This is a genomic window from Enterobacter cloacae complex sp. (assembly GCF_900322725.1).
In the GTDB taxonomy this organism is placed as follows: domain Bacteria; phylum Pseudomonadota; class Gammaproteobacteria; order Enterobacterales; family Enterobacteriaceae; genus Enterobacter; species Enterobacter quasihormaechei.
In genome coordinates, this window is record NZ_LT991957.1 from 56506 (window position 1) to 112921 (window position 56416).

Genomic DNA, 56416 nt, shown 5'->3' on the forward strand with positions numbered 1-56416 from the left:
GCAGCCAGCGCCTCCAGTCCCGTCTGTCCGGTGAAGGATGGATCAGATCGCATTGCGAAAGCTGCTGCCGGGCCGGTTCGAGAAGCGATGGTGTGCAAACCGGAATAAGCCATTCATGAAAAAGCAGCTGGCTTTCCGTTGTCTCACCAAAACGGCCATTGCCGAGAAGAATGGCGCAGTCGTATGGCTCAAGATTGAAATCAACGGTGTCAATGTCCATCCAGACGCTGGCAATCTCCACCTGTGGTTTTGCATGGTTGTTGCGAAAAGATCGCAGCACGTCGAGAAGCCATCTCATGGTCAGGGTGCTGGGTGCTTTTAACCGCAGCAGATGGTTTTCACTTCGAAATGCCCGGCAGGCCCATTCAATGCTCGTGAAGCTTTCGTTCAGCTGTCCGGCAAGCACCCGCCCGGCTTCAGTGACCTCCACGCGAGGACCTTGCCTTTTGAAAAGCTCGCAGTCGAACCATTGTTCAAGGGTACGGACATGTCTGCTGACCGCGCCCGGCGTAATATTCAGCGTTTCAGCGGCTTTACTAAAGGAGTTCAGCCGCGCAGCAACCTCAAACGCACGCAGTGCATACAATGGCGGTAAAGACATAGCGTCCCTTACATAACGTGATGAGATGGGGAATCGGGGTCGCAAACGTGCACGTGTTCAAACCGCATATCGCGCCCGCTACACGATAGCATAATGCGTATCTGTTTAATTCCGTTACGAAATGGATAACTGTTATTCACGCGAATGTCTTGCCAACTTGCCTGACGAAGCCGCTCCGCAAAAATAGCTGCCGACGGTAAAGTGCTCACCGACAAATTTAGTTGTCATGCAGCTACAGGTGCGGTGAGAAAGGTGAAGAAACACGGATCAGAACCGATTGTGGTGGCTCGCTGAAAAGCGGAGCACGTGTAATGTACCGCTGTGAAAGCGTTTCTTTCCTCACTGCTACAAGACGCCCTGTCAGACAAAGCAGAAGGTGCCCTTTCAGTCTTTCGCGTTCAGATGATTCAGCCTTACCCCTGACCTTTCACTTTCGACGCGCGGCACATTCTCATAAATTCATTACGCTAAAACTTGTTCCGGGGCAACGCCAGCAAGTAAATTATGGAGAAAAACAATGATCCCCAATATACCGAGTCATATCGATAGGGGTCAAAATCCATATGCAAAAAGCTGCTGACAAACTCGTAGCCATTGGCAAAGATGTTTATCTGAACGGCTGCAATAGCGATTACAAACACCATATACGCGATAAATAGCGGGTATTTATGCAGTCTGTTAACTTTTAGTTTGCCGAGATAAAGCAAGAGAAAAATTGCAATAGATACAATGAAATAGACCACAGCAGGCCAAACAGGTGGATGAAGCGAAAATTCTAACTCATGAGACATAATCAGTTCTCTTTTGCTATCTGGTACATCTGCCAACCCGTAATGCTCCCACTGGTCAAATCCAGCGCCATTGCGGTTTTAGATGCCTCTTGCCAACCGTAGTTCATATCCTGTACGTTCGAGAGCTTGTCGCCGGAGAACAATGTTTTGGTCATTTGTTGATACCCTTGCCCAGTCCATTTGCAAGCTCTTCCACTTTTTCTAAGGAAAATCCAAATGAAGTTCTCTGCGAAGCTGCCGCAGGGCAATCGATGAAACGGAGATATAAGAATTTACACGATAAGGAAACGCACTCAACGCATAATGATCGAAAAATTATGGTTGTGCATGGGTCAGGCAGGAAAAATAAGAATTGTTGTCAGGAAGAGGATTTCAGACACAAAAAAACCACCTTTCGGTGGTTTCACGACACTGCTTATTGCTTTGATTATTTTTTGTTTCCCATGGTAGCCGGAGTGGGACTTGAACCCACACAGCGCGAACGCCGAGGGATTTTAAATCCCTTGTGTCTACCGATTCCACCATCCGGCCAGGGAAGAAAGTGGAGGCGCGTTCCGGAGTCGAACCGGACTAGACGGATTTGCAATCCGCTACATAACCGCTTTGCTAACGCGCCTTAAATCTTTTGTCTTTCGACACGCACCCGCAAACTGCCGATGCTTTAATCTGGAGCGGGAAACGAGACTCGAACTCGCGACCCCGACCTTGGCAAGGTCGTGCTCTACCAACTGAGCTATTCCCGCATGTTATCAAGTTAACAGCTAACCACTTGATTTCATTATCGTCCGGCTAACTGTGCCGCCGTTCGATGCGTTGCATTCTACTGATATGACGTTTTGAGTCAACGTTATTTTTTGCATCTCAGGATCGTTTGCTGAAAATTAAGCCGAAACGATCACTGTTCAAGCAAATCACCGCGCGCAGCGTTCAAATATTGCAGCATTGACCACAGCGTCAGCACTGCCGCAACCCACAGCAGGCCAATGCCGGCCCACTCGACCCAGGCATTCGGACGCCACAGCATCCACACCAGCGCCGCCATTTGTGCGGTGGTTTTAACTTTACCGATCCAGGATACCGCCACGCTGCTGCGTTTCCCCAGCTCAGCCATCCACTCGCGCAGGGCAGAGATGATAATTTCACGGCCAATCATGGTCGCGGCGGGCAGCGTGACCCACCAGGTATGATAATGCTCCGCCACCAGCACCATCGCGATCGCCACCATCACCTTATCCGCGACCGGATCGAGGAACGCGCCAAAGCGGGTACTCTGATTCCAGCGGCGTGCCAGATACCCGTCAAACCAGTCCGTCACGGCGGCAATCAGGAAAATCAGCGCACAGGCAAAAGGCGCCCAGACGACCGGCAGGTAAAATGCCAGTACAAAGAACGGAATGAGCACAACGCGAAAAAGGGTGAGCAACGTAGGGATATTAAATCGCATGATGACGGTAACTGTCTGTTGTCAGTAAAATTTAGCTCTATGTTGCTACAGAGCCCTCAATGTTTCAACGAGTAGTAGATCTTTTCTGCCAGCCCTTGCGAAATACCCGGCACTTTTGCAATTTCCTCCATGCTGGCATTGAGTAATCCTTGCAATCCGCCCATATACTTCAACAGCATCTGACGACGTTTTGGCCCAACGCCTTCGATAGTCTCGAGGGTACTGGTATTTTTCACCTTCGCCCGTTTTTTGCGGTGCCCGCTGATGGCGTGATCGTGCGACTCATCGCGGATGTGCTGGATCACGTGCAGCGCCGGGGAATCTGGCGGCAGGCTAAAGCCCTCGCCCTCCGGCTCGAAGAACAGCGTTTCCAGGCCCGCTTTACGATCCGCCCCTTTCGCCACCCCTAACAGCAGCGGATGGTTTTTGTCCCACTCCACGTCGAGCGATTCAAACACCGCCTTCGCCTGGCCCAGCTGCCCTTTCCCGCCGTCGATAAGGATAACGTCAGGAATTTTGCTCTCTTCTATCGCCTTACCATAGCGACGACGCAGCACCTGGTTCATGGCGGCGTAATCATCACCGGGCGTAATGCCGGTGATGTTATAGCGTCGATACTCTGCCCGCAGCGGACCGTTGGCATCAAAGACCACACACGACGCCACGGTTTGCTCACCCATCGTATGGCTGATGTCGAAACATTCCATGCGTTTCACTTCCGGCAGCTTGAGCAGCGTCGCAAGCGCGGTTAAACGCTGGCTGACGGTCGACTGCTGGGAGAGTTTGGTGGTCAGCGCCGTGGCGGCATTGGTTCGCGCCAGCTTCAGATAGCGCGCGCGATCGCCGCGCGGTTTCGTCTGGACATTCACCCGGCGGCCTGCCAGCTCTGAAAGCGAATCCGCCAGCAGGGTTTTATCGTCGAGCGTAAAGTCGAGCAGGATCTCCGAAGGCAGCGTACGCATCTGGCTGCCCTGCAAATAAAACTGGCCGACAAAAGTCTCCACCACTTCACCCAGCTCGGTGCCGCCCGGCACCTTCGGGAAGTAGCTGCGGCTGCCGAGCACTTTACCCTGACGAATAAACAGCACGTGAACGCAGGCGAGACCGGCGTCAAAAGCGACGCCAATTACATCGAGGTCGTCGCCGGTATTGGAAACAAACTGCTTCTCGGTCACCCTGCGCACCGCCTGGATCTGATCGCGGATGCGGGCGGCTTCCTCAAACTCCAGCCCCGCGCTGGCTTTTTCCATGCGGGCAATCAGCTGCGTGAGCACCTGATCGTCTTTCCCGGCTAAAAACAGGCGTACATATTCCACCTGCTGCGCGTACTCTTCTTCGCTCACCAGTCCTTCAACGCACGGCCCCAGACAGCGGCCAATTTGATATTGCAGGCACGGTCGGGATCGGTTGCGGTAGACGCTGTTTTCGCACTGGCGAACGGGGAAGATTTTTTGCAAAAGCGCCAGCGTTTCCCGCACGGCATAACCGTTCGGGAAGGGGCCGAAATATTCCCCTTTCGCATGCTTAGCGCCACGATGCATCGCCAGCCGCGGGTGCGTATCACCGCTCAGGAAGATAAACGGATAGGACTTATCATCGCGCAGCAGAACGTTGTAGCGCGGCTGATACAACTTAATGTAGTTGTGCTCAAGGAGCAGCGCTTCCGTTTCCGTGTGCGTCACGGTGACATCAATGTTATGTATGAGGGCGACCAGCGCTTCGGTTTTACGGGAAGCAAGGTTGCTGCGGAAATAGCTGGAAAGGCGTTTTTTGAGATCTTTCGCCTTACCGACATAGATAACCGTACCGCCAGCGTCGTACATACGGTAGACGCCCGGCTGGCTGGTGACGGTTTTCAGAAATGCTTTTGAATCGAACGCTTCACTCACTGACTTAATAACGACTCCGCATTGCACAAACCATGGCGAATGGCCAGGTGAGTCAGTTCGACATCACCGTGAATGTTCAGTTTACTGAACATCCGATAGCGATAGCTGTTGACCGTTTTCGGGCTGAGATTCAGCTGCTCTGAAATCTCATTCACCTTCTGACCTTTAGTAATCATCAGCATAATCTGCAATTCGCGCTCAGACAAACTGGCAAACGGCGATTCCGTTTTTTCCGGTTCAATCTGACTCAACGCCATCTGTTGAGCAATATCAGAAGCAATGTAGCGCTGCCCTGCGTGTACGGAACGGATCGCATTGACGACTTCCTGCGGTGCGGCGCCTTTACTCAGGTATCCTGCGGCACCTGCCTGCATAACTCTGGCGGGCAGCGGATTTTCAGTGTGTACGGTCAGCATGATGACTTTGGTATCAACAAACATGCGGGCGATTTTACGCGTGGCTTCAAGCCCGCCGATGCCGGGCATGTTCATATCCATCAGCACCACGTCTGCTGAGTGAGTACGACACCATTTGACGGCATCTTCACCACAGCACGCCTCGCCGGCAACTTTAATACCCTTTATATCTTCAAGAATGCGTCGTATCCCTGCGCGCACCAGTTCGTGGTCATCAACAAGAAGGACGTTGATCAAAGGAAATGTCTCCAGAATAGGGATAACGCTACTGACTGCTAATTGCGTTTATATTAACGGTTTTCCATGCAAGATTAAAACGCTAAAAAATCGGCTATACGATTCGGGTCTCGTTTTTGGAAATTAGGCTGTACAGTAAGTGGAAAGAAAACCCATGTACGCTGGGCTTTACCGCTATTTTTTGGCACCAGCATTCAAAAAGCTACCAAAACATTTGTTAACGTAAACTAAAAAATGCTCTCATTTTTTTGTAACAACAATTAACGGATGACGTACCGGCGATAAACATTTAATTGTCGCTAACATATTGGACAGATTACCTTCATAATCCGCATCAGCCAATAATCAATCCGCGGAAAAGTATAAAAAACAACCACTGCATTTTTTGCCGCAGCTTGTGGTATACTCCGCCGCCTTAACTTTCATCGTCGCGCTCATGCGCTGTTTTATAATGAGGAAAATAAATGAGCACACCTGAATTTGCCACTGCCGAGAATAACCAGGAACTGGCACAGGAAGTTAACTGCCTGAAGTCGCTGCTGACGCTTATGCTACAAGCGATGGGCCAGGCTGATGCTGGACGTGTGATCATTAAAATGGAAAAACAGATCGCGCAGATGGAAGACCAGGCGGAATCCGCTGTTTTTGCCAATACGGTTAAGCAAATTAAACAAGCCTACCGCCAGTAACAAAAAAGGCTGGATGCAGTGCATTCAGCCTTTTCCTCGTCTGACACGCAGAACGTGAGAGCAGTCAGATAAGTCCCGTCGCGGCGGCATAACACGCTATCTGGATCTTATTCGGCGCGTTGAATTTCTTCTGCATATTCTTCTGATGGAAGTTCACGGTATTTTCCGAGATGGAGAGAATGATGGCAATTTCTGCCGACGTCTTCCCTTCTGCGGTCCACTTCAGTATTTCCCGTTCACGCTTGCTGAATTTCATTTCCGGCGGCATCACCGTCTCATGTTCAAAACGCAACAGCGTTGTGAGCGCCATCTGGACCAGCATTTGCAAACGCAGCTCAACTTCTTCATTGGTGATGGCGTATGCTTCTACGCTGGTCCGTGACACGGAGAGGAAGCCGAGCGCATGATTTGGCAGCATCAGACACTGCGTTATTCCCTTGCGTAAACCGTGGTCGCGGGCGCCGTCCCATAATTGCTGGGCATCCACGAATAATTCATCCGTCCAGGGCAAATGTCCCTGTATGAAATTCTCCGGCTTGAGTACCGGATCGATGGTGAAATAATTCTCGGACTGATATTGTGCCATCCATTGTTGCGGATAACTGGAATGGACGGAGGTTCGCGGGCGGGTAAATGGCACAGGGTGTCGAACACAAAGCGCATAATAATCGAATTCAAGCGCCTGCGTTTGTCGCTGAAGCTCCTGATATACCTCGTCAGCACAGGTCATTTCCTGGAACCGAAGGAAGCATTCCCGTCGCCAGGTGAAAAAGTCTATATCCCTCATATGTAGTGAATGAAGCCTCTGAAATAGATAATCATTATTATGGTGAATATAACCTAACACATAAAGCATGATTATTTATATAAAATATCGGCCACGGGCAGATTATCTTTAATTTGAGGAAGGCTTAACCACATTAGCCGGAATAAAAAAGCAACAGAACCGAATTTAAGGGAGGATAATTTGCCCCAGAAGCGGCATCCGGAGCAAATTGAGTGCGAAAATGCTACTGCATTAAGAATTTTTCAAGGAACTGGCGGGTGCGGGGCTGCTGCGGATTGGCAAACAGCGCTTTAGCCGGCCCCTGCTCTACTATTCGCCCCTGGTCCATGAAAATGGCCCGATCGGCCACATCGCGGGCGAAGCTCATTTCATGCGTCACGATCACCATCGTGCGTTTTTCCTGCGCCAGCTGGCGGATGGTGTTCAGCACTTCCCCGACCAGCTCCGGATCGAGCGCGGAGGTGGGTTCGTCGAACAGGATCACATCCGGGCGCATCGCCAGCGCGCGCGCAATGGCGACACGCTGCTGCTGCCCGCCCGATAAACGACGCGGATAGCTCGTCTCCTTCCCTGCCAGGCCAACCTTCGCCAGCAGCTCGCGGGCGCGGGCCGTCGCGTCTTCCTTTGGTTCACCCTTGACGATGACCGGGCCTTCAATAATGTTTTCCAGCACCGTACGGTGTGGAAAGAGGTTAAAGCTCTGGAATACGAAGCCGACATGCTGGCGCAGGCGGCGAATCAACCCTTTTTGCTGGCTGATGGATTTCCCGGTATCAATGGTGATATCGCCCACGCGGATCGTCCCGCCTTCGGGCTGCTCAAGCAAATTGATGCTGCGCAACAGCGTGGTTTTCCCTGACCCACTCGGGCCGATAATGGCCACCACTTCGCCCTGCTCAACCTCAAGGTCGATGCCGTGCAGCACCGTTTGCCCATGGAATTTTTTCACCAGGTTTTTGACGTCAATTGCACTCATTTTGGATCTCGCTCCTGGCGGTTAAGCTGGTTTTCAAAATAGTTTTGCAGGGCCGACAGCACCGTCGCCATCACCCAGTAAATCAGCGAGGCCGCCAGATACATGGTAAACACTTCCAGCGTGCGCGAAGTGATCAGCTGCGCCTGACGGAACAGCTCCGGCACCTGAATGGTCGCCGCAAGCGAGGTGTCTTTCACGAGGCTGATAAAGCTGTTGCTCAGCGGAGGCAGCGCCACGCGCGCCGCCTGCGGCAGGATCGCCCGACGCAGCGTCTGCCACGGGGTCATCCCGATACTGGCCGCCGCTTCCCACTGCCCTTTATCGATGGACGAGATCGCCGCACGCAGCGTTTCCGAGGTGTACGCCGCCGTATTCAGCGACAGACCAATCATCGCCGCCGGGATCGGATCCAGCTCGATACCGAACTGGGGCAGCCCGTAGTAGATCATGAACAGCTGGGCGATAAGCGGCGTTCCGCGGAACACGGAGATATAAAACCGCGCCAGCCACCGCACCGGCAAGATGTTTGACATGCGCATCAGTGCCAGCACAAACCCGAGCACCAGCCCGAAGAACATCCCGCCGATACTGAGCTGTAACGTAAACACCGCGCCCTTAAGTAAGAACGGCAGCGAATCAATAACCAGTTGAATACTTTCTTGCATTATTATTTTTCGACCTGATTTTTAGACATGAGGATGATAGGCAAACAGCGCAGGCGCCCCGCCAGTATGAACAAACAAAATGGGTCCTTCATCCTTAAAGCGCTTCCGGGCAATGCCGTCGATAAGGCCCGCCATTGCCTTGCCGGTATAAACCGGGTCAAGCAGAATGCCTTCGAGACGCGCCAGCAGCTTAACGGCCTCCATCCCTTCATCATTGGGGGTGCCATAGCCGGGTGCAAAGTAGTCATCCCACAGCATAATTTCCGCCTTCGCCTCAAGCTCAAGCTGTTCAGCCACCGCCTGTTGCAGCGTGACGACTTTCGGCTTTTGGTCCGCAACGCTTCTGGAAACCGTTACGCCAATCAGCTCAACGTCCGGCATCAGCTGCTCAAGCCCGACCGCTAAACCGGCATGGGTACCCGCGCTGCCGGACGCCACCACCACCGAGGACAGACTCACCGCGCCTTCGCACTGCTGCGCGATTTCCAGTGCGCTCTCAACATAGCCGAGGGCACCCAGCGCATTCGAGCCGCCAACCGGAATGACGTACGGACGAAAGCCCTGTGCTTCCAGGCGCGTCGCCAGTTCATCAAGCTGGGCAGCCGGGTCGGTCAACGCGTCAACCATTTCAACCTGCACGTTGAACAGATCCAGCAGCAGGCGGTTACCGTTAGTCAGGTAATTCTCAGCCTGCGTGCCAATCGGATTTTCCAGCAGGGCTACGCAATGAAGGCCCAGCTTTGCCGCCACGGCCGCCGTCTGGCGAACGTGGTTAGACTGAATGGCCCCGGCGGTGACCAGCGTATCCGCGCCCTCGCGCAGGGCATCGGCGGCGAGAAATTCCAGCTTGCGCAGCTTATTTCCGCCCATCGCCATGGGCGTCACATCGTCACGCTTAATGAATATATCGCGCCCCAGATAGTCAGAAAATCGCGGCAGATACTCCAGCGGGGTGGGTGCGCCGATAAACTCCAGACGGGGAAAGCGCGTTAAATTCTGTAGTGACATGGTTCCTCCGGTCACGCAAACAATTGTTATTTCATTATGCACGCAGACGCGCGAGAAATAAAAAAGGCGCTTTTAAAAGCGCCTTTTTTTGTCGGTCAGAGACTTATTTCGTCACGTCTGCGCCGAACCACTTCTCAGAAAGCGCCTTCAGGCTGCCGTCTTTCTGCATTTCGGCAATGGCGCCGTCAATGGCTTTCAGCAGATCTTCGTTACCTTTACGCACCGCCACGCCGGATTCCTGACGGGAGAACGCATCGCCCGCGACAGCCAGGGTATTGTTGGTTTTCTTCACCAGATCCAGCGCTGCCAGGCGGTCAACTAGAATGGCGTCGATACGGCCTACGCGCAGATCCTGGTATTTCGTCGGGTCATCATCATAGGTGCGGATGTCCACGCCCTGCACGTTCTGGCGCAGCCACTCTTCGTAGTTGGTGCCCAGACCGACGCCGACTTTCTTACCTTTCAGATCCGCGGCGGATTTGATGCTGCCTTCGTTACCTTTCTTCACCAGCGCCTGGATACCGGACACGGTGTACGGCGTGGAGAAGTCATACTTTTTCTTACGCTCGTCAGAAATGGTCACCTGGTTAATCACCACGTCAATACGTTTGGAGTCCAGTGACGCCAGCATACCGTCCCATTTGGTCGGCTTCAGAGAGGCTTTTACGCCGAGGTGTTTTGCCAGCTCTTGCGCAAACTCCACTTCAAAACCGGTCAGCTTACCGTCGTCGCCCTGGAAGCTGAACGGAGGATAGGTACCTTCCAGCCCAACCAGCAGCGTGCCGCGCTCTTTGACTTTATTGAGCAGATTATCTGCCGCGAACGTTTTTACGCTCATCCCCGCGACCAGCGCAACGGCCATCATCCCCATCAGCGCCTGACGACCCAGAAGTGCTAATTTCATAAGTACTCCGATACAGTGGAATTTTTGAGTAGTGTAGATAAATCGCCTGCAACGTCAAAGGCGGCTGCGCTACATCTTATTCTTTTTTAATATATATCAGAAGTTGTTCCGGCGTGGACTTTCTGCTTTAGGGCGCCCGGCATCTGGACTTTATATTGCGCGTACTTACGCAGCGCGATGCGGTAATTGTTGGTACTGGTGGCGGGCAGCCAGGGCTCAAGATTTTCATCCAGATAGCCGGTCGTCAGCAGATCGCGGGAGATATTTTGCACGGTCAGATGCTGGCCCAGGCGGCGCAGGCGAACCACGTATTCACGCACGGTGCCGTGGCTCATCTCAGTTTGTTCAAACAGGAACTGCTTGAAGCCGATAATATCGAAGAAGTCGCTTTGCTCTTTGCAGTGGAGATCGCCACAGAAACGGCAAAGCGCTACCCACTCTTTTTGCTCTTCAAGCCAGGCGGCTTCATCCATCAGCGTGTCGAGGCGGGAAATCGCAATCTTATTCACGATTTCACCGCGACGAACCAGCGTGATTCGGTCGAGTAATTTTTTACAGTGGGCGCAATGCGTCTGACTGTGTTTAAAGTCTTTCAGGTAGCGGCTTAAAGGCCGTCTTTTAGATTGCTGCACCGTCATGATAACTCCTGGTTGTCAATACGTTGTGCGGCATTACCAAGGCGAATCACTCACCTATAACTTACCCAGTTTGGTGCGCAGGCGTTTAATGGCCTGGCTGTGCAGCTGGCTCACCCGTGACTCCCCCACCTCCAGTACGGCGCCAATCTCTTTGAGATTGAGCTCTTCCTGGTAATAGAGGGTTAACACCAGCTGCTCACGTTCCGGTAAAGCTTCAATGGCTTCCATCACGCGCTGGCGTAAATTCCCTTCCAGTAAGTGGTGTAACGGGTTTTCTTGCTGATGTTCATCCGTCACCAGCTCGATACTATCGCCATGCTCTTCGCGCCACTCATCATAAGAGAAGAGTTGGCTGTTATTGGTATCGAGCAACATCTGACGATACTCTTCAACAGGAATGCCCAGACGTTCCGCCACTTCGGTTTCCGTCGCGTTGCGCCCCAGCTCCTGTTCCAGCTGCCCCATCGCATGCGCCACTTCGCGCGCGTTGCGGCGAACGCTGCGCGGCACCCAGTCGCGGCTGCGCAGCTCGTCCAGCATCGCACCACGAATACGCTGCACTGCGTAAGTCGTAAATGCCGTTCCTTGCAGAGCGTCGTACCGGTCAACTGCATTCAATAACCCGATACCGCCCGCCTGTAGCAGATCGTCCAGTTCCACGCTCGCCGGCAAACGCACCTGGAGGCGCAATGCTTCGTGACGCACCAGCGGAACATAACGCTGCCACAGCGAGTGTTTATCCATTACACCTTCAGCGGTATAGAGTGAATTCACGATAAACAGCCCTGCGTTAGTTGAGTTATCGGCATGATTATCCGATTCTGGAGGGGTTTTAATCGGGTGAATAGTGGGTGAAATGAGGGGTTATTTGGGGGGTTACGCGTGTGCGGGGATAGAAAAAACCCCGCCGAAGCGGGGTTTAAGCGTAATCAGGCGATTAGCCTTGCAGCAGAGACAGAACCTGCTGAGGAACCTGGTTAGCTTTGGACAGCACGGAGTTACCGGCCTGCTGAACGATCTGCGCTTTGGACATGTTGGACACTTCGGTCGCATAGTCGGCGTCCTGAATACGGGACTGCGCTTCAGACAGGTTGGTGGTGGTGTTGTTCAGGTTGGTCACCGCAGAGCTCAGACGGTTCTGAACCGCACCCAGTGAAGAACGGAATTTGTCTACGGACGCGATAGCTTCGTCCAGTTTAGCCAGTGGGTTGGAAGTTGAACCAGTAGTCAGGCTAGTCAAGCTAAGATTATCAGTATCGATGGTAAACGCTGCGACAGTCGCGGTTGTTGTAACTGCTGCTTGCGGATCAAGAGCAATATAGAAATCTTGATTTTCAGTCGCAGCAATATCGAAACCATTCGCTTTAAGGTTATTACTTTCGGCAGCGTCGGCAGCAGTAATATTTACCTTAGCAAACAAGTTCCCGTTTTCATCCTTGTAAACAGTATCATCAGTCAGTGCAATACTACCTGCGGCAACGCCTAAACGTGTTGCCAATGCATCTGTTGATTTTTCTGTAACAGTTGCACCTGCAACTTGGGTTGTTGAACCATAGAATTCTTTGAAATCAGCAGCACCGGCTGCTGAAATGGTCCCTTTAGGACCGTTGACGTTGAAGCTATCCAGACCGAGGGTTTTTGAATCAATTTTCTTCAGATCGATGGTGATGGTTTCGCCATCGTTAGCACCAACCTGAATGTTCATTTTGCCGTCTTTAGCCAGTACGTTCACGCCGTTGAACTGAGTCTGACCGGATACGCGGTCGATTTCAGACAGACGGGATTTGATTTCGTCCTGGATTGAAGACAGGTCGGAATCGGAGTTAGTACCAGTCTGAGACTGAACGGTCAGCTCACGAATACGCTGAAGGTTATTGTTGATTTCAGACAGTGCGCCTTCAGTGGTCTGAGCAACAGAGATACCGTCGTTAGCGTTACGTGCAGCCTGGGTCAGGCCTTTGATGTTAGAGGTGAAGCGGTTAGCAATCGCCTGGCCCGCAGCGTCATCTTTCGCGCTGTTGATACGCAGACCAGAAGACAGACGCTCGATAGAAGAAGACAGAGCGGACTGGTTCTTGTTGATGTTGTTCTGAGTGATCAGCGAGAGGCTGTTGGTATTAATGTACTGTGCCATGATTTCGATTCCTGTTGTTCATCAAATCTGTTTGGTTAGATTTGGGTTTCCACCCTTCGGCTTCATCGCCGTCAAAAGTGTTATCGTCTGGTCCAAACCAACCTTTAGATATTTTTTCAGGATCGCGTTAATTTTTTTAGCCACGGAAAAGCTCTTCTCTATTACCGTTATTCCCGCCATTAAAAAAAAGAAATTAACCGTAAACTTTCCCCCATTAAGGCCGATAACCCCACTATTCGTTCTACGTGTCGATAGATTAAGGAATAAATATGGCAAGTATTTCATCATTGGGGATTGGATCGGGTCTGAAGTTAGCAGACATTCTGGATAGTCTGACCACGGCCGAAAAAGCGCAGCTGACGCCGATTTCCAAACAACAGTCATCTTATACCGCCAAGCTGAGCGCTTACGGCACGTTGAAGAGTTCACTGGAAGCGTTTCAGACCGCCAACACCGCGCTGAATAAAGCCGACCTGTTTACGGCGACCAGCACGTCGAGCAGCACCACGGCATTCAGCGCCACCACCACCGGCAGCGCGATTGCCGGGAAATACACCATCAGCGTGTCGCAGCTGGCGCAGGCGCAAACCCTGACGACCCAAAATGCGCAGCCGGACAGCAAAACGGCCATTGCCACGGCTGACAGCAAGATCACGTTTACCGCCGGGAACGGTAAAGATCCGGTGACCGTCGATATCAGCGCGGCAAACTCCTCGCTGAACGGCATTCGCGATGCAATTAACAAAGCAGACGCCGGCGTGACCGCCAGCATTATTAACGTCGGTAACGGTCAGTATCGTCTGTCCATCACCTCCACCGAAACCGGGGCGGACAACGCGGTCAGCATCAGCGTGAGCGGCGACAGCGCCCTGCAATCCTTTATGGGTTACAACGGCACCAGCACCGACGCCAGCAACGGCATGACGGAAAGCGTCACCGCGCAGAACGCGAAGCTGAAGGTGAATAACGTTGATATCGAAAACAGCAGCAACACCATCAGCGATGCGCTGGAAGATATCACCCTGAACCTGAACGACGTCACTACCGGTAACCAGACGCTGACGATAACGAAAGATACGTCAAAAGCGGAAACGGCGATGAAGGCCTGGGTGGATGCCTACAACACCCTGCAAGATAGCTTCGCCTCACTTACAAAATACACAGCGGTAGATCCGGGTAAGGATGAGCAAGATACCAGCAACGGCGCACTACTCGGAGACACTACGCTGCGTACTATCCAGACGCAGCTGAAAACCATGCTGAGCAACACCGTCGGCGGAACCGCCTATAAAACGCTGTCTCAGGTGGGCATTACCTCCGATCCAAGCACGGGCAAGCTGGAGCTGGACAGCGACAAGCTGAAAAAAACGCTGACGGAGAACCCGTCTGCGGTGAAAGATTTGGTTGTAGGTGACGGTAAAACCACCGGGATCACCACCACCATGGCCACCCATCTGACTGACTGGCTTTCCAGTAAAGGCATTATTCAGGCGGCCAAAGATGGCGTCAGCAAAACGCTGAACAAGTTAACGGATCAATACAACGCCGTGAGCGAACGTATCGACGCGAGAGTGGCGCAGTACAAAGCCCAGTTTACCCAGCTGGACGTACTGATGACCTCGCTGAACAACACCAGCAGTTACCTGACGCAGCAGTTCGAGAACACGTCCAGCAACAAGTAGTAAACGCTAATCAGACCCGAGGGGGATAACATGTACGGCGCAAAAGGCACGCAAGCCTACGCAAAGATAGAAGTTGAAAGCGCGGTGATGAGCGCCAGCCAGCAGCAGCTGGTTATCATGCTATTTGATGGAGCCCTCAGCGCGCTGGTACGCGCGCGTCTGTTCCTGGCAGACGGTAATATCCCGGCAAAAGGGCTGGCGCTCTCCAAAGCCATCAACATTATCGAAAACGGGCTGAAGGTTGGCCTGGTAGAAGATAACGGTGATGAGCTTACGCAAAACCTGATTGCCCTTTATGCCTATATGGTACGTCGCCTCCTGCACGCCAACGTGAATAACGACGCCAGCGCCATCGAAGAGGTGGAAAACCTGCTGCGCAATATCGCTGACGGGTGGAAGGAGGTTGCCGGTACGCCACAACTGATGCAGGACGCCGTCTAATGAGTAACGCACCGCAACTTTATGCCCTTTATCAGCAACTCCTTGAGCAGAGCCAGTTGATGTTGCGACTGGCCCGGCAGGGACTATGGGATGATCTGATCATCTGTGAAACCGACTATGTTAATGCGGTGCACTCACTGGCTCGTCTCACTCAGGAAAGTGAACCTTCGATGCAGATTCAGGAACAGCTTCGCCCGACGCTACGGGTGATCCTGGACAACGAAGGCCAGGTAAAAACATTGCTGCAAGCCAGAATGGATGAGCTGGCGAAACTGGTTGGGCAATCCTCCATCCAGAAAACCGTGCTCTCCACCTACGGTAATCAGGGCGGTCATGTCCTGGTTCCGCAAAGTAATAGCGATATTAATTAGCCATTTAACTGGCGGGCAAGCGTTAACCGTTTCGTTCGCCAGGCATTTCTGCCAAACCTGCTCCATACTTGAGTTTCGCGACCTCATGGAGATGGTGCATGCGCAACCCAACACTTTTACAATGTTTTCACTGGTACTACCCCACCGGCGGTGAATTGTGGCAAGAAGTCACGGCATTAGCCCCCAACCTGAACGAAATCGGCATCAATATGGTCTGGTTACCGCCGGCGTATAAAGGCGCATCCGGAGGCTATTCCGTCGGGTATGACTCCTACGATCTTTTCGACCTCGGTGAGTTTGACCAGAAAGGCAGCGTTGCCACCAAATACGGCGATAAAGCCCAGCTGCTGGAGGCCATCAACGCCTTAAAAAGCAACCAGATTGCGGTGCTTCTGGACGTGGTGGTCAACCATAAAATGGGCGCCGATAAAAAGGAACCCGTCCGCGTACAGCGCGTGGATGCGCAGGATCGCACCCAAATCAGCGATGAGATCATCGAATGTGAAGCCTGGACGCGCTACACCTTCCCCGTTCGTGCCGGCCAGTATTCGCAGTTTGTCTGGGATTACAAATGCTTCAGCGGTATCGACCACATTGAAAACCCCAATGAGGACGGTATCTTCAAAATCGTGAACGACTACACCGGCGAAGGCTGGAACGATCAGGTCGACGACGAGATGGGCAATTTCGATTACCTGATGGGCGAAAATATTGATTTTCGCAACCATGCGGTGACGGAAGAGATCAAATACTGGGCGCGCTGGGTAATGGAGCAAACCCACTGCGACGGCTTCCGCCTGGACGCGGTAAAGCACATCCCGGCCTGGTTCTATAAAGAGTGGATTGAGCACGTTCAGGAGGTGGCCCCGCAGCCGCTGTTTATCGTGGCGGAATACTGGTCTCACGAAGTGGATAAATTGCAGCACTACATCGATCAGGTAGACGGCAAGACCATGCTGTTTGATGCGCCGCTGCAAATGAAATTTCACGAGGCGTCACGCCAGGGCCGCGACTACGACATGAGCCAGATTTTCACCGGTACGCTGGTGGAAGCCGATCCGTTCCATGCCGTGACGCTGGTGGCCAACCATGACACCCAACCCTTGCAGGCGCTGGAAGCCCCGGTTGAAGCCTGGTTTAAACCGCTGGCCTACGCGCTCATCCTGCTGCGTGAAAACGGCGTGCCGAGCGTGTTCTACCCGGATCTTTTTGGCGCCAGCTATGACGACACCGGGGGTGACGGCGAGACGTATCACATTGATATGCCGGTGATTGAACAGCTTCACGAGCTGATTTTAGCCCGTCAGCGTTTTGCCCACGGCGTGCAGACGCTCTTTTTCGATCATCCAAACTGCATTGCGTTTAGCCGCAGCGGAACTGAGGATCACCCGGGCTGCGTGGTGGTGCTGTCGAATGGTGATGACGGCGAGAAGACAATCTGCCTCGGCGAGAATTACGGCAATAAGACCTGGCGTGATTTTTTAGGCAATCGCGAGGAAACCGTAACCACGGCTGCGGACGGCGAAGGAACGTTCTTCTGTAACGGGGGAAGCGTCAGCGTCTGGGTGATTGAAGACGCGCTCTAGTACGGGAAAGGGAGCAAACCCTCAAAACGGCAATATGATTGCCGTTTTGCTTTTACCGTTAGTTTTTGTAGGCCGGGTAAGGCGAAGCCGCCACCCGGCTAAACACGGTTACGGAAGCTTACTCTCCAGCGGATTCTTACTCAGATAATCTGCGCACTCCACCGTTGGGCGGTCAACCTTTTGCAGCTCCATGCCGTCATACTCAAGCGTGGTTCCATCGCGATCCAGCGGATAGACGTCCCGTTTTTCGGTCACGTTATAATAATCATCTGAACGCAGCATGATCTTACCCGGCACCGCGATAACGCGCTGCCACTGGCGGCAGTCCAGGGTATCTCCCTCTTGCGTCACCACCAGCGTGGCAATCGCCTCCGGGCTCACCATCGCGCTCTGCGGCCCTTTCGACTGCCAGTAACCTGCCAGTTGCGAAGGTGCCGGATGCTTAACCACTTCCTGATAGTTTTCGACCTGAACGCATCCCGCTAACGTCAGCATCGCAGCCACAATTGCTACTTTTTTCATCATCTTTCCTGCATGCGAAGAAAAAAATATTGTGGCATTAAAGCCATCAGGCTGCCAGCGTAAGATAGGTAATGTTTAAACCTGCATCCCCATCACTTCCTGATACGCCGACACCAGCTTGTTCCGCACCTGCAACCCCATCTGCAACGACACCGACGCTTTTTGCAGATCGGCCATCACATCGTTGAGCGCCACGCCGGGTTCACCGAGGGTAAATTTCTCAGCCTGGGTACGGGCCGCGTTTTGCTTGTCGCTGATCCGGTCCAGCGCCGCATGCAGCTGACCGGCGAAGCTAATGCCCGGCGGCTGGTCAGCCACGCTCTGGTTGCGGGCCGTCATCGCCGTTGCCTGCAACTGACTGAGTACCCCTTCAATGCCCTGTATAGCCATGACTCTCCCCTGGATGGTTTTTTACGGGGTCAAGACTAACAGCTTGTCAATAAGATAAAGGCGGTAAATAGCGTTAAAAAACCAGGTTATTTGACGCATAGAAAATCCCGAATCATCAAATAATGGCTGGGCCATCAGTATGGAACTTTTGTCGTGTTTGCCGACCCGGGAGTCAGTTTTGTTTCTCTACACGAATAACGTAAACCACCAGGATTTAAGAGGTGCGCAATGAGTGCGACAGCAGCATCGACAGCGCCGCAGAATAAATCACTTGAGTGGATGAACCGCCTTCGCGCTAACCCTAAGATCCCGTTGATTGTGGCAGGCGCTGCCGCCATTGCGATTATTGTCGCGATGATCTTATGGGCAAAAAGCCCGGATTACCGCACGCTCTACAGCAACCTTTCCGACCAGGATGGCGGTGCCATCGTCACCCAGCTGACCCAGATGAACATCCCGTATCGCTTTGCCGATAACGGCGGTGCGCTTGAAGTGCCGGCAGATAAAGTGCACGAGCTTCGCCTGCGTCTCGCCCAGCAGGGGCTGCCGAAAGGCGGCGCGGTTGGGTTTGAGCTGCTGGATCAGGAAAAATTCGGCATCAGCCAGTTCAGCGAGCAGGTTAACTACCAGCGCGCGCTGGAAGGTGAGCTGGCCCGTACGATTGAAACCTTAGGCCCGGTGAAAAGTGCCCGCGTGCACCTGGCGATGCCTAAGCCGTCCCTGTTTGTTCGCGAACAAAAGTCCCCTTCCGCCTCTGTGACCGTTAACCTCGAACCTGGCCGCGCGCTGGATGAGGGGCAGATCAGCGCCGTGACGCACCTGGTCTCCAGTGCGGTAGCCGGTCTGCCGCCGGGTAACGTCACGCTGGTGGATCAGAGCGGTCATTTGCTGACTCAGTCCAACACCGCCGGGCGCGATCTTAACGACGCCCAGCTGAAATATGCCGCCGATGTGGAAGGCCGTCTCCAGCGTCGCATCGAAGCGATTCTGGGCCCGGTGGTTGGCAACAGCAACGTGCACGCGCAGGTCACCGCGCAGATTGATTTCTCGAATAAAGAACAGACCGAAGAGCAGTACGCTCCGAACGGGGATGCCTCCCGCGCCGTGTTACGCTCGCGTCAGATCAATGAGACGGAACAGGTCGGCGGCCAGTATCCTGGCGGGGTGCCGGGTGCGCTCTCTAACCAGCCTGCGCCTGCCAACGCCGCGCCAATCTCCACGCCGCCGGCAAACCAGCAGAACGGTCAGCAAACGAATCAGCAGACGACCTCGACGGCGAACAGTGCCGGCCCGCGCAACAGCAGCCGTAACGAAACGACCAACTACGAAGTCGACCGGACCATCCGCCATACCAAACTGAACACGGGCGATATCGAGCGCCTTTCTGTAGCCGTTGTCGTGAATTACAAAACGCTGCCGGACGGTAAACCGCTGCCGCTCACGGCGGAACAGATGAAGCAGATCGAAAACCTGACCCGCGAAGCGATGGGCTTCTCTGAAAAACGTGGCGATACCCTCAACGTTGTGAACTCACCGTTCAACCCGGTGGATGAAACCGGTGGTGAACTGCCGTTCTGGCAACAGCAGGCGTTCTTCGATCAGCTGATGTCCGCTGGCCGCTGGCTGCTGGTGCTGATTGTCGCGTGGCTGCTGTGGCGTAAAGGCGTCCGTCCTCAGCTTCAGCGTCGTGCTGAAGCCGAGAAAGCCGCGCTGGAACAGAAGAGCACGCGTCAGGACGAGGAAGAAGCGGTCGAGGTTCGTCTCAGCAAAGATGAACAGATGCAGCAGCGCCGTGCTAACCAGCGTATGGGCGCAGAGGTGATGAGCCAGCGCATTCGCGAAATGTCAGATAACGATCCGCGCGTCGTCGCGCTGGTCATCCGCGGTTGGATGGGTAACGAACATGAGTAATACGCTTACAGGCACCGATAAGAGCGTCATCCTGCTGATGACCATTGGCGAAGACCGCGCGGCGGAGGTGTTTAAACACCTCTCCCAGAGAGAGGTGCAGATCCTCAGTGCGGCGATGGCCAACGTGCGCCAGATCTCCAACAAGCAGCTGACCGAAGTGCTGGCGGAGTTTGAACAGGAAGCAGAACAGTTTGCTGCGCTCAACGTCAACGCCAACGAATACCTGCGCTCCGTGCTGGTTAAGGCGCTGGGCGAAGAGCGCGCCGCCAGCCTGCTGGAAGACATTCTCGAAACGCGCGATACCGCCAGCGGGATCGAAACGCTCAACTTTATGGAGCCGCAAAGCGCCGCCGATCTTATTCGCGACGAGCACCCGCAGATTATCGCCACCATTCTGGTCCACCTCAAACGGGGCCAGGCGGCCGATATTCTGGCGCTGTTCGACGAGCGCCTGCGCCACGACGTGATGCTGCGTATTGCCACCTTCGGCGGCGTCCAGCCTGCCGCGCTGGCGGAGCTGACCGAAGTGCTGAACAACCTGCTCGACGGCCAGAACCTCAAGCGCAGCAAAATGGGCGGCGTGAGAACGGCTGCGGAAATCATCAACCTGATGAAAACCCAGCAGGAAGAGGCGGTTATTACGGCGGTACGCGAGTTCGACGGCGAACTGGCGCAGAAAATTATCGACGAGATGTTCCTGTTCGAAAACCTGGTCGAAGTGGACGATCGCAGCATTCAGCGCTTGCTCCAGGAAGTGGATTCGGAATCTCTGCTTATCGCCCTCAAGGGCGCCGAGCAGCCGCTGCGCGAGAAATTCCTGCGCAACATGTCCCAGCGTGCGGCAGATATCCTGCGCGACGACCTTGCCAACCGCGGCCCGGTGCGTTTGTCTCAGGTGGAGAACGAACAAAAAGCCATCCTGCTTATCGTTCGTCGTCTGGCGGAAACCGGCGAGATGGTGATTGGCAGCGGAGACGACACCTATGTCTGATGAACTGTCGTGGAAGCGCTGGACGCCTGACGACCTCTCCCCTCCTGCCGCAGAGTTTACCCCTGCCACGCTGTCGTCCGACGAGGGCGATACCGATGCGGGCGTGCCGGAACTGAGTGAAGAGGAACAGCGCGTCCAGCTGCTGGCCCAGATGCAAATGCAGGCGCACGAGCAGGGCTTCAACGCCGGGATGAACGAAGGCCGTCAGACCGGGCACGCGCAGGGCTATCAGGAAGGGCTGGCGAAAGGTTTAGAGCAGGGCATCGAGCAGGCGCGCCAGCAACAGGCGCCGCTACATGCCCGCATGCAGCAGCTGGTGAGCGAATTTCAGCATACCCTGGATGCGCTGGACAGCGTGATTGCCTCACGCCTGATGCAGATGGCGCTGGAGGCGGCCCGTCAGGTGATCGGCCAGACGCCGGTGGTGGATAACGCCGCGCTGATTAAGCAGATCCAGGCCCTGCTCCAGCAGGAGCCGCTGTTCAGCGGCAAACCGCAGCTGCGCGTTCATCCTGATGACTTGCAGCGCGTGGAGGAGAGCCTCGGCGCGACGCTGAGCCTGCACGGGTGGCGGCTGCGCGGCGATCCGTCACTTCATCACGGGGGCTGTAAGGTCTCGGCGGATGAGGGCGATCTGGATGCCAGCGTCGCGACTCGCTGGCAGGAACTGTGCCGTCTGGCGGCACCGGGAGTCGTCTGATGACCGCTCGCCTGACGCGCTGGCTTAATACGCTCGACAATTTTGAAACGAAGATGGCGCAGCTGCCGTCCGTTCGTCGTTATGGACGCCTGACGCGTGCCACCGGACTGGTGCTGGAAGCCACGGGGCTGCAACTTCCGCTCGGCGCCACCTGCGTGATTGAGCGTCAGGACGGGGGCGACACGCGCGAAGTGGAAAGCGAAGTGGTCGGGTTTAACGGTCATCGCCTGTTCCTGATGCCCCTTGAAGAGGTGGAGGGGATTTTGCCCGGCGCCCGCGTCTACGCGAAAAACATCAGCGGCGACGGCCTGCAAAGCGGCAAACAGCTGCCGCTCGGTCCGGCGCTGCTGGGCCGCGTGCTGGACGGAAGCGGCAAACCGCTCGATGGCCTGCCCTCCCCCGATACCACCGAAACCGGCGCGCTGATCACTCAACCCTTCAACCCGCTGCAACGTACCCCGATAGAGCACGTGCTGGATACCGGCGTGCGGCCGATTAACGCCCTGCTCACGGTGGGACGCGGCCAGCGTATGGGGCTGTTTGCCGGCTCCGGCGTGGGTAAATCCGTCCTGCTCGGCATGATGGCGCGTTATACCCAGGCGGACGTGATCGTTGTCGGCCTGATCGGTGAGCGTGGACGCGAAGTTAAAGATTTTATCGAAAACATTCTGGGTGCGGAGGGCCGCGCCCGCTCGGTGGTGATCGCCGCGCCTGCCGACGTGTCGCCGCTGCTGCGTATGCAGGGCGCCGCCTACGCCACGCGGATCGCGGAAGATTTCCGCGACCGGGGCCAGCACGTGCTGCTGATCATGGACTCCCTGACCCGTTACGCGATGGCGCAGCGTGAGATTGCGCTCGCCATCGGCGAACCGCCGGCCACCAAAGGTTACCCGCCGTCAGTATTTGCCAAACTGCCTGCGCTGGTGGAACGCGCGGGGAACGGCATCAGCGGCGGGGGCTCCATCACCGCGTTCTATACGGTACTGACCGAAGGCGATGACCAGCAGGATCCGATTGCCGATTCCGCGCGAGCGATCCTCGACGGCCATATCGTGCTGTCGCGCCGTCTGGCCGAAGCCGGGCACTACCCGGCCATTGATATTGAAGCCTCGATCAGCCGTGCGATGACGGCGCTGATTACCGAGAAGCACTACGCCCGGGTGCGTAACTTCAAACAACTGCTCTCCAGCTTCCAGCGCAACCGCGATCTGGTGAGCGTCGGGGCGTACGCCAAAGGCAGCGATCCGATGCTCGATAAAGCGATTGCCCTGTGGCCGCAGCTGGAGGCGTTTCTGCAACAAGGTATTTTTGAACGCGCCGACTGGGAAGATTCCCTCCAGGCACTGGAGCTGATTTTCCCGCAGGTGTAACACAGGTGGAGGGCGAAGGTCATGGCGCAAAACAGCGCGTTATCAACGCTGAAAGATCTGGCTGAAAAAGAAGTCGATGATGCCGCATTGCAGCTTGGCGCAATGCGGCGCGGGTGCCAGCAGGCTGAAGAACAGTTGAAAATGTTAATCGACTATCAGCATGAATACCGCACCAACCTTAACACCGACATGACGCAGGGCATTGGTAGCCAGCGCTGGATCAACTATCAGCAGTTTATCCAGACGCTGGAAAAAGCGATTGAGCAGCATCGCCAGCAGCTTAACCAGTGGACGCAAAAAGTCGATACCGCGCTGAACTTCTGGCGCGAGAAAAAACAGCGGTTGCAGGCCTGGCAAACCTTACAGGACCGGCAAATTGCAGCTTCGACCCTGGCGGAAAACCGTCTGGATCAGAAAAAAATGGATGAGTTTGCCCAGCGCGCATCAATGAGGAAACCAGAATGATCACACTGCAACAACTGCTGATGACCGACAGCGACCCGTCCGGCGGCACGCTGGCCGGAAAAGGCGCTGAGGGCGCGCAGGATTTTCTCTCTCTGCTGGCTGGCGCGCTGACGGAGGCCACCGGCAAAGGTAAAGATGCCCCGCTGACGCTGGCCGATCTGAAAGCAGCGGGCAGCAAGCTGTCGACAGCGGCACGGGAAAAAAGCGGTGATACTACGCTCCAGGCCAAAATCGCCGAGCTGCTCTCCCGCCAGGAGACACTGACCGGAGAGGATACCGCCCTCTCCCTGCAAAGCCTCGTCTCGGGCCTGAAGCCCACAGCAAATACGGACGCGCTGAAGGTGCTGACCCAGACGGACGCGAAGACAAGCAGCGACACCGCAACCGAAGAGGAAGAGCTGGCCGGGTTAAGCGCGCTGATGGCGATGTTACCGCACCAGCAGATCGCCACCCCGGTGGCGACGGCGCCTGCAAGTACGACGGGGATCGCGCCCCGCGCCGCCCTCGCCTCTGCGCTAGCCCAGACGGATAACGGCCAGCAACAGCCGCTGAGCCACGCGTTACCGGGCCAGGATAAAACGCCGGTTCAGGATAGCGATACGTCGCTGCCCGCCACGGCATCCGTTACGCCAGCTGTCGCCGCCGTCGCGGAAAAGCAGGACGTAGCGAGCACGGCGTCGCCAGCCTCCAGCCCAACCGCGACGCTGGCCCCGGTCGTCAGTCATCTGCCTGCACCCCAGCCTGCCGCTACCGTTGCAACAGCACCGGTGTTAAGCCAGCCGCTGGGCACGCACGAATGGCAGCAGAATCTGAGCCAGCACATCACCCTGTTCACAAAGCAGGGACAGCAGACCGCGGAGCTGCGTCTGCACCCGGAGGATCTGGGTCAGGTGCAAATTTCGCTTAAGCTGGATGACAACCAGGCGCAGTTGCAGATGGTTTCGCCCCACAGCCACGTTCGCGCGGCGCTGGAAGCGGCCCTGCCGATCCTGCGCACGCAGCTTGCGGAAAACGGCATTCAGCTTGCACAAAGCAGCGTCAGCAGCGAGGGCTTTGCCGGGCAGCAGCAGTCTTCATCCGGGCAGCAACAGCACGCTTCGCGCTCCGGTCAGCCTGGCGGGTTTAACGATGAGAGCGAAGAGTTAATGCCAACCCCAGCCGCCCTGCAATCCGCCGCGCGCGGCAACCGTGCCGTAGACATCTTTGCCTAAACGCCAGAGGTAACGTGATTATCTCCGTCTTTTCCACGCTTTGACCTAAGCCGGACACGGGATAATCACCGTATTAAGCTGTACCGAAACAGGAAGCTCGTATCAGATGACAGACTCCGCTATCACCAAAAAAAGCAAGCGTTCCATCTGGATCCCGCTGCTGGTGTTGATTACCCTCGCGGCCTGCGCCACCGCAGGCTACAGTTACTGGCGTATGCAGCAGGAGCCCTCCGGCGCAGCCGCCAAAGCTGACGTGCCGCCTCCGCCGGCGCCGGTCTTCTTTCCGCTGGATACGTTCACCGTTAACCTGGGCGATGCGGATCGCGTGCTGTACGTGGGCATTACGCTGCGCCTGAAAGATGAAGCGACCCGTGCACGTCTGAACGACTACCTGCCAGAAGTGCGTAGCCGTCTGCTGCTGCTGTTTTCTCGTCAGGACGCCTCCGCGCTCGCCACCGATGTAGGCAAGCAAAAGCTGGTCGATGCCATCAAACAGACGCTGGCGACCCCGCTGGTCAACGGCCAACCTAAGCAGGAAGTCACTGACGTTCTGTATACAGCCTTCATTCTGCGGTAACGACATGGGCGACAGTATTCTTTCTCAGGCAGAAATCGATGCGCTGCTCAACGGCGACAGCGATAAGAGTGACGATCCGAAGCCGAGTTTAACCGGCGACGATAATGTTCGTCCCTACGATCCCAATACCCAGCGTCGCGTGGTGCGCGAGCGATTACAGGCGCTGGAGATCATCAACGAACGTTTTGCACGTCAGTTCCGTATGGGGCTGTTTAACCTGCTGCGTCGTAGCCCGGATATCACCGTCGGGGCGATCCGCATACAGCCGTATCATGAGTTTGCCCGCAACCTGCCGGTGCCAACCAACCTTAACCTTATCCATCTCAAGCCGCTGCGCGGTACCGGCCTGGTCGTGTTCTCGCCAAGCCTGGTGTTCATCGCGGTGGATAACCTGTTCGGTGGCGACGGTCGTTTCCCGACCAAAGTAGAAGGCCGCGAGTTTACCCATACCGAACAGCGCGTGATTAACCGCATGCTGAAGCTGGCGCTGGAATCCTACAGCGACGCGTGGAAAGCGATTAACCCGCTGGAAGTGGAGTACGTGCGTTCCGAGATGCAGGTGAAGTTTACCAACATCACCACCTCCCCGAACGACATCGTCGTGAACACCCCGTTCCACGTGGAGATCGGCAACCTGACGGGTGAGTTCAACATCTGCCTGCCGTTCAGCATGATTGAACCGCTGCGCGAACTGCTGGTGAACCCGCCGCTGGAGAACTCACGCCATGAAGATCAGAACTGGCGTGAGAACCTGGTGCGTCAGGTGCAGCATTCGCAGCTGGAGCTGGTGGCCAACTTCGCCGATATCTCCATGCGGTTATCGCAGATCCTGAAATTACAACCCGGCGACGTTTTGCCGATAGACAAACCCGACCGCATTATTGCCCATGTGGATGGCGTACCCGTGCTGACAAGCCAGTACGGCACGATTAACGGCCAGTATGCGTTACGCGTTGAGCACTTGATCAACCCGATTTTGAATTCGCTGAATGAGGAACAGCCCAAATGAGTGACATGAACAATCCGTCCGATGAAAACAGCGGAGCACTGGACGATCTGTGGGCTGACGCGTTAAACGAGCAAAAAACGACGCCGACGAAAAGCGCGGCAGACGCGGTATTCCAGCAGTTAGGCGGCGGTGACGTCAGCGGCACGTTGCAGGACATCGACCTGATTATGGACATTCCGGTCAAGCTGACCGTTGAGCTGGGCCGCACCCGCATGACCATTAAAGAGCTGTTGCGCCTGACGCAGGGGTCCGTGGTGGCGCTGGACGGTTTAGCCGGTGAGCCGCTGGATATTCTGATCAACGGCTACCTGATTGCCCAGGGCGAAGTGGTGGTGGTGGCCGATAAATACGGCGTACGTATCACCGATATCATTACTCCTTCCGAACGTATGCGTCGTCTGAGCCGTTAAGCATGAAAACCCAGGCAACAATGTCCGCGCCCTCCGCCGTACCCGGCTCACCGCTGCTTCAGGTGAGCGGCGCGCTGTTCGGTATTATTGCCTTTATCCTTCTCGCCGCCTGGCTGGCGAAGCGTTTCGGTCTGGCGGGGAAAACGGCCGGCACGCGCGGGCTGAAGGTCAGCGCCAGCACCACGCTCGGTCCACGCGAACGCGTGGTTATTGTGGAAGTGGAAGATGCGCGACTGGTGCTGGGCGTGACCGCCTCCAGCATCAACGTCCTGCACACGCTGCCCCCTGCGCCTGCCGCGTTAGAGGCAAACGCCCCGGCCCCTGCGGATTTCCAGTCCGTTATGAAGAGTTTGCTCAAGCGTTCCGGGAGATCCTGATGCGTCGTCTGTTATTCCTTACGCTGGCAGGCCTGGGCCTGTTCGCGCCCTCCGTGTATGCGCAACTGCCGGGACTGGTTTCCACGCCGCTGGCGAACGGGGGTCAAAGCTGGTCCCTGTCCGTGCAGACGCTGGTGTTCATCACCTCGCTGACCTTTATCCCGGCGATCCTGCTGATGATGACCAGCTTTACCCGCATCATCATCGTGTTTGGCCTGCTGCGCAACGCGCTCGGCACGCCGTCCGCGCCGCCCAATCAGGTGCTGCTGGGCTTAGCCCTTTTCCTGACCTTTTTCATTATGTCGCCGGTGATCGACAAGATTTATACCGAGGCGTATCAGCCGTTCAGCGAAGATAAAATTTCCATGCAGGTCGCCCTGGAAAAGGGGGCTCAGCCATTACGTGAATTTATGCTTCGCCAGACGCGCGAAGCGGATTTAGCCCTGTTTGCCCGTCTCGCGAACACGGGGGAGCTACAGGGGCCGGAAGCGGTGCCGATGCGCATCCTGCTGCCAGCGTATGTCACAAGCGAGCTGAAAACCGCGTTCCAGATTGGCTTCACCATTTTTATTCCGTTCCTGATTATCGACCTGGTGATCGCCAGCGTCCTGATGGCGCTCGGGATGATGATGGTTCCGCCCGCAACCATAGCCCTGCCCTTTAAAATCATGCTGTTTGTGCTGGTCGACGGCTGGCAACTGCTGGTCAGCTCGCTGGCGCAGAGTTTCTACAGTTGAGGAGCGCGCAATGACGCCTGAATCGGTCATGATGATGGGCACGGAGGCGATGAAAGTCGCGATTGCCGTGGCCGCGCCCCTGCTGCTGGTGGCGCTGGTAACCGGTCTGATTATCAGTATTCTCCAGGCCGCCACGCAGATTAACGAAATGACCCTGTCGTTCATCCCTAAGATCATTGCCGTCTTCGTGGCGATTATCGTCGCCGGGCCATGGATGCTGAATTTGCTGCTGGACTATATGCGCAACCTGTTCACCAACCTGCCTTACATCATCGGCTGACGGACGATGCTGCATTTCACCAGCGATCAGTTTGTTCAGTGGCTCGGGATCTATTTCTGGCCGATGCTGCGTATCATGGCGCTGATCTCCACCGCCCCCATTCTCAGCGAAAAGTCGGTGCCTAAACGCGTCAAAATTGGGCTGGGCATCGTTATCACCGTTATCGTTGCCCCATCCCTGCCGGCGGTGGATATTCCCATTTTTTCCCCGAATGCGATCTGGATTGCCCTGCAACAGGTGATGATTGGCGTGGCGGTCGGGTTTACGATGCAGCTCGCCTTTGCCGCGGTACGAACGGCGGGGGAACTGATCGGCTTGCAAATGGGCCTCTCCTTCGCAACGTTCGTTGATCCCGGCAGCCATCTGAATATGCCCGTGCTGGCGCGCATTATCGACCTGCTGGCAATGCTGTTGTTTCTCTCGTTCAACGGCCACCTGTGGCTGATCTCCATGCTGGTGGATACCTTCCATACGCTGCCGATTGGCGACAACCCGGTAAACAGCAACGCCTTTCTGGCGCTGGTGCGGGCTGCCGGACTGATTTTCCTCAACGGGCTGATGCTGGCGCTGCCGATCATTACCCTGCTGCTCACGGTTAACCTCGCACTGGGTTTACTCAACCGAATGGCCCCGCAGCTGTCGGTTTTCGTCATCGGTTTTCCGGTGACATTGACGGTTGGCCTTTTATTAATGTCATTATTGATGCCCCTTATCGCCCCCTTCTGCGAACATTTATTCAGCGAGATATTCAATCTGTTAGCGGATATTGTCAGCGAACTACCACGCAAATAATAACCCGTAGCGTTTGCAATGTCTTTCTGAGGATATTCCTAAAAATAATCTCGAAAAACATCTACCAGGATATATCTGACGCGGTTTAAATGTTTCTAACCACCTCACAATACTTAATATTTACTTTACTTTAAGATGATTCCTGGCAAATTATACGTAACTTTACGGGATAGTGAGTTCGCCTGAAAGTCTTTGTCATGCTCACAGGTTTTATTAGCTTTTTTCCATCCCGTATGGCTGTTTATGAGCTCTCAGGCAGATGGTGAATTATCGTTACGCATTGAGTGAGGGTATGCCATGTCAACGATCATTATGGATTTATGCAGCTACACCCGGCTAGGGTTAACCGGGTACTTAGCAAGCAGAGGGGTAAGAAAGAGAGACATCAACGATGCGCACACCGTTGAAGAACTCGCAGCCGCTTGTGACGTCCACAAGCCAGGCGTGGTGTTTATTAATGAGGACTGTTTCATTCACGACCCCGCTAACAGTCAGCACATTAAGCAGATCATTAATCAGCATCCTAAGACCTTGTTTATTGTTTTTATGGCAATCGCCAATATTCATTTCGATGAGTATTTGCTGGTGCGTAAAAACTTATTAATCAGTTCGAAATCGATTAAACCAGAGTCGCTTGACGACATTCTGGGCGATTATTTGAATAAAGAAGTAAAGAATGTAGGTGCGATTAACTTACCCACCCTATCATTAAGCAGAACTGAATCAAGTATGTTACGAATGTGGATGGCAGGACAAGGGACAATTCAGATCTCAGACCAGATGAATATCAAGGCAAAAACAGTATCGTCACACAAAGGAAATATTAAAAGGAAAATTAAAACGCATAATAAGCAAGTGATTTACCATGTCGTACGCCTGACAGATAATGTGACGAATGGGATTTTCGTTAATATGCGCTAAGTTGCACGGCCATGTTGTACCCTACCTTGATCTCTGGCCTGGCCAGAGATTTTGCTTTTCAGCAGCCGGAGCCGGGGAGACAACGCCCCCGACGCCGCCCTATTCCGCCGTTTCCACAAAGATCCCATCCGGGTGGCCCAGTTCGTTAAAGAACCAGATGCCGAGCGGGTAATCTTCCAGCGACACCAGATACATCGTGCCTTCATTAAACTCTTCTATCGCCAGCACCACACCCGGGCGGCGCGGCCCACCGTCCGTTTTGACGGTTACCCGATCGTTGACCTTCATACATTTCTCCTGTGGTTTTGAGCCAGTGTAGAACAAATTACCTTCTCTGGCATCGCCGCCCGGCGCGAATGGCGTTTTTGTGTGCGGTCTATACTTAGCTGTGGAGACGGTTAAATGAGGAGCCCGAAATGAAGACCGACAAAGAGTACAGCGACACCATTAAGCGTGAGGTTGAGGTGGACGTCGATGCCCTGCTTGCCGCCATTAATGAAATCAGTGAGTCCGAAGTTCATCGTGCGGAGGATAATTCAGACCGCGTCGTGGTCAACGGTCGGGATTACCATACCTACCGCGAGCTGGCCGAAGCGTTCGAGCTTGATATCCATGACTTTAGCGTCTCGGAGACGAACCGCTAAGGCGAAAAAAATCCCGGTCATGGGGATGACCGGGATCAAACTTGCTTATGCAAGAAGCACTTGTAAATTCGTTACACCAGGAAATCTGATGCAGGTAAGACATTATCCCCAACGGAATTTTCTTACAAGCATATATTCTCTGAGCGAATATAATATTTTATACATGTGAATTTTTGTTATGAGTATAAACCTGCGTGGGGTGTGGGTTTGTCGGGATCGTTACCGGTTCAACGGGGTGACAACGCCTCTCTTTTTTAAGAATTTTCTCATAAAACGCGCCATCTTCCAGGAGAGTTTATGCCTTCGCTTCAGGAGACGCTGCTGGTCTTTACTGACCTCGACGGCACGCTGTTGGATTTTCACACGTTTGACTGGCAGCCTGCCGCCCCCTGGCTGGAGAGACTACAGGATGAGCAGATACCGGTCATTCTGTGCAGCAGCAAAACCGCGTCTGAGATGCAGGACATCCAGCAGGAGCTTGGGCTTGTCGGGCTACCTTACATTGCGGAAAACGGCGCGGTGATCCAGCCTGACGTACGGTGGGAAAACGCCGCCCGGTTCATCTCGGAAAAAAAGCATGACGAAATCCGGCAGTTTATTGACCGGGTTCGTCAGGAACTGCACCTGAAATTTACCACCTTTGATGATGTGGATGAGCGCGTGGTCGCCGAATGGACCGGGCTGAGCCGCCCACGTTCGGCGCTTGCACGCAAACATGAGGCGTCCGTGACGCTTATCTGGCGTGACGGTGATGAACAAATGACGCGCTTCGCAACCGAACTGGCCCGGCAGGGGCTGAAGATCGTCCAGGGAGCACGCTTCTGGCACATTCTGGACAACGCCTGCGGCAAAGACGTGGCGGTTCACTGGCTTGTGGACCAGTATCGCCTGCACGAAGGTAAAGAGCCGACGACGCTGGGCCTGGGCGACGGCCCCAACGATGCGCCGCTGCTGGACAGCGTAGGCTTCGCCGTGGTGGTGAAAGGGTTCAACCGGGAGGGTGTCAGCCTTAAAAATAACGATCCCGCGCGGGTATACCATACGCAGCACACCGGACCGGCCGGCTGGCGTGAAGGGCTCGATCACTTTTTGTCGTGAGCCTGCCAGACAACCCGGTTACGCCCGCGCTGTTTCGCCTCATACAGCCGCGCATCGGCGGCGGATTGCAGATTTTCGAAGTGGTAATCGCCCTTCTCCAGGGCGCAGGAAACGCCAAACGACGCGCTCACGCGCAGGGTCGTACTTTTCTTAATCAGGATCTCTTTGCTGTTGATACGCTCGCGGATCTGCTCTGCGACGACTGCCGCCTCTTCAATCGTCAGGCCGGGCAGCACGACGCAGAACTCTTCGCCACCGACGCGTCCGGCAATATCATTCGCGCGCAGGGTACTGGCAATCAGCCCGGCGGCGTGGGTCAACACCTTATCACCCGCCTGATGCCCATACCGGTCATTGATGCTCTTGAAGCAGTCGAGATCGATCTGAATGACCGAGAACGGCAGCGACTGCTCTTCACACTGCTTCGCCAGCCTTTTCGCCTGCTCAAACAGCGCCCCACGATTATTCAGCCGGGTCAGCGGATCGTGCCAGGCCTGCCATTGCAGCGAGTTCTGCATCGAATACATATTACTGACCATGCGCCGGATCACCAGCCATGAAATCAGCAGCATCGCGGTGAACAGCGCCCAAAGCAGGGCCAAAACAATGCTGATGCTGCCGAAATCTCCGCGCACCCCCTCATCCAGGGTATGGACCCGCAGGACGAGGCCGTCGAAATGATCGAGGCGCGCCCAGCTGATAAAACGGCTTCCCAGGCGAATACCGCCCTCGGTGTCCTGTTCTATGGCGTGCGCGATTTGCGCTAATTCCAGCTCATTGAAATGATTCACCTCGTCCGCTGGCTTCTCGGTGGTTGCCAGCATGTTGAGGCGGCTGTCATACAGCTGGTACTCCCCTTCCGTATGGTCGTCCATTGCCTCCACCAGCAGCTGACGCATGGTGGCAAAGGTAAAATCCATCGCCACCACGCCATACCAGACATGATCGTAGTAAACCGGCACGCTGGCAGTAATAAGCGGCTTTTTTCCGGCAAAGGCCGAGGGAGGAGAGATAAACCACCGAACCGCCCGCGCCCGGTTTTCACGATCCGTCTGCTGCGTAAACCAGGGCTGCGTCACCAGATGGTAATAGCGCTGTGCAATATCGCTGTGATGGGGAGGTGTATCCGTTTCCAGAAAAAAACCCGCGCGAGAAACGTATAATATCCGCTCCTCGTGACGTGAGTTCGTGGATGCCAGGCGCAGCAAATAGCCCACTTCGAGGGCGGCGGAGATCTCCTTATCCAGGTAATCGTCATCGCGGTTAAGCAGCGTTGTTTGTTCAACAAACGCATCCGAAACGCCGTTAATCGGTAACGTGCGTTTTGGATCGACCGCGATTTGCCAGACGGGGGAACGCCTCACGCGTTCAAAACGCTTTACCGCTTCTTGCAGAACCCCAAACGCCAGCGGCGTCTCCAGCGCATCAAGCATGCTGTGGCGAAAATAAAGCATTTTATTGACGCTAAACTGGAGCTCTCTGTCCAGCGCGCTGGCCACCGTTTCCAGATGGTTACGCTGGCTGGAGATGTAGGCCTCCTCCAGCACCACGACTTCGCGCCAGGTCAGGAGGGTGGAAAAGATCAGGACAACGATAAAACAGAGATTAACAATCAAACCGGGATTGCTACGCTTATGCAGCCACTGCAACAAAGATTGTTTTTCAACAAAGGTATCGTGTTGCACACCCACTCCCTGATTGTCGCCCGCCATCCGACAGGATACGTCTTCTGCCAGTAAAACGCCCGGCATGGCCGGGCGTTGTGTGATTAAGCCTTGTCGCGCTCTTGCCTGTTATTCGCAGGCTGAAGCTCGTCTTCTCGAAAAGCCTCACGCTTAATGCCGTATCCGTCATGCCACCGACACTCCACCATTCCGCTGGAATAACCGGTGACAATCATGCCTGGACCACCACTTTTAGGCTTAACTTCATCACTGACCAAAAAGACCATACCTGCCTCCTGTATCAGGGTGAAACGTTTTCAATTTAGACGAGGAATAGCCTTTTTGCATCCGCAGCGCATCAATAATTAATGCGCTGTGCCGCGTACTTTTCCAATCAGCTTAACCACTGCCACCACAATGACACCGACGATAAAGCCCAGCACGAGGTTAAGCAGCGTCGGCAGAATGGCGGCGATCGCCGAACCATAACCTGACGCCAGATGCTCAATGGCATGATGCAGCGGGGCCACGCCGTGCACGATAATACCGCCGCCGACCAGGAACATCGCCAGGGTTCCCACTATCGACAAACTTTTCATCAGCCACGGGGCCAGCACCAGCAGGCTTTTGCCGATACCGCGAGCAATGGCGCTGGATTTTTTTTCCAGCCAGAAGCCGATATCATCCAGCTTGACGATCAGCCCGACCAGGCCATACACCCCAACCGTGACAAGAATGGCAATCAACGAAAGCACCAGAACCTGATTCATCAGCGGTGCTTCGGAGACGATCCCAAGCGTAATCGCCACAATTTCGGCCGAGAGGATGAAATCGGTACGAACCGCGCCTTTGATTTTATCGCGCTCGAACGTTTTTGGATCCTGCGCGGCCAGTGCTTCCAGACGCTGCTGGCGCATCTCGGGGGTGTCTTTCTCTTTGCGCGCCGCAAGCATATGCAGCACCTTTTCGGCGCCCTCGAAGCACAGGAACGCCCCGCCAATCATCAGCAGAGGCGTAATGGCCCAGGGGATAAATGCGCTGATGAGCAGCGCCAGCGGAACGAGGATCACCTTGTTAATAAAGGACCCTTTCGCTACGCCCCACACCACCGGCAGCTCACGGTTCGCCCGCACGCCGGTCACCTGTTGCGCGTTCAGGGACAGATCGTCTCCCAGTACCCCGGCGGTTTTTTTCGCCGCCAGTTTTCCCATCACCGAAATGTCATCCAGCAAGGTGGCGATATCGTCCAGTAATGTTAATAAGCTACTTCCTGCCAAAATCTCTATCCTTCTTTTTTGCTAATTAAGTGAATAGTATGGAACAAAACTCACCGCCCGGAAACTGGCACCTCGCGTCAACAAAAATTTCACATATGCAGCCCAATTAAAGCGCTCGCCAGCGAGATAGTTTTGGCGTTAACTATGAGCGACCTTTTTATTCCGTCGTGAGGAACTATGCGTTTCCGGCATTTATTACCGCTCATTGGAGCGCTTTTCTCCCTGTATATCATCTGGGGATCCACCTATTTTGTCATTCGCATTGGCGTGGAGAGCTGGCCCCCGCTGATGATGGCAGGCGTTCGCTTCCTTGCAGCCGGCGTGCTGCTGCTGACGTTTCTGCTGCTGCGCGGCCATAAGCTTCCGCCGCTGCGCCCTCTGCTTAACGCCGCCCTGATCGGCCTGCTGCTGCTGGCGGTGGGCAACGGTGCGGTAACCGTTGCCGAACATCAGAACGTGCCGTCAGGGATCGCCGCGGTGGTTGTCGCGACCGTGCCGCTGTTTACGCTCTGCTTTAGTCGTCTGTTTGGGATCCGCACCCGCAAGCTCGAATGGCTGGGCATCGCGATTGGGCTTGCGGGCATCATCATGCTTAACAGCGGCGGTAACCTGAGCGGGAATCCGTGGGCTGCGGTGATGATCATGATCGGCTCCATGAGCTGGGCCTTCGGCTCGGTCTACGGCTCCCGCATTGAACTGCCTTCCGGGATGATGGCGGGTGCCATTGAGATGCTCGCGGCAGGGATCGTGCTGCTGATTGCCTCCACCCTGGCGGGAGAAAAACTGACGGCGATGCCAGGCCTCTCTGGTTTCCTGGCCGTCGGGTATCTGGCGCTGTTTGGCTCGATTATTGCCATCAACGCCTATATGTACCTGATCCGCAACGTCTCCCCGGCGGTTGCCACCAGCTACGCCTACGTTAACCCGGTGGTTGCCGTGCTGCTGGGTACCGGTTTCGCTGGCGAAGTGCTGTCGCCAATTGAATGGCTGGCGCTGGGTGTGATTGTTTTTGCCGTGGTGCTGGTCACGCTGGGTAAATATCTGCTGCCCGCGAAGCCAGTTGTCACACCGTGTGGGGTGGAGAAACCGTGATCGGGTGAATGCCCTGGGTGTCGATCTGCGCGGCCTGACCGCCGCCGCAGATCCACTCTTCCAGCCGTTCCGTCAGTTCCACATCATTCAGCTTCATTTTTCCGCGCAGCGCGCACTCCCAGACAATCAGCACCCGCCAGCCCTGGGCGTGAAGCTGCGAAACGTCGCGTTTATCCCGCTCGACGTTCCTGCCAATCTTCTCCAGCCAGAACTCGGTGCGCGTCGCCGGGACTTTAAACAGATAGCAGTCGTGATGATGCCAGAAACAGCCGTGGGTAAAGATGATGCACTGATACGCGTCGATCACGAAATCAGGACGCCCCGCAAGGGTGGCATCCTGAACCCTGAATTCAAACCCGACGGCGGTCAGGAGGCCAGCGATCCGTTTTTCAATCGCGGTATCACGCGTGCCGATGGCGCGCATGTTCTTGCTGCGCGTGGCCTTATTGTGAACGTCCGCCATTGACGGCCTCACTCTGACGAAGCTGAACGGCCTTGCTGATGCGAGAGGCCAGCAGTTTTGCGACGGCGGCGAAAGCCGGCACCACCACCGAGTTGCCAAACTGGCGGTAGGCCTGAGTATCCGACACCGGGATGCGAAAACGGTAGCCCTGCGGCGTCTCAAACCCCATTAAGCGGGCGCACTCGCGCGGGGTTAAGCGCCTTGGCCGGTGCTGTTGATTCTGCGGATCGTCGAAATCTTTTTCACCCAGCGCCTTATCCCAGCCGCGATCGATAAGAATTTCCGCGCCATCTTTGTAGTAGCGCGCCGACAGCGTGCGCGTCACGCTATCGGGATTAAGCGGATTAACCATGCCAAACCCAAAGCCGTTGCCTTTTGCCTGATGCTTTTTGGCATAACGATAGAGGTATTTCCACAGCACCGGCGTCAGAATAAATTTTGCATCGACGGCGGGCTCCAGCAGCTCGGCCACCGTCGGACGACGCGCCGGATAGAGCGAGGGCAAATCACGCAGCGTAAAGTCGCCTTTCAGATTGAGATCGCGGCGGAAACCCACCAGCACGATGCGTTCGCGGTGCTGTGGCAGGAAGTGTTTACCGTCGATAATTTTCGGATCGTCCGGCCCCATATCTTCTGCATCCGCCACGTCGTAGCCCAGTTCATCCAGAGTTTGCATGATAATGCGGAAGGTTTTGCCCCCGTCATGGCTCTTTAAATTCTTAACGTTCTCGAGCACAAAAATCGCCGGGCGACGGGCATCAATAATCCGGGCAACATCAAAGAACAGCGTGCCTTGCGTATCGCAGGCAAAGCCGTGCGCGCGCCCCAGCGCGTTCTTCTTCGATACGCCAGCCAGCGAGAACGGCTGGCACGGGAAACCGGCCAGCAGCACATCGTGCGCCGGAATGGTGTTACGGATGTGTTCGGCGGCCTCTTCGTCGCTGACGCCGGTTTTGTGGCTCAGGGTGACGTCACGAATATCCGCATTGAACTGGTGCGCGTCGGGGTCGCAGTACCAGTTCGCTTTATAGGTGCGCACGGCATGCTTGTTCCATTCGCTGGTGAACACGCACTGCCCGCCAATGGCTTCAAAGCCATGGCGAATGCCGCCGATGCCGGCAAAGAGATCGATAAAGCGAAAAGCATAATTCGGATGCGCGGCAGGAGGACGCGGCAGCAAATTTTGCAGGTAGCGGAACTCGCCGTCGCTGAGGCGGTGTCCTGCCCTGTCGCTTATCAGCAGCCGTTTGAGTATCGCCGGGCTCCAGTGGCTCTCGCCATGAGCCTCCAGCTGGTTTGCCAGCGTTTTAGCATCGTACATTTCCAGCAGCTGATGCAGGAGTGCCTGCACGGCTGCCGTTGATTTCTCAACCCGCTCGGGCGCGGGCACAGTCACTGATCGATTTTCCTGCATTCTCTTAACCGGGCAATAAAGACAGAAAACAGAGTACCACAGTTCAGGATCGCAGACTGCGACGGAAATGGTTCAGCACCTGGCTATCTGTTCCGAGGTAATCCCCCTGTAATTCGGCACTCAGCTTCGCCATAAACTGGATCAGGAAATCAGCATTGTGACGCGCAAGCTCCCGGCCTCGCGCGGTTTGCATGGTGTCCGGCAGGCGCAGGAGTTTGGTCTGAAAGTGGTCGAGCGCGAAGGTTTTATCATCCAGCGCTCGCGCCCCGGCAAACGGGTCGTCGGCGTCAAACAGCGCGACGCCCAGCGCCCCCGACACGGCAAACACGCGCGCCAGGCCAATGGCGCCCAGCGCCTCCAGCCGGTCAGCGTCCTGCACGACTTTCGCCTCTGTACTCTGCGGCGCAATGCCCGCACTGAAGCTGTGCGCCTCGATAGCGTGTTCAACTGCTGCATAGCGCTCTGCCGGAAAGTCCGGAAACGCGCCGCTCAGGATTTCGCGCGTTTTACGCGCCGCCAGCCGCGAGGACTGACTCCGCTCGGGATGGTTTTTAGGCAGGCTGACAATGTCGTGGAAGTAGCAGGCGGCCAGCACGACCAGCGGATCGGCGCCCTCCCCGGCCATGATGGTCTGCGCGGTCATCCAGACGCGGCGAAAATGCGCAATATCATGCGCCGCGTCCTCGGTAGAATGATTTTCATTGAGCCAGCGTTCAAAGCGGTGCTGCCACTGCGCATGTTCCATTATGACGTCCTGTAGTTCGAAAGCGTGAAATTATAATATATCCAAATGAAAGACTTTAAAAAATAGAATTGCGAAATACTTAATAATAATTACCCGCTATATATTCAAGGCATTAATTCACGTGAAAAATAAAGAGATAAAAAGAAATATTTTGTAATATCTTTACTATTTTAATTACATTTATTTTTGAACCTAAATAACAATCCATAGAATAGTATCGGCCATGTAATTACGGAGAGTAATTACATATATTCAGACAATTTATATTTAAAGGGAATATATAATGAAAAGAAAAGTTCTGGCAATGCTTGTACCCGCTTTATTAATGGCTGGCGCAGCCAATGCGGCTGAGATGTACAACAAAGACGGCAACAAGGTCGACCTGTACGGCAAGGTTGATGCGCGCCACACCTTCTCAGACAACGCGGGCGACGACGGCGATGAAACCTACGTTCAGATTGGTTTCAAAGGCGAAACGCAGATTACTGACGATCTGGTCGGCTTCGGCCAGTGGGAATATAAAACCTACGCAAATGACACCGAAGACGCTGGCGATACCTCTTTTAACCGTCTGGCATTCGCGGGCCTGAAATATGGCGATTTTGGCTCATTTGATTACGGCCGTAATTACGGCGTCGTGTATGACGTTGAAGCCTGGACCGATATGCTGCCGGTATTTGGTGGTGATTCCTACACCTGGACCGACAACTATATGGTTGGCCGTGCTAACGGCGTGGCGACCTACCGTAATAACGATTTCTTCGGTCTGGTCGACGGTCTTAATTTTGCGCTGCAATACCAGGGCAATAATGAAGGTGGACCACATGAAGATCAGGAAGGCCATTATTTCAATACTCAGGAAGGCACCAAAAACGGCCATGATGACGTTCGTTTCCAGAACGGCGACGGCTTCGGCATGTCTTCCACCTATGATTTCGATTTCGGCCTGACGCTGGGTGCGGCGTATTCTTCCTCTGACCGTACCAACGACCAGGTCGCAGCTGGTAATGGCCGCTACAACCGCTTCAGCAAATATGCGGGCGGTGAACGCGCGGAAGCGTGGACAGTTGGCGCAAAATACGATGCGAATGATGTCTATCTGGCCATGATGTACGCGGAAACCCGCAACATGACGCCGTACGGCAGTGACGGCATCGCCAACAAAACGCAGAACTTTGAAGCCGTAGCGCAATACCAGTTTGAATTCGGTCTGCGTCCATCCCTGGCGTGGGTCTATTCAAAAGGCATTGACCTGGGCGGTAACGATTATCACCCAGGCAACGGCTATGACTACGTTGACCAGGATCTGGTTAACTACATCGACGTGGGCATGACCTACAGCTTCAACAAGAACTTCTCCACCTACGTTGATTATAAAATTAACCTGCTGGACGAAGATGACGCCTTCTACAATGACAACGGTATTGCAACCGATGACATCGTTGGCGTCGGCATGACCTACCAGTTCTAATCCGCACAAAAAGTAAAGCCCGCAATGCGGGCTTTTTTATTTACGGCGCTTCCTGCAAGGCCAGGCGAATAAACCCGTTATTCTGCACCAGCAGCTCATGGGCTTTCCAGGCATCCAGACCCGTCAGCACCATCAGTACCGCCGTTTTACACTGATGATTACAGCTTTCCAGCGCGGCCTTCGCCTGCGCCCGGGAACATCCCCCGGCTTCCATCACAATGGCAATCTGTCGCTCGGCCCATTTGGTGCTGCTTGCTTCCAGATCGACGCGCAGGTTGCTGTACACCCGTCCGGTCCGTACCGCCAGACCGGTGGTAACCATATGCATAATCATGCTTTGCGCAATGCCCGCTTTGGTGTTGGCATACCCGGCAACCACGTCAGCCCCCAGCTCGGGCGCAATGACCATGCTCGCCAGCTGCGCCGCTTCACTTTGTGCATCCTCCGTAATGAGCGCGACCGTTGAACCCAGAGACCACGCATGACGCATCGCGCCCCACACCCAGGGCGTTTTGCCGCTAACGGACAGCGCCAGCATCATGTCGTGCTCGCCAAAATCAATGGTCTGGAGATCGGCAACGCCGCGCGCGTAGCTTCCGGCGTTATCGCCTGCTGTGATCGCAATAACGGGATGTTTTCCCGGCGCGAACGCTTCTGCCGCCTGCTCCGCCATGCGTCCGGACGCGCCCGCGCCGGTCAAAATCAGACGTCCGCCGTGGCTCAGCGTCGCCGCCGCGTTATCTACCACGCGGGCCAGCATCGTCATGTGAGGGGTAAGTGCAGAAGCGATTTGCGCGTCATCCTGATGAATGACGTTAAGCATATCCAGCGTGGATAATCGGTCGATGTTCGTCGTGCTGGCCTGCCGTCTTTCCCTGGCCGTACCGGTAAGCATAATGCTCATAAACTGCCTCCTTATTATGAGTACCCACACACTATAAAGTGTTTTATATAGGTCACCTGAGAGGAGGCTCACGAAACGCCTCTCTTTACATGGCTTTATGAAATGGCCTTCATCAGCGATAATTAGCCCTTTCTTTTTCATCGCGGAGTGTTAATGAGCGATTTGCGGCCCTTCCCCCCGATGCGCAAGCGTCCCATGAAGCTGAATACGCTGGTTACGCTGATGGTGTGCGCCATTATCGGCTCTGTGCTGCTGGTGGTGTTCGCGCTGTACTCCGTGCAGATCACCCGCGCCACGCGCGATGACGTGAAGGATACCGCGCTGGGTATTGCCCGAACGCTGGCCGACAGCCCGGATATCAAGCGTGGCCTGATGGCCTCACCCCAGGCCGGCATCATCCAGCCGATTGCCCAGGCGGTAACGAAGCGCAACGACCTGCTGTTTACCGTGGTCACCGATCTGCGCGGTGTTCGTTATTCCCACCCCAATGAAGCGCTGTTAGGGTTGCATTTTATCGGCGACGATCTGACGCCTGCCCTGGAAGGGAAAGAGAATGTCTCCGTTAACCGCGGCGCACTCGCGGAAGCGCTGCGCGTCTTTACGCCCGTGTATGACGATCGGCACGACCAGATCGGCGTAGTGGTGGTAGGGATTTCGCTGAATAAGGTGGAAGATCAGATTGCCCGCGGACGGCTCAACGCCGTGTGGACTATCCTGTTCAGCGTTCTGATGAGTTCACTGGCGATATGGGGCCTGGTCAGGGTGCTGAAACGCATCCTCTTCGGGCTGGAGCCTTACGAGATCTCCGCCCTCTTTGAGCAGCGTCAGGCCATGTTACAGTCCCTGCGAGAAGGTGTGATGGCCGTGGATATGCACGGTCGCGTGACGATGATTAACCACACCGCCAGAGAGATTTTACTCCTGACCTCGGGCCAGCACTCCGAAAGCAGCAGTGAACCGCTGCTGGCCAGCCTGCGCGAAGTGTCAAAAACCGGCATTGCTCGCCAGGATCAGGAGATCGGCTGTAACGGACGGCTGCTGCTGTGCAACATGGTCCCCGTGAAAAGCCAGAATCAGGTGATCGGGGCGATCAGCACGTTCCGCGATAAAACCGAAATCAGCCAGCTAATGCAGCGTATTGACGGCATGGTCAATTACGTTGATGCCCTGCGCTCGCATACGCATGAGTTTATGAACAAACTGCACGTGATCCTCGGCCTGCTGCACATGAAGCGCTACGATAAGCTGGAGGAGTACATCATCCAGACCGCGCAGAATTATCAGACGGACATCGGAGCGATACAGCGCAAGGTTAAATCGCCGGTCATTGCGGGTTTCCTGCTGGGTAAAATTAACCGCGCCAAAGAGGCCGGAGTGACCCTGACGCTGGCGGAGGAGAGCCAGCTTCCCGATACCACCAATGAAGAGCAGGTTGCGGTGCTGATCACCGTGCTGGGCAATTTAATCGAAAATGCCCTGGATGCGATGGAAGGTCACCCGGAAGGCGAGATCGGCCTGCTGCTCCATTACCAGAACGGCTGGCTGAGCGGAGAGGTCAGCGATGACGGCCCCGGGATTGATCCCGAGCGGCTGGAGGCTATTTTTACAAAGGGCTACTCAACAAAAGGTGAAAACCGCGGCGTTGGGCTGTTCCTTGCACGTCAGCAGATCCAGAACCTGGGCGGCGATATTACCGTCGAGTCGGAGCCTGGCGTATTTACCCAATTTTTTGTTCAGATCCCCTGGGATAGCGAGAGGAATATCGCGTGATAAATGTGTTAATTGTCGATGATGACGCCATGGTAGCCGACCTCAACCGTCTGTATGTAAACCGCGTTGAGGGTTTTAGCTGCTGCGGCGTCGCGTCCACGCTCAACCAGGCCGAGGCGCTGATCGCAAACCCTGGCCAGCCGATCGATCTGGTGCTGCTGGATGTGTATATGCAGCAGGATAACGGGCTGGATCTGCTGCCCATCATCCGCGCGTCGGGCCGTCCGATCGACGTCATCATGATCTCGTCGGCGTCCGACGCCGCGACGATCCAGACGTCGATGCACTATGGCGTGGTGGATTACCTGATTAAGCCGTTCCAGTTCCCGCGTTTCGAAGAGGCGCTGAACGGCTGGAAGGCAAAGCGCAGCCTGATGGGGTCGCATCAGTATTATGAACAGGCCGACGTCGACAGGCTGATCCACGGCGGCGCGCCGGAGCTGGCCGACAGCAAAAAATTACCGAAAGGATTAACCCCGCAGACGCTGCGCACGATTTGCCAGTGGATCGACAGCCATCCGGAAATGGAATTTTCCACTGACGATCTGGCGAACGCGGTCAACATTTCCCGCGTTTCCTGCCGCAAATACCTGATCTGGCTGGCGCAAATTAATATCCTGTTTACCAGCATTCACTACGGCGCGACCGGCAGACCGGTGTATCGCTACCGTTTGCAGCCGGAACAGGTCGGGCTGCTCAAACAGTACTGCCAGTAATGCGGTAGCTGTCATCCAGAAGGGTAAAGCGGAAGTGGTGCATCGAGGAGATCACCACTTCTTTTGTTTTGGTGACAAAGATGGCTTCAATATCGGGGCGAGAGCGCAGCGCGGCACACCCCTTCTCCACGCCCATGCCGTAGATCAGCGTGGTCCAGATATCGCCGTCGATGGAGTCTTTCGACACAATCGTCACGCTGTCCAGTTCGTTATCCAGCGGGTAGCCGGTGCGCGGGTCAAGAATGTGATGATAGCGTTTGCCGTTCTGCTCAAAGTAGCGCTCATAGGTGCCTGACGTCACGACCGACCGGTTTTCTACCGTCATCGTCCCAATCAACGCGTCTCCGGCGAACGGTTTTTTCAGGCCGACGCGCCAGCCGCCCTCCGGCGAGCCTAACGTCTGGATGTTGCCGCCGAGATTAATTAACCCCAGCTCAACCCCCTCTTTGCGCAGAAGGTCCCGGACCCTGTCAGCGATATAGCCTTTGGCGATTGCGCCCAGGTCGATCTCCATTCCCGGGCGAGTGAGAAATACGCTGCTGCTGGCCTCATCCAGCACCACGTCCGCAGGATGCGTGATGTTCAGCAAGGCAGCGATCTCGTCTGCGGGCGGCACGGCGTCCCCCTTAAAGCCAATTTTCCAGCGTTTGACCAGCGGGCCGATCGCCAGATTAAACGCACTGTCTTCCATCTGGCTGGCCGCTTTCGCGCAGCGGATCAGGTCAAACACCGGGCGACTGACGGCAACCGGATGCTGACCGGCAGCATGGTTGATGTTCATCACCTGCGAATGCGCGCGGTTGACGGTAAGGAGATCTTCATACTGTTTGATCAGGCGAAACACGCGGGAGGCGAGCGCTTCGTCGTGGGAAAAGAGTTTCAGGAGGATGGGCGAGCCCATCAGAACGGCGGAGTAGCTGTAAACGCGATGGCTATCAGGCATTGCATGAGTCCTCATATGTAGCCCCGGCAGGCACCGCGCCGCCGGGGAAACAGGAGCCTTACCGTGTTTTCGAACGCATAGCCGCCTGATGTCCTGCTAGCGTACCAAAAATAATGATATCTGCCACCGCGTTACCGCCAATGCGGTTACCGCCGTGGATGCCCCCGACAACCTCACCCGCAGCAAACGCCCCTGGCAATACGTTGTGGTTGCTGTCCAGCACGCAGGTATCGGTATTGATGGTCACACCGCCCATGGTGTGGTGTACGCCCGGTGCAATCTGAATGGCGTAGAACGGCCCTTCGTTGATGGGCGCGCGCAGCGCGGTGGTGCGGCCGAAATCATCGTCGTGCTGTTTTTCCACAAAACCATTGTAGCGTTCCAGCGTTGCCAGGAACTGGTGGTGATCCATCCCGAGCGCTTCCGCCAGGGCTTTTGGCGAACTGGCGCTGGTCACGAAGCCTTTCGCGATGTACTCATCCGCCGCTTTGTTTTTAGCCCGGACATGCTCGTCAAAGACGATGTAAGCGTATTTCTCGGGCAGCGCGATGATTTGCGCCGAAACTTTATCGCGGGTCTCCATTTCGTTGAAGAAGCGGTTCCCCTGCTGGTTGACCAGAATCGCCCCGCCGCCGCGGATGGATTCGGAAATCAGGTACGACGTTTTCTGCTCCACGGTTGGGTGGATCTGAATCTCGCCCATATCCACGGTGCCCGCGCCAATACGTTCCAGCAGCGCGATACCGCCGCCGGTTGCGCCTTTGTGGTTAGTCGTCACGAACCCTTCCAGGTCCGGACGGTATTTCACCACCATCTGGCTATTGGCGCTGAAGCCGCCCGTTGCGACAATCACGCTTTTGGTTGCCACGGTGAGGGTTTCGTTCTCTTCGGTGGTCAGACGCACGCCGGTGACTTCGCCATTTTCAAAGATGATGTCGCTGACGGAGGTATCCAGCATCACTTCGATGTTGCGTTTGTTGACGTTACGCACCAGGCCGCTGATCAGATACCCGCCTACTGCGGAACCGTCTTTCGGACGGTGCGTACGGTCAATACTCATCCCGCCGGTGGTGGTGATGTCGTTCAGCATAATGCCGCGCGTGGCCAGCCACTCAATCGCCTCCGGCGCGTTCTCCACGAAGCGACGCAGCAGTTCAGGGTTGTTTTTGTTGCCGCCGCCTTTCAGGCTTTCCTGGTAGAACAGCTCTTTGCTGTCCTGGATACCTTTCACGCGCTGGAAGCGGGTCTCTGCCGCGTTCATCCCTGCCGAGGCTTTAATGGTGTTACCGCCGATGGTTGGCATTTTCTCAACGATCAGTACGCTCGCGCCTTCGTCATGCGCCTGGATCGCCGCCGCCAGCCCTGCACCGCCGCTGCCGACCACGACCACGTCGACGCTTCTGGTTTCATTCGGGTCTGCACCCTCTTCTGCCGCCAGCGCTTTGCTGGATTTCAGCATCGCTTTCGAGACTGCTTTTTTCACCGCCTCGCTCTGGCTGGTTGCGCCGGTGATGGCGTCCACGTGCGGGGTATTGGCATCCAGAATGCGGGTACGGATCTCTTCGAAGCTGGTGACAAACTCCACGTCTTCGCTCGGGCCTGAGGCCAGCTCGATATCAGCGATGCGATCGGTTTCGAGACTGACGTTGATCACCAGCTCGTTGGCATCGTCCTGCACTTTTTCAACGAAGGTGCCCGGTTTGAACTTCGATTCACCCATGCTCATGTCGCGGATCATCGCCTCTACCAGCGAGAAGCGCCACAGCGGTTCCGGGATGTTCAGCTCTTCGCGTCGGGTACTGTCCATAAACAGCTCAAGGCTTTCGCCCGCCGCGATGCGATCGGTCCAGTCCGGGTAGGCGATGGTGGCGCGGCCTACGGCAATCAGGTCGTAGCCATGATCCAGCGCTTTATTCACATCGGCAGCATTCACCACGCCGCCGACGCCCATTACCGGTATCTGTGCCAGCGTGTCAGAACGCATCGCGCAGTATTTTTCGATAAGCGGCGTCGGATCCTGCGTGTCGACGATAGATGGACGCAGGGCGGCGCCAAGGGAGAAGTGAAGATAATCCACCCCGCGTGCGGCCAGTTTTTCCAGCAGATACAGGGTGTCTTCGAAGCGGATGCCCGGGACTTCCAGCTCTTCCGGAGAGAAACGGTAGCCAATGATGAACGCGTCGTCCGCGTACTGGCGCACCATCTTGTGGGTGATGTCCAGCACCGCCAGCGGGAATTTCGCGCGGTTATCGCGGCTGCCGCCCCACTCGTCGTCGCGCTGGTTGGAATTCGGGGAGTAGAACTGCTGGATCAGATAGGTATTCGCCCCGTGAATTTCGACGCCGTCAAAGCCAGCCTGAATCGCGCGGCGTACGGCGTCGCCAAACTTGCCGATCATGCCTTCCACTTCTTCTGAGGTCAGGGCAACCGGCGTCGCGGCACCGTCACGCGGCGCGGCAACCGCGCTTGGGCCAACCGGCGTGCGACCCCCAATCAGTTTTGGGTCGACCATACGGCCGCCGTGGTAGATTTGCAGAAGGGCTTTAGAGCCTTTGGATTTGATAGCGTCAGCGATTTTCGCCAGCCCGGCGATTTTCTCGTCGTTATCAATCCCAATTGCACCCGGGAACGCCAGGCCGAGATCGTCAACAAAACAGCACTCAACGATAATGGTGCCGATGCTGCCAGCGCGGGCGCGATAGTACTCCACCAGCTCGCTGGTCACGGTGCCATCGTAATAACCGGTACAGGTTGTCATTGGGGCCATTAACAAACGGTTTTTGAGTTCAGTACCATTCGGTAATGTGAAGGGGCTTAAAATTCGTTCGTTAGTGCTCATAATAGAAACTCCAAACTTTAAAATTAAGAATTCGGTATCGGGATCGTTTTATTTCGTATTTTTTGCCGATGTCATGGAAGTAATATAATGCTTTTTTTAGTTTCCAAAGCTATTACGTTAGTTAATAAACTATTTAATCCCTTCGGTAACATTAATAACACATTGGTGTTAGCAGGAATGTTTCACCCATTCACATTAATTTAAAAAAAGTTAAATCAGCAAAGGTCAAACCAATACACCTACATCAATAGAAATCCATATAAATCAAACAATAACATAAATACCAATTTTAAAATGTTATAAATTTGATACATAAAATGCGTAAAGCCAGCGAATAACCATACTACTCCGAGTGGTTATTATAAAAAGTATAAAAATACGCTCATAATTCTATTTTTTTGATCGCGATCAATAGTAATGGCATCCAAAGGCGCAATATAAAAACATCATCATTTTTATTTAGCGCAAACAAAAATGCGTTAAATCGCTATTACTGAAAACACAAAAACGCACCTTAAATAACTAAAAAAAGCAAAACGAATAAAGCAATCGAATGTGTGTTTTCGCTGTACGACGAATTTTTGACAACTTAAGACGTGAAACTATGAAAACAAAAACTGCTGTAACGCCTCCTGCGGCGAATCTGGCATCAAATGGAACAGCAAAACGCCTGCTGATGATGGCCCTGCCCATCATCGTTGCCGTCCTGCTGCTGTTTGTCCCCGTTCCTGAAGGTCTGCCGCCTTATGCGTGGCACTACTTCGCCATCTTTGTTGGCGTCATCGTCGGGTTGATTTTCGAACCTCTGCCGGGCGCCGTAATCGGCCTCACCGGCGTGGTGGCGATTGCGCTGTGCAGCCAGTGGGTGCTCTTTAGCCCCGAACAGCTGGCTGACCCGAAATTCAAGCTGGCGGGCGCTTCCTTTAAATGGGCGGTGAGCGGCTTTGGTAACTCCACCGTGTGGCTGATCTTCGGTGCCTTTATGTTTGCCGCGGGCTACGACAAAACCCGCTTCGGCCGCCGCCTGGCGCTGATTCTGGTGAAATATCTGGGCCGTCGCAGCCTGACGCTCGGTTACGCGATTACCTTCGCGGACCTGCTGCTGGCACCGTTTACCCCGTCCAATACCGCGCGCAGCGGTGGGACCATCTACCCGATTATCGCCAACCTGCCGCCGCTGTACGGTTCAAAACCGAACGACCCAAGCGCGCGTAAAATCGGTTCGTATCTGATGTGGGTGGCAATTACCGCGGCCTGTATCACCAGCTCCATGTTCCTTTCCGCCCTTGCGCCAAACCTGCTGGCGCTGGCGCTGGTAAAAAGCACCGTTGGGATTGATATCTCCTGGGGCACCTGGTTCCTCGCCTTCCTGCCGCTGGGCATCCTGCTGATCCTGACCATGCCGCTGCTGGCCTACTGGTTCTACCCGCCGGAAGTGAAGGTGAACAACGAAGTGCCGCTGTGGGCGACCCGTGAGCTGGAAAAACTGGGCAAACTGTCGCGCAATGAGATCCTGCTGCTGGTGTTCGTGTGCTGCGCGCTGCTGATGTGGATCTTCGCCGCCGCATGGATTGAGCCCGCGATGGCTGCCCTGCTCATTGTCGGCCTGATGCTGTGGACCGGCGTACTGGAGTGGAACGACATCACCGGCAACAAAGCCGCCTGGAACACCTTCGTGTGGTTCGCCACCCTGGTGGCGCTGGCGGATGGCCTCTCCTCCACCGGCTTTATCAGCTGGCTGGGTAAAGAAGGCGGCCTGCTGATGAGCGGTATCTCTCCGGGCGTGGCGACCATCGTCCTGCTGCTGGCGTTCTACCTGCTGCACTACCTGTTTGCCAGCACCACCGCGCACACCACGGCGCTGCTGCCGGCGATGCTGACCATCGCCTCCACCATTCCGGGCATGAATATGGAAGTGTTCGTCCTGCTGATGGTGACCTCGCTGGGCGTGATGGGGATCATCACCCCGTACGGTACTGGTCCAAGCCCGATTTACTACGGTAGCGGTTACCTGCCAACCAAAGACTACTGGCGCCTCGGCACCATCTTCGGCGCCATCTTCCTGGCGGCCCTGCTGCTGATTGGCTACCCGTGGATGTCCATGATGTTCTGATTCCTGACCGCCGGACTTCTCCTCCGGCGGTTTTATTTTTGTGGAGCAATACGCTATGTCAAACAAACCGTTTTTCTACCAGAACCCCTTCCCGCTCGCGCATGACGACACCGAATACTATCTGCTGACCAAAGAGCACGTCTCCGTTGCCGAGTTTGACGGTCAGGAAGTGCTGAAGGTGGAGCCCGAAGCGCTGACCCTGCTGGCACAGCAGGCCTTCCACGACGCCGCGTTTATGCTGCGCACCTCTCACCAGAAGCAGGTTGCGGCTATTCTGAGCGACCCGGAGGCCAGCGAGAACGACCGATACGTGGCCCTGCAATTCCTGCGCAACTCGGACATTGCGGCGAAAGGCGTGCTGCCAACCTGTCAGGATACCGGCACGGCAATCATTATGGGTAAGAAAGGCCAACGCGTCTGGACCGGCGGCGGTGACGAAGCGGCGCTGAGCCAGGGCGTGTATAACACCTATATTGAGGACAACCTGCGCTACTCGCAGAATGCGGCGCTGGATATGTATAAAGAGGTGAACACCGGCACCAACCTGCCCGCACAGATTGACCTCTACAGCGTCGACGGTGACGAGTATAAATTCCTGTGCATGGCGAAAGGCGGCGGCTCTGCCAACAAAACCTATCTCTACCAGGAAACCAAGGCGCTGATTACCCCGGCGAAGCTGAAAAACTATCTGGTTGAAAAGATGCGCACCCTCGGCACCGCAGCCTGCCCGCCGTACCATATTGCCTTTGTTATCGGCGGCACCTCCGCAGAAGCCACGCTGAAAACCGTCAAGCTCGCCTCTGCGCGCTACTACGATGAACTGCCAACAGAAGGCAACGCGCACGGCCAGGCGTTCCGCGACGTTCAGCTCGAACAGGAACTGCTTCAGGAAGCGCAAAACCTCGGCCTCGGCGCACAGTTCGGCGGGAAATACTTCGCCCACGATATTCGCGTGATCCGCCTGCCGCGCCACGGTGCCTCCTGTCCAATCGGCATGGGCGTCTCCTGCTCTGCTGATCGCAACATCAAAGCGAAGATTAACCGCGATGGGATCTGGATTGAGAAGCTGGAGCACAACCCGGGCCAGTATATTCCTGAATCCCTGCGCCAGCAGGGTGAAGGCGACGTGGTGAGCATTGACCTTAACAAGCCAATGAAAGAGATCCTGGCACAGCTTTCCGCGCATCCGGTCTCTACCCGCCTGTCCCTTAACGGCACCATCATCGTGGCGCGCGACATCGCCCATGCGAAGCTGAAGGAACTGCTCGATAACGGCGAAGCGCTGCCGCAGTACGTGAAAGATCACCCGATCTACTATGCCGGTCCGGCCAAAACCCCGGAAGGGTATGCGTCTGGCTCACTCGGCCCAACCACTGCGGGGCGCATGGACTCCTATGTGGACCTGCTGCAATCCCACGGGGCGAGCATGATCATGCTGGCAAAAGGTAACCGCAGCCAGCAGGTCACCGACGCCTGCCATAAGCACGGCGGCTTCTACCTCGGCAGCATCGGCGGCCCGGCAGCGGTGCTGGCGCAAAACAGCATCAAGAGCCTGGAGTGCGTGGCGTATCCGGAACTGGGAATGGAAGCGATCTGGAAAATTGAGGTGGAAAACTTCCCGGCGTTTATCCTGGTGGATGACAAAGGCAACGACTTCTTCCAGCAGATCCAGAACAAACAGTGCAAAGGGTGCTCACAGCGCTGAGCGTTTCCATAATGCCGGCAGCAGCGACAGCGTATCGTTGATAAGCCCGCGCTTGTCGCTGCCCGGCTTCCAGATGGTGACCATCGTCTGACTTATCCCCTGGCTGCCCACTTCGGTGGGCAGCCTTTTTACGTTTTTCCACCGCGCCGCGTGAAGATGGGTCGGCAAAAAGCCCCAGCCGCACCCCTGCTCCAGCAGGCCGCGCAGCATCTCCAGTTCGTTAGTGAAAAGCGTGTGCCCTGAAATTTGCAGGCGACGCGCAACCGGCTCGTCGGATGCGGCATGCATAATCACCTGCGGCACCCGGGAGAGATCGAGCAGCGACACCGGCGATGCCACCTCCGCAAAAAGCGCCATTGCGGCGTAAAAATCCATTTCGATCGCCCCTAATGCCCGCCACTCCATCTCATTGCCCACGCTGCGGTTGCGCGCCTGGCAGATGCCCAGATCGGCCTGACCGCTCGCCAGCATGGCTTCCGCCTCATCGCGTGACGCGCTGGTCAGGCTCAGGCGAATTTTTTGCGTCGCCAGCGTGGCAATCAGCGCCTGCAAAAAGGCTCTGGGGGTGAACGGATCGTAAACGAGGGCAATGTCCTGCGTAGCGCTGTCCGGCACCGTACGGGCAAACGCCTCAAACGCTTTCACCTGCCGCATCAGCAGGTGCGCCTGCCGCTGAAGCTGCTCCCCTTCCGGCGTCAGGCGCAGGCTGCGCCCCTCCCGCAGGAACAGCGCGTAGCCCAGCCCATCCTCAAGAAAATCGATCAGATCGCGAAGGGTTGTACGATCTTTGCCGAGTTTACTGGCCGCCTTCATCAGGCTGCCGTGCTCAGCGACGGCGGTGAACGCCTCAAGCTGGGCAAAAGAGTAGATCAGGTTTGCCACGTCATTCTCCACGCGATTTTTACGGGGGATTTTCCCCCATAACGCGCTTTTTATTATAGGGCGCGGGTTCTTAAACTGAAGTCCTTCCTGAGCCAAACGAGATAAATATGAAAAACAAAACCAATCGCACGCTGCTCGCGGCGCTTGTCGTCGGTAGCCTGGTCTCGCCTGCCGCGATGGCTGCCTGTGGCGGCACCGACCTCACGACCTGTCCGGCGCCTTTTGATGCCAAACTCCCGGACACCCATACGATGCTCACCTGGAGTCAGGCCGACCGCGTGGTGGGCTTTCGCAATGACTACCGCAACTACGCGGGCGATGTATTCCGCCACGGCAACGCCTCGCCGCTGCTCGCCGCAGAAAAACCGCTCACAGATGCCCGCTATCAGGTGAATGGCAAGAGCTATGATCTTCAGGATTACCTGAAGCGCCAGAACGTCAGCGGCATGCTGGTGCTGAAAAATGGCAAAGTGGCCTATAAATATCTGGGAGAAGGCAATACCGACTCAACGCTCTGGACCTCGCGCTCCGTGGGCAAATCCGTGGTTTCCGCGCTGGTGGGTGTGGCGATCAAAGAGGGTAAAATCCACTCCCTGGACGACCTTGTCACCCAATACGAACCGGATTTAAAAGGCACCGCCTGGGACGGCGTCACGCTGAAGCAGCTCATCACCCACACCTCCGGCGTGGCGTGGAATGAAGATTACACCAACCCGCAGTCAGACTTCGCCCGGCTTACCGAATGCGAAGCGAAGCCGGGCACCTACGACTGCGTGCGCACGCTGGTGAAAGGATTACGCCGCGAACATCCGGCGGGGGAAAACTGGTCCTATTCCTCGGGCGGCGCGTGGCTGTTAGGCGATGTGCTTGAGCGCGCCACCGGCATGACGCTCGCCGCGTATCTGGAGAAAAGCATCTGGCAGCCGTACGGCATGGCCAGCGACGGCGTATGGCATGCCTACAGCAAAGGCCAGCACGACGTGGGCGCGCACGGATTTAACGCAACCCTGGAAGACTGGGGACGCTTCGGGGAATTTATCCTGCATAACGGTACGCTGCCGGACGGGAAGCAGATCTTCCCTGACGGCTGGGTGAAGCAGTCCTCCGAGTGGACGCAGGCAAAAGGTTCTGTCTCCGCCGCGCATCCGAAAGGCCTTTACGGCTATCAGTGGTGGAACAACGAGGTACCGGCCAACGCCACAAACGTAGAGCCAAAGGTCGAGAATTCGCTGAAGGACTCCCTCTGGGCGCTGGGCATTTTCGGCCAGATGATTGTGGTCAATCAGAAGGAAAACCTGGTGATTGTCCAGTGGTCCACCTGGCCACAGGCGGAGCCGTCATTCAGCGCCCAGCCGCTGGAAGCGTCGCTAATGTTTAGCGCCATTGCCAACGCGCTGCGCTAAATTACCGAAGCCAGGCTTTGCCTGGCTTCACCTCTGCGCGACGTCACAAAACAGCGATTTCAGCAACTTAGCGAAAACAGGTAAATAAAAGATCACCCAAATGTTAAGTTATTGTTGCCTATGTAAATCCTGGTCAACACATTGTCATTCATGCGCGGCACGCATCAATTCATGCGCTTTTTGCGCTTATTAATTCTCACATCCTGATCCAGTTTTCAGAAACAGACGAGCATAACGTCGCTATAAAAACTGGAGATAACCATGGTTTCCTCAACCTCACCTGCAACCGTCCGGGCGAAAGCCGGCGCGATTTTCCGCGTCACGTCGGGCAACTTTCTTGAGCAATTCGACTTCTTTCTGTTCGGGTTTTACGCCACCTATATCGCCCACACGTTCTTCCCGGCCAGCAGCGAATTTGCCTCGCTGATGATGACCTTCGCCGTCTTCGGCGCGGGCTTTCTGATGCGTCCAATCGGGGCCATTGTCCTCGGAGCCTACATTGATAAAGTGGGTCGCCGTAAAGGGCTGATCGTCACCCTGTCGATTATGGCCGCCGGAACGTTCCTGATTGTGCTGATCCCTTCCTATCAGAGCATTGGCCTGTGGGCGCCGCTGCTGGTGCTGACCGGCCGCCTGTTGCAGGGTTTTTCGGCTGGCGCTGAGCTGGGCGGGGTCTCGGTTTATCTGGCGGAGATCGCCACGCCGGGCCGCAAGGGTTTTTACACCAGCTGGCAGTCGGGCAGCCAGCAGGTCGCCATTATGGTCGCGGCGGCGATGGGCTTCGCGCTGAACGTGGTGCTGGAAGAGAGCGCCATTCGCGAGTGGGGCTGGCGTATCCCGTTCCTGTTTGGCTGTCTGATTGTGCCGTTCATCTTTTTCCTGCGCCGCAAGCTGGAGGAGACCGAGGAGTTCAGCGCCCGTCGCCACCATCTGGCGATGCGTCAGGTCTTCACAACGCTGCTCGCCAACTGGCAGGTTGTCGTCGCGGGCATGCTGATGGTGGCGATGACCACCACCGCCTTTTACCTGATCACCGTTTACGCGCCGACCTTCGGTAAAAAAGTGCTGATGCTGAGCGCGTCGGACAGCCTGCTGGTCACGCTGCTTGTGGCGGTGTCCAACTTTATCTGGCTGCCGATCGGCGGTGCGCTTTCGGACCGCTTCGGGCGGAAGCCGGTGCTGATCGCCATGACGCTGCTGGCGCTGGCAACCAGCTATCCGGCGCTGACGATGCTGGCCGCCGCCCCGAGCTTCTCCATGATGCTGACCGTACTGCTGTGGCTCTCTTTCCTCTATGGCCTGTATAACGGCGCGATGATCCCGGCCCTGACGGAGATCATGCCAACAGAAGTCCGCGTGGCGGGCTTCTCGCTGGCTTACAGCCTGGCGACCGCCATCTTTGGCGGCTTCACGCCGGTGATCTCGACCGCCTTGATTGAGTACACCGGAGACAAAGCCTCTCCCGGCTACTGGATGAGCTTTGCCGCCGTTTGCGCCCTGCTGGCAACGCTCTATCTCTATCGTCGCCGTACGTTAGCCCTGCACACCGCCGTTGAGGAGTGATTGATGATGCTTAAATTCAGAACGGTGATTACCGCCCTGACCTTCGCCACCCTCAGCGCGGGCGCGCTTGCCGAAGACGTTACAGTGATGATTTCTGGTGGCTTCAGAGCGGCGCTGGAGAAGCTGGCGCCGCAGTATGAGGCGAAAAGCGGCGACAGGCTCGTTTTAATCTCCGGCCCGTCGATGGGCAAAACGCCGCAGGCTATTCCCGCCCGGCTCGCCCGGGGCGAAAAAGCGGATGTGGTGATTATGGTTGGCGATGCGCTGGAAAAGCTTGAACAGGATCGTTGGACGGCGCCGGGCTCCCGCGTGGAGCTGGCGGATTCGCCCGTCGGGATGGTCGTTAAAGCGGGCGCGCCGGTGCCGGATATCAGTACGGTGGCTGCCCTTCGACAAACGTTGCTGAAGGCCCAATCCATGGCGTATTCCGACAGCGCCAGCGGCCGGTATGTCGAGAGCGAGCTGTTCGGGAAACTGGGCATCGACGGCCAGGTTCACGGTAAAGCGCACCGGGTTGAACGCATCCCGGTGGCGTCTGAGGTGGCGAAAGGGAAATACGACCTCGGCTTTCAGCAGGTCAGCGAACTTCTGCCGGTACCGGGGGTGACGTTTGTGGGCAAGTTGCCTGACGACATGCAGTACATAACCCGCTTCGCCGGCGCCGTGACCCAGAGCGCCGACCATCCTGAACGGGGAAAAGCGCTGCTGGCCTTTCTCTCTTCCCCGGATGCAGCACCGATCGTGACGGCAACCGGCCTACAGCCCGTTAGCGCAGATCGCGATACTGCTCGGTGATCAGCGCTTCCAGTTCGGCAGCAATATAGGACTGGATCCGCCCGCGACGGCGAATCAGCCCCACGGTCCGCCTGACCTCGGGCTCGGTTAAAGGGATCGATGTCAGGAGCGAATGCTCGGCGCGGGGCATTGACATGGCGGGAACGGCGGCAATGCCGATCCCGGCTTCAACCATCCCCAGCATGGTCGTCACGTGCCGTGTTTCGCAGATGCTGGGGCGCTCGGGACGAATATGCCCGACCCGCTGGTCAAGAAGATTGCGGTTGCCGGACGTCTTATCCAGACCGATATAATCCTGCTGATAAAAAGCCTGCCACGTCAGGCTTTTTCTTTTGGCAAGCGGGCTGTCGCGCAGGCAGGCGGCGACGTAGACGTCCTCCACCAGTGGGACACATTCGATGTCGGGCTGCAAATTCTGGGCGAAGCAGATACCAAAATCCGCCTGTCCGCGGGTGACGGCCTCGATAACATTCCCGGCGCTGCTGTCGATCAGCTTTATGCGCACGCGGGGGTAGCGAGACTGAAAGCGACGGATCACGTCCGGCATAAAGTAACACGCGGCTGACGGCACGGTCGCCACGGTGATCAGCCCCGTGCGCTCCTCGCTGGCTTTATCGATATCCGAAAGCATGGACTCCACGTCGGCAAGCAGTTGCCCGCACCGGTCGGCAAAGGTCTGACCATACAGGGTCAGCGTGACGCGCCGGGTGGTTCTGTCGAAAAGCTTTGCCCCCAGCGCCGCCTCCAGCTTTTCAATTCTGCGACTCAGTGCCGACTGGGAAAGGCAGATAGACTCTGCCGCAAGGCGGAAATTGCCATATTCCAGCAGCGCGCGGAAGGCGTAGAGATCGTTGAGGTCGAAATTGACGGGCATACGGACAGGATCCTTAAGCACATAGGGTGAGAAGAGATTTATCATAGCCGCGCACGACATACTTCACAAAATGAAGGGGATACCCCTAAAGCGCTATCAACCAGACGGCACATAGTGAT

Annotated in this window: 58 protein-coding genes, 3 tRNA genes and 1 pseudogene (1 of these 62 cut by a window edge); 31 read left to right on the forward strand and 31 right to left on the reverse strand. The window is 55.7% G+C overall.

Features of this window, described 5'->3' with window-relative positions; genetic code table 11:
- The 9 genes from DBR02_RS00290 to uvrY all read right to left on the reverse strand — a co-directional run.
- Positions 1–601 carry the 5' portion of a LysR substrate-binding domain-containing protein gene (locus tag DBR02_RS00290; RefSeq protein WP_107533293.1) on the reverse strand. Its footprint begins 326 nt before the window's first position, so 601 of the gene's 927 nt are visible here — the first part of the coding sequence; its start codon is at positions 599–601; its stop codon lies off the left edge, out of view.
- A gap of 467 nt (positions 602–1068) precedes the next feature.
- Complete coding sequence (locus tag DBR02_RS00295) at positions 1069–1392, reverse strand: hypothetical protein (protein WP_107533294.1); 324 nt, start codon at positions 1390–1392, stop codon at positions 1069–1071.
- Positions 1393–1394: 2 nt separating this feature from the next.
- Complete coding sequence (locus DBR02_RS26550) at positions 1395–1547, reverse strand: hypothetical protein (RefSeq protein WP_157959548.1); 153 nt, start codon at positions 1545–1547, stop codon at positions 1395–1397.
- A 289-nt stretch (positions 1548–1836) separates the two neighbouring features.
- Positions 1837–1923 (reverse strand) — tRNA-Leu (locus DBR02_RS00300).
- Between the two features lie 11 nt (positions 1924–1934).
- A tRNA-Cys gene (locus DBR02_RS00305) sits at positions 1935–2008 on the reverse strand.
- A 51-nt stretch (positions 2009–2059) separates the two neighbouring features.
- Positions 2060–2135 (reverse strand) — tRNA-Gly (locus DBR02_RS00310).
- 152 nt (positions 2136–2287) lie between these two features.
- Entirely contained in the window at positions 2288–2836 is a 549-nt protein-coding gene (gene pgsA / locus DBR02_RS00315; RefSeq protein WP_003859652.1) for a CDP-diacylglycerol--glycerol-3-phosphate 3-phosphatidyltransferase, read from the reverse strand.
- A gap of 56 nt (positions 2837–2892) precedes the next feature.
- Positions 2893–4725 carry an excinuclease ABC subunit UvrC gene (gene uvrC, locus DBR02_RS00320; RefSeq protein WP_107533295.1) on the reverse strand — a complete coding sequence of 611 codons (1833 nt, stop codon included), beginning with the start codon at positions 4723–4725 and terminating at the stop codon, positions 2893–2895.
- Complete coding sequence (gene uvrY, locus DBR02_RS00325; protein ID WP_102751015.1) at positions 4722–5378, reverse strand: UvrY/SirA/GacA family response regulator transcription factor; 657 nt, start codon at positions 5376–5378, stop codon at positions 4722–4724. Before uvrY ends, uvrC begins: the two co-directional genes overlap by 4 nt.
- Before the next feature lie 397 nt (positions 5379–5775).
- Between uvrY and DBR02_RS27215 the strand changes: the two genes are divergently transcribed.
- Together DBR02_RS27215 and DBR02_RS00330 are read left to right on the forward strand one after the other, a co-directional pair.
- The gene (locus DBR02_RS27215) at positions 5776–5856 is read left to right on the forward strand and encodes a hypothetical protein (RefSeq protein WP_418235935.1); all 81 of its coding nucleotides are present in this window, start codon (positions 5776–5778) and stop codon (positions 5854–5856) included.
- Positions 5843–6067: a DUF2594 family protein gene (locus tag DBR02_RS00330; protein WP_003859644.1), complete on the forward strand. Its 225-nt coding sequence runs from the start codon at positions 5843–5845 to the stop codon at positions 6065–6067. Before DBR02_RS27215 ends, DBR02_RS00330 begins: the two co-directional genes overlap by 14 nt.
- 64 nt (positions 6068–6131) lie before the next feature.
- Here DBR02_RS00330 and sdiA read toward each other — a convergent pair whose 3' ends face one another.
- The 8 genes from sdiA to DBR02_RS00370 all read right to left on the reverse strand — a co-directional run bounded on the left by sdiA (position 6132) and on the right by DBR02_RS00370 (position 13179).
- On the reverse strand, positions 6132–6854 hold the full coding sequence (gene sdiA, locus DBR02_RS00335; protein WP_107533296.1) for a transcriptional regulator SdiA: 723 nt from the start codon (positions 6852–6854) through the stop codon (positions 6132–6134).
- Positions 6855–7077: 223 nt separating this feature from the next.
- Positions 7078–7830 (reverse strand): L-cystine ABC transporter ATP-binding protein TcyN, encoded by a 753-nt coding sequence (tcyN, locus tag DBR02_RS00340; protein ID WP_063450165.1) that lies wholly within the window; start codon positions 7828–7830, stop codon positions 7078–7080.
- Positions 7827–8495 carry a cystine ABC transporter permease gene (tcyL, locus tag DBR02_RS00345; RefSeq protein ID WP_107533297.1) on the reverse strand — a complete coding sequence of 223 codons (669 nt, stop codon included), beginning with the start codon at positions 8493–8495 and terminating at the stop codon, positions 7827–7829. Before tcyL ends, tcyN begins: the two co-directional genes overlap by 4 nt.
- A gap of 21 nt (positions 8496–8516) precedes the next feature.
- On the reverse strand, positions 8517–9503 hold the full coding sequence (gene dcyD / locus DBR02_RS00350) for a D-cysteine desulfhydrase (RefSeq protein ID WP_107533298.1): 987 nt from the start codon (positions 9501–9503) through the stop codon (positions 8517–8519).
- A gap of 103 nt (positions 9504–9606) precedes the next feature.
- Complete coding sequence (gene tcyJ, locus DBR02_RS00355; protein WP_063450167.1) at positions 9607–10407, reverse strand: cystine ABC transporter substrate-binding protein; 801 nt, start codon at positions 10405–10407, stop codon at positions 9607–9609.
- A gap of 86 nt (positions 10408–10493) precedes the next feature.
- Positions 10494–11045, reverse strand: a complete 552-nt coding sequence (gene fliZ / locus DBR02_RS00360) for a flagella biosynthesis regulatory protein FliZ (RefSeq protein WP_063450168.1) — start codon at positions 11043–11045, stop codon at positions 10494–10496.
- A 54-nt stretch (positions 11046–11099) separates the two neighbouring features.
- Positions 11100–11819, reverse strand: coding sequence for an RNA polymerase sigma factor FliA (locus DBR02_RS00365; RefSeq protein ID WP_003859623.1), 720 nt, complete (start codon positions 11817–11819; stop codon positions 11100–11102).
- Between the two features lie 163 nt (positions 11820–11982).
- Positions 11983–13179 (reverse strand): FliC/FljB family flagellin, encoded by a 1197-nt coding sequence (locus tag DBR02_RS00370; RefSeq protein WP_107533299.1) that lies wholly within the window; start codon positions 13177–13179, stop codon positions 11983–11985.
- Between the two features lie 269 nt (positions 13180–13448).
- Here DBR02_RS00370 and fliD point away from each other — a divergent pair, with 269 nt between their 5' ends.
- The 4 genes from fliD to amyA all read left to right on the forward strand — a co-directional run bounded on the left by fliD (position 13449) and on the right by amyA (position 17259).
- The gene (gene fliD / locus DBR02_RS00375) at positions 13449–14861 is read left to right on the forward strand and encodes a flagellar filament capping protein FliD (RefSeq protein WP_107533300.1); all 1413 of its coding nucleotides are present in this window, start codon (positions 13449–13451) and stop codon (positions 14859–14861) included.
- Between the two features lie 30 nt (positions 14862–14891).
- Positions 14892–15302, forward strand: coding sequence for a flagellar export chaperone FliS (gene fliS / locus DBR02_RS00380; RefSeq protein ID WP_063868419.1), 411 nt, complete (start codon positions 14892–14894; stop codon positions 15300–15302).
- Positions 15302–15673 carry a flagella biosynthesis regulatory protein FliT gene (gene fliT / locus DBR02_RS00385; protein ID WP_006811148.1) on the forward strand — a complete coding sequence of 124 codons (372 nt, stop codon included), beginning with the start codon at positions 15302–15304 and terminating at the stop codon, positions 15671–15673. Before fliS ends, fliT begins: the two co-directional genes overlap by 1 nt.
- A gap of 98 nt (positions 15674–15771) precedes the next feature.
- Entirely contained in the window at positions 15772–17259 is a 1488-nt protein-coding gene (gene amyA / locus DBR02_RS00390; protein ID WP_107533301.1) for an alpha-amylase, read from the forward strand.
- 108 nt (positions 17260–17367) lie between these two features.
- On the opposite strand, the gene yedD is transcribed toward amyA, so the two are convergent.
- Together yedD and fliE are read right to left on the reverse strand one after the other, a co-directional pair.
- Complete coding sequence (yedD, locus tag DBR02_RS00395) at positions 17368–17781, reverse strand: lipoprotein YedD (RefSeq protein WP_107533302.1); 414 nt, start codon at positions 17779–17781, stop codon at positions 17368–17370.
- 75 nt (positions 17782–17856) lie between these two features.
- The gene (fliE, locus tag DBR02_RS00400; RefSeq protein ID WP_063450174.1) at positions 17857–18171 is read right to left on the reverse strand and encodes a flagellar hook-basal body complex protein FliE; all 315 of its coding nucleotides are present in this window, start codon (positions 18169–18171) and stop codon (positions 17857–17859) included.
- Between the two features lie 228 nt (positions 18172–18399).
- On the opposite strand from fliE, the gene fliF reads away from it, so the two are divergent.
- From fliF to rcsA, 14 genes and pseudogenes are all read left to right on the forward strand, one after another.
- Positions 18400–20082 carry a flagellar basal-body MS-ring/collar protein FliF gene (gene fliF / locus DBR02_RS00405; protein ID WP_063868414.1) on the forward strand — a complete coding sequence of 561 codons (1683 nt, stop codon included), beginning with the start codon at positions 18400–18402 and terminating at the stop codon, positions 20080–20082.
- Entirely contained in the window at positions 20075–21073 is a 999-nt protein-coding gene (fliG, locus tag DBR02_RS00410) for a flagellar motor switch protein FliG (RefSeq protein WP_003859608.1), read from the forward strand. Before fliF ends, fliG begins: the two co-directional genes overlap by 8 nt.
- Positions 21066–21773: a flagellar assembly protein FliH gene (gene fliH / locus DBR02_RS00415; RefSeq protein ID WP_107533303.1), complete on the forward strand. Its 708-nt coding sequence runs from the start codon at positions 21066–21068 to the stop codon at positions 21771–21773. Before fliG ends, fliH begins: the two co-directional genes overlap by 8 nt.
- The gene (gene fliI / locus DBR02_RS00420) at positions 21773–23143 is read left to right on the forward strand and encodes a flagellar protein export ATPase FliI (RefSeq protein ID WP_063450177.1); all 1371 of its coding nucleotides are present in this window, start codon (positions 21773–21775) and stop codon (positions 23141–23143) included. The genes fliH and fliI overlap by 1 nt, the downstream gene beginning before the upstream one ends.
- A 21-nt stretch (positions 23144–23164) precedes the next feature.
- The gene (fliJ, locus tag DBR02_RS00425; RefSeq protein WP_006811155.1) at positions 23165–23608 is read left to right on the forward strand and encodes a flagellar export protein FliJ; all 444 of its coding nucleotides are present in this window, start codon (positions 23165–23167) and stop codon (positions 23606–23608) included.
- Complete coding sequence (gene fliK / locus DBR02_RS00430; protein WP_107533304.1) at positions 23605–24819, forward strand: flagellar hook length control protein FliK; 1215 nt, start codon at positions 23605–23607, stop codon at positions 24817–24819. Before fliJ ends, fliK begins: the two co-directional genes overlap by 4 nt.
- 106 nt (positions 24820–24925) lie before the next feature.
- A complete protein-coding gene (gene fliL / locus DBR02_RS00435; protein ID WP_032103821.1) occupies positions 24926–25396 on the forward strand; it encodes a flagellar basal body-associated protein FliL in 471 nt (156 codons plus the stop codon).
- Between the two features lie 4 nt (positions 25397–25400).
- Entirely contained in the window at positions 25401–26405 is a 1005-nt protein-coding gene (gene fliM / locus DBR02_RS00440) for a flagellar motor switch protein FliM (protein ID WP_063450179.1), read from the forward strand.
- Positions 26402–26815 (forward strand): flagellar motor switch protein FliN, encoded by a 414-nt coding sequence (gene fliN / locus DBR02_RS00445; RefSeq protein WP_003859592.1) that lies wholly within the window; start codon positions 26402–26404, stop codon positions 26813–26815. Before fliM ends, fliN begins: the two co-directional genes overlap by 4 nt.
- A 2-nt stretch (positions 26816–26817) precedes the next feature.
- The gene (gene fliO, locus DBR02_RS00450) at positions 26818–27192 is read left to right on the forward strand and encodes a flagellar biosynthetic protein FliO (protein WP_107533305.1); all 375 of its coding nucleotides are present in this window, start codon (positions 26818–26820) and stop codon (positions 27190–27192) included.
- A complete protein-coding gene (fliP, locus tag DBR02_RS00455) occupies positions 27192–27929 on the forward strand; it encodes a flagellar type III secretion system pore protein FliP (RefSeq protein WP_003859589.1) in 738 nt (245 codons plus the stop codon). Before fliO ends, fliP begins: the two co-directional genes overlap by 1 nt.
- Before the next feature lie 10 nt (positions 27930–27939).
- Complete coding sequence (gene fliQ / locus DBR02_RS00460; RefSeq protein WP_003859587.1) at positions 27940–28209, forward strand: flagellar biosynthesis protein FliQ; 270 nt, start codon at positions 27940–27942, stop codon at positions 28207–28209.
- Positions 28210–28215: 6 nt separating this feature from the next.
- Positions 28216–29011: pseudogene (fliR, locus tag DBR02_RS00465) on the forward strand (flagellar biosynthetic protein FliR).
- A 287-nt stretch (positions 29012–29298) separates the two neighbouring features.
- Positions 29299–29922 (forward strand): transcriptional regulator RcsA, encoded by a 624-nt coding sequence (gene rcsA / locus DBR02_RS00470; RefSeq protein ID WP_006811161.1) that lies wholly within the window; start codon positions 29299–29301, stop codon positions 29920–29922.
- Positions 29923–30021: 99 nt separating this feature from the next.
- On the opposite strand, the gene dsrB is transcribed toward rcsA, so the two are convergent.
- Complete coding sequence (gene dsrB / locus DBR02_RS00475) at positions 30022–30210, reverse strand: protein DsrB (RefSeq protein ID WP_003859583.1); 189 nt, start codon at positions 30208–30210, stop codon at positions 30022–30024.
- Positions 30211–30338: 128 nt separating this feature from the next.
- Here dsrB and yodD point away from each other — a divergent pair, with 128 nt between their 5' ends.
- Together yodD and DBR02_RS00485 are read left to right on the forward strand one after the other, a co-directional pair.
- The gene (yodD, locus tag DBR02_RS00480; RefSeq protein ID WP_017383339.1) at positions 30339–30566 is read left to right on the forward strand and encodes a YodD family peroxide/acid resistance protein; all 228 of its coding nucleotides are present in this window, start codon (positions 30339–30341) and stop codon (positions 30564–30566) included.
- Positions 30567–30863: 297 nt separating this feature from the next.
- A complete protein-coding gene (locus tag DBR02_RS00485; RefSeq protein ID WP_107533306.1) occupies positions 30864–31664 on the forward strand; it encodes a mannosyl-3-phosphoglycerate phosphatase-related protein in 801 nt (266 codons plus the stop codon).
- Here the strand turns inward: DBR02_RS00485 and dgcQ are convergent.
- From dgcQ to DBR02_RS00500, 3 genes are all read right to left on the reverse strand, one after another.
- Positions 31649–33349: a cellulose biosynthesis regulator diguanylate cyclase DgcQ gene (dgcQ, locus tag DBR02_RS00490; RefSeq protein ID WP_107535606.1), complete on the reverse strand. Its 1701-nt coding sequence runs from the start codon at positions 33347–33349 to the stop codon at positions 31649–31651. The two genes, DBR02_RS00485 and dgcQ, sit on opposite strands and share 16 nt — an antisense overlap.
- Positions 33350–33432: 83 nt before the next feature.
- The gene (locus DBR02_RS00495; protein ID WP_063450184.1) at positions 33433–33615 is read right to left on the reverse strand and encodes a YodC family protein; all 183 of its coding nucleotides are present in this window, start codon (positions 33613–33615) and stop codon (positions 33433–33435) included.
- A 78-nt stretch (positions 33616–33693) separates the two neighbouring features.
- Complete coding sequence (locus DBR02_RS00500; RefSeq protein ID WP_353887284.1) at positions 33694–34608, reverse strand: DUF808 domain-containing protein; 915 nt, start codon at positions 34606–34608, stop codon at positions 33694–33696.
- Positions 34609–34782: 174 nt separating this feature from the next.
- On the opposite strand from DBR02_RS00500, the gene yedA reads away from it, so the two are divergent.
- Positions 34783–35697 carry a drug/metabolite exporter YedA gene (gene yedA, locus DBR02_RS00505; protein ID WP_107533307.1) on the forward strand — a complete coding sequence of 305 codons (915 nt, stop codon included), beginning with the start codon at positions 34783–34785 and terminating at the stop codon, positions 35695–35697.
- Here yedA and DBR02_RS00510 read toward each other — a convergent pair.
- Genes DBR02_RS00510 through DBR02_RS00520 form a run of 3 tightly spaced genes read right to left on the reverse strand, consistent with a single transcriptional unit; the run spans position 35669 to position 38319 of the window.
- The gene (locus tag DBR02_RS00510) at positions 35669–36160 is read right to left on the reverse strand and encodes a very short patch repair endonuclease (protein ID WP_107533308.1); all 492 of its coding nucleotides are present in this window, start codon (positions 36158–36160) and stop codon (positions 35669–35671) included. The genes yedA and DBR02_RS00510 overlap by 29 nt on opposite strands.
- Positions 36141–37574, reverse strand: coding sequence for a DNA cytosine methyltransferase (locus DBR02_RS00515; RefSeq protein WP_107533309.1), 1434 nt, complete (start codon positions 37572–37574; stop codon positions 36141–36143). The genes DBR02_RS00510 and DBR02_RS00515 overlap by 20 nt, the downstream gene beginning before the upstream one ends.
- A 43-nt stretch (positions 37575–37617) precedes the next feature.
- A complete protein-coding gene (locus tag DBR02_RS00520) occupies positions 37618–38319 on the reverse strand; it encodes a phosphohydrolase (protein WP_063450189.1) in 702 nt (233 codons plus the stop codon).
- Positions 38320–38602: 283 nt separating this feature from the next.
- Here DBR02_RS00520 and ompC point away from each other — a divergent pair, with 283 nt between their 5' ends.
- Positions 38603–39790: a porin OmpC gene (ompC, locus tag DBR02_RS00525; protein WP_107533310.1), complete on the forward strand. Its 1188-nt coding sequence runs from the start codon at positions 38603–38605 to the stop codon at positions 39788–39790.
- 40 nt (positions 39791–39830) lie between these two features.
- Here ompC and DBR02_RS00530 read toward each other — a convergent pair whose 3' ends face one another.
- Complete coding sequence (locus DBR02_RS00530) at positions 39831–40694, reverse strand: N-acetylmuramic acid 6-phosphate etherase (protein ID WP_107533311.1); 864 nt, start codon at positions 40692–40694, stop codon at positions 39831–39833.
- A gap of 153 nt (positions 40695–40847) precedes the next feature.
- Here DBR02_RS00530 and DBR02_RS00535 point away from each other — a divergent pair, with 153 nt between their 5' ends.
- Together DBR02_RS00535 and dcuR are read left to right on the forward strand one after the other, a co-directional pair.
- Positions 40848–42464, forward strand: coding sequence for a sensor histidine kinase (locus DBR02_RS00535; protein WP_107533312.1), 1617 nt, complete (start codon positions 40848–40850; stop codon positions 42462–42464).
- Positions 42461–43180, forward strand: a complete 720-nt coding sequence (gene dcuR / locus DBR02_RS00540; protein WP_006811173.1) for a two-component system response regulator DcuR — start codon at positions 42461–42463, stop codon at positions 43178–43180. Before DBR02_RS00535 ends, dcuR begins: the two co-directional genes overlap by 4 nt.
- On the opposite strand, the gene DBR02_RS00545 is transcribed toward dcuR, so the two are convergent.
- Together DBR02_RS00545 and DBR02_RS00550 are read right to left on the reverse strand one after the other, a co-directional pair.
- Positions 43161–44123: an FAD:protein FMN transferase gene (locus tag DBR02_RS00545; RefSeq protein WP_107533313.1), complete on the reverse strand. Its 963-nt coding sequence runs from the start codon at positions 44121–44123 to the stop codon at positions 43161–43163. The genes dcuR and DBR02_RS00545 overlap by 20 nt on opposite strands.
- 58 nt (positions 44124–44181) lie before the next feature.
- Positions 44182–46962: a flavocytochrome c gene (locus DBR02_RS00550; protein ID WP_107533314.1), complete on the reverse strand. Its 2781-nt coding sequence runs from the start codon at positions 46960–46962 to the stop codon at positions 44182–44184.
- 604 nt (positions 46963–47566) lie between these two features.
- Here DBR02_RS00550 and DBR02_RS00555 point away from each other — a divergent pair.
- Positions 47567–49075 (forward strand): anion permease, encoded by a 1509-nt coding sequence (locus DBR02_RS00555; protein WP_074160984.1) that lies wholly within the window; start codon positions 47567–47569, stop codon positions 49073–49075.
- A gap of 55 nt (positions 49076–49130) precedes the next feature.
- A complete protein-coding gene (gene fumA, locus DBR02_RS00560; protein ID WP_063450195.1) occupies positions 49131–50780 on the forward strand; it encodes a class I fumarate hydratase FumA in 1650 nt (549 codons plus the stop codon).
- Here the strand turns inward: fumA and DBR02_RS00565 are convergent.
- Positions 50769–51674 (reverse strand): LysR family transcriptional regulator, encoded by a 906-nt coding sequence (locus DBR02_RS00565; RefSeq protein WP_107533315.1) that lies wholly within the window; start codon positions 51672–51674, stop codon positions 50769–50771. The genes fumA and DBR02_RS00565 overlap by 12 nt on opposite strands.
- Before the next feature lie 95 nt (positions 51675–51769).
- Between DBR02_RS00565 and DBR02_RS00570 the strand changes: the two genes are divergently transcribed.
- The 3 genes from DBR02_RS00570 to DBR02_RS00580 all read left to right on the forward strand — a co-directional run bounded on the left by DBR02_RS00570 (position 51770) and on the right by DBR02_RS00580 (position 55423).
- Complete coding sequence (locus tag DBR02_RS00570; protein ID WP_107533316.1) at positions 51770–53065, forward strand: serine hydrolase domain-containing protein; 1296 nt, start codon at positions 51770–51772, stop codon at positions 53063–53065.
- A 261-nt stretch (positions 53066–53326) separates the two neighbouring features.
- Entirely contained in the window at positions 53327–54628 is a 1302-nt protein-coding gene (locus DBR02_RS00575) for an MFS transporter (RefSeq protein WP_107533317.1), read from the forward strand.
- A gap of 3 nt (positions 54629–54631) precedes the next feature.
- Positions 54632–55423 (forward strand): substrate-binding domain-containing protein, encoded by a 792-nt coding sequence (locus DBR02_RS00580; RefSeq protein ID WP_107533318.1) that lies wholly within the window; start codon positions 54632–54634, stop codon positions 55421–55423.
- Here the strand turns inward: DBR02_RS00580 and DBR02_RS00585 are convergent.
- Positions 55395–56297, reverse strand: coding sequence for a LysR family transcriptional regulator (locus DBR02_RS00585; protein WP_107533319.1), 903 nt, complete (start codon positions 56295–56297; stop codon positions 55395–55397). The genes DBR02_RS00580 and DBR02_RS00585 overlap by 29 nt on opposite strands.
- Positions 56298–56416: the final 119 nt, after the last annotated feature.

Excerpts from the sequence above, each read along its gene's own strand:
- fliH (WP_107533303.1), top strand. The coding sequence starts at position 21,066 with ATGTCTGATGAACTGTCGTGGAAGCGCTGGACGCCTGACGACCTCTCC.
- yedD (WP_107533302.1), bottom strand. The coding sequence starts at position 17,781 with ATGAAAAAAGTAGCAATTGTGGCTGCGATGCTGACGTTAGCGGGATGC.
- fliK (WP_107533304.1), top strand. The coding sequence starts at position 23,605 with ATGATCACACTGCAACAACTGCTGATGACCGACAGCGACCCGTCCGGC.
- fliQ (WP_003859587.1), top strand. The coding sequence starts at position 27,940 with ATGACGCCTGAATCGGTCATGATGATGGGCACGGAGGCGATGAAAGTC.
- DBR02_RS00555 (WP_074160984.1), top strand. The coding sequence starts at position 47,567 with ATGAAAACAAAAACTGCTGTAACGCCTCCTGCGGCGAATCTGGCATCA.
- DBR02_RS00535 (WP_107533312.1), top strand. The coding sequence starts at position 40,848 with ATGAGCGATTTGCGGCCCTTCCCCCCGATGCGCAAGCGTCCCATGAAG.
- fliD (WP_107533300.1), top strand. The coding sequence starts at position 13,449 with ATGGCAAGTATTTCATCATTGGGGATTGGATCGGGTCTGAAGTTAGCA.
- rcsA (WP_006811161.1), top strand. The coding sequence starts at position 29,299 with ATGTCAACGATCATTATGGATTTATGCAGCTACACCCGGCTAGGGTTA.
- DBR02_RS00530 (WP_107533311.1), bottom strand. The coding sequence starts at position 40,694 with ATGAGCATTATGCTTACCGGTACGGCCAGGGAAAGACGGCAGGCCAGC.
- DBR02_RS00485 (WP_107533306.1), top strand. The coding sequence starts at position 30,864 with ATGCCTTCGCTTCAGGAGACGCTGCTGGTCTTTACTGACCTCGACGGC.
- fliN (WP_003859592.1), top strand. The coding sequence starts at position 26,402 with ATGAGTGACATGAACAATCCGTCCGATGAAAACAGCGGAGCACTGGAC.
- tcyJ (WP_063450167.1), bottom strand. The coding sequence starts at position 10,407 with ATGAAATTAGCACTTCTGGGTCGTCAGGCGCTGATGGGGATGATGGCC.
- fliO (WP_107533305.1), top strand. The coding sequence starts at position 26,818 with ATGAAAACCCAGGCAACAATGTCCGCGCCCTCCGCCGTACCCGGCTCA.
- DBR02_RS26550 (WP_157959548.1), bottom strand. The coding sequence starts at position 1,547 with ATGACCAAAACATTGTTCTCCGGCGACAAGCTCTCGAACGTACAGGAT.
- DBR02_RS00575 (WP_107533317.1), top strand. The coding sequence starts at position 53,327 with ATGGTTTCCTCAACCTCACCTGCAACCGTCCGGGCGAAAGCCGGCGCG.
- ompC (WP_107533310.1), top strand. The coding sequence starts at position 38,603 with ATGAAAAGAAAAGTTCTGGCAATGCTTGTACCCGCTTTATTAATGGCT.
- fliP (WP_003859589.1), top strand. The coding sequence starts at position 27,192 with ATGCGTCGTCTGTTATTCCTTACGCTGGCAGGCCTGGGCCTGTTCGCG.
- DBR02_RS00295 (WP_107533294.1), bottom strand. The coding sequence starts at position 1,392 with ATGTCTCATGAGTTAGAATTTTCGCTTCATCCACCTGTTTGGCCTGCT.
- DBR02_RS00545 (WP_107533313.1), bottom strand. The coding sequence starts at position 44,123 with ATGCCTGATAGCCATCGCGTTTACAGCTACTCCGCCGTTCTGATGGGC.
- tcyL (WP_107533297.1), bottom strand. The coding sequence starts at position 8,495 with ATGCAAGAAAGTATTCAACTGGTTATTGATTCGCTGCCGTTCTTACTT.
- fliF (WP_063868414.1), top strand. The coding sequence starts at position 18,400 with ATGAGTGCGACAGCAGCATCGACAGCGCCGCAGAATAAATCACTTGAG.
- DBR02_RS00520 (WP_063450189.1), bottom strand. The coding sequence starts at position 38,319 with ATGGAACATGCGCAGTGGCAGCACCGCTTTGAACGCTGGCTCAATGAA.
- fliL (WP_032103821.1), top strand. The coding sequence starts at position 24,926 with ATGACAGACTCCGCTATCACCAAAAAAAGCAAGCGTTCCATCTGGATC.
- fumA (WP_063450195.1), top strand. The coding sequence starts at position 49,131 with ATGTCAAACAAACCGTTTTTCTACCAGAACCCCTTCCCGCTCGCGCAT.
- tcyN (WP_063450165.1), bottom strand. The coding sequence starts at position 7,830 with ATGAGTGCAATTGACGTCAAAAACCTGGTGAAAAAATTCCATGGGCAA.
- DBR02_RS00570 (WP_107533316.1), top strand. The coding sequence starts at position 51,770 with ATGAAAAACAAAACCAATCGCACGCTGCTCGCGGCGCTTGTCGTCGGT.
- DBR02_RS00585 (WP_107533319.1), bottom strand. The coding sequence starts at position 56,297 with ATGCCCGTCAATTTCGACCTCAACGATCTCTACGCCTTCCGCGCGCTG.
- amyA (WP_107533301.1), top strand. The coding sequence starts at position 15,772 with ATGCGCAACCCAACACTTTTACAATGTTTTCACTGGTACTACCCCACC.
- DBR02_RS00330 (WP_003859644.1), top strand. The coding sequence starts at position 5,843 with ATGAGCACACCTGAATTTGCCACTGCCGAGAATAACCAGGAACTGGCA.
- fliJ (WP_006811155.1), top strand. The coding sequence starts at position 23,165 with ATGGCGCAAAACAGCGCGTTATCAACGCTGAAAGATCTGGCTGAAAAA.
- yodD (WP_017383339.1), top strand. The coding sequence starts at position 30,339 with ATGAAGACCGACAAAGAGTACAGCGACACCATTAAGCGTGAGGTTGAG.
- fliT (WP_006811148.1), top strand. The coding sequence starts at position 15,302 with ATGAGTAACGCACCGCAACTTTATGCCCTTTATCAGCAACTCCTTGAG.
- pgsA (WP_003859652.1), bottom strand. The coding sequence starts at position 2,836 with ATGCGATTTAATATCCCTACGTTGCTCACCCTTTTTCGCGTTGTGCTC.
- DBR02_RS00580 (WP_107533318.1), top strand. The coding sequence starts at position 54,632 with ATGATGCTTAAATTCAGAACGGTGATTACCGCCCTGACCTTCGCCACC.
- DBR02_RS00510 (WP_107533308.1), bottom strand. The coding sequence starts at position 36,160 with ATGGCGGACGTTCACAATAAGGCCACGCGCAGCAAGAACATGCGCGCC.
- yedA (WP_107533307.1), top strand. The coding sequence starts at position 34,783 with ATGCGTTTCCGGCATTTATTACCGCTCATTGGAGCGCTTTTCTCCCTG.
- sdiA (WP_107533296.1), bottom strand. The coding sequence starts at position 6,854 with ATGAGGGATATAGACTTTTTCACCTGGCGACGGGAATGCTTCCTTCGG.
- DBR02_RS00550 (WP_107533314.1), bottom strand. The coding sequence starts at position 46,962 with ATGAGCACTAACGAACGAATTTTAAGCCCCTTCACATTACCGAATGGT.
- fliZ (WP_063450168.1), bottom strand. The coding sequence starts at position 11,045 with ATGACGGTGCAGCAATCTAAAAGACGGCCTTTAAGCCGCTACCTGAAA.
- DBR02_RS00370 (WP_107533299.1), bottom strand. The coding sequence starts at position 13,179 with ATGGCACAGTACATTAATACCAACAGCCTCTCGCTGATCACTCAGAAC.
- DBR02_RS00515 (WP_107533309.1), bottom strand. The coding sequence starts at position 37,574 with ATGCAGGAAAATCGATCAGTGACTGTGCCCGCGCCCGAGCGGGTTGAG.
- fliG (WP_003859608.1), top strand. The coding sequence starts at position 20,075 with ATGAGTAATACGCTTACAGGCACCGATAAGAGCGTCATCCTGCTGATG.
- DBR02_RS00495 (WP_063450184.1), bottom strand. The coding sequence starts at position 33,615 with ATGGTCTTTTTGGTCAGTGATGAAGTTAAGCCTAAAAGTGGTGGTCCA.
- fliE (WP_063450174.1), bottom strand. The coding sequence starts at position 18,171 with ATGGCTATACAGGGCATTGAAGGGGTACTCAGTCAGTTGCAGGCAACG.
- fliM (WP_063450179.1), top strand. The coding sequence starts at position 25,401 with ATGGGCGACAGTATTCTTTCTCAGGCAGAAATCGATGCGCTGCTCAAC.
- dsrB (WP_003859583.1), bottom strand. The coding sequence starts at position 30,210 with ATGAAGGTCAACGATCGGGTAACCGTCAAAACGGACGGTGGGCCGCGC.
- fliS (WP_063868419.1), top strand. The coding sequence starts at position 14,892 with ATGTACGGCGCAAAAGGCACGCAAGCCTACGCAAAGATAGAAGTTGAA.
- dcyD (WP_107533298.1), bottom strand. The coding sequence starts at position 9,503 with ATGTCACTACAGAATTTAACGCGCTTTCCCCGTCTGGAGTTTATCGGC.
- fliI (WP_063450177.1), top strand. The coding sequence starts at position 21,773 with ATGACCGCTCGCCTGACGCGCTGGCTTAATACGCTCGACAATTTTGAA.